Origin of the sequence: Aestuariivirga sp. (assembly GCF_046093005.1) — a bacterium.
GTDB lineage: Bacteria > Pseudomonadota > Alphaproteobacteria > Rhizobiales > Aestuariivirgaceae > Aestuariivirga.
In genome coordinates this window covers 1-52,662 of sequence record NZ_JBJTER010000183.1, presented here as the reverse complement: position 1 = coordinate 52,662, position 52,662 = coordinate 1, and the positions used below count along the sequence as shown (strand labels likewise).

Here is a 52,662-nt window from a genome sequence, read left to right as displayed (position 1 = left end):
GCCAGGACCCGGACCCTGAGATCGAGTGACAGCGCTTTCGACATGACTGCCGGCCTCCAAACCCGGCAGACAGTGTGAATCATTTTCTCGCTGATTTGGGAATCCCAAAAAGATTCATTCAGATAGGGTGCCGCTCTAGCGCTTGCGGCTGGTCTTCCTCGCCGCGGCGGGCTTGCGCGGCCGCGCCACGTCGTTGGCGCCTTCCGGTTCGGGGCCGAAACCATAGCTCATGCGCTTCATCTGGGCGATTACCCGGTCCATCTCCTCATCCGAGAGGATGGGCGGCTTGCCGAGGGTTAGCGCCTGCACATAGAGCCGGGAAATCGTCTCGACCTCGGTCGCCATCCACAGGGCGCTGTCCATGGTCTTGCCGAGCGAAATCTGCCCATGCTGGCCCAGCAGGCAAGCGAGCCGCCCTTCAAGCGCCTCGATCGCCATGTCTGACAGCGCCTGGGTGCCGAAGGTGGCATAGGGCGAGCAGCGGATGGTGGTGCCGCCGGCGATTCCAACCATATAGTGAAATGACGGAATGGTCCTGTGATGGCAGGCCAGCGTCGTCGCATAGACGGAATGGCAGTGCAGTACGACGTCGATGTCAGGGCGGGCTTTCAGGATGTCGCGGTGGAAGCGCCACTCCGAGGAAGGCCTGCGGCCCGCGTAGCTGCCGTCGAAGTCCATCTCGACAATGTCCTCCGGCTTCATGGTGTCATAGGGGAGCGAGGAGGGAGTGATCAGGAAGCCGCTCTTGATGCGCAGGGAGAGGTTTCCGGACGTGCCCTGGTTGATGCCGGAGGCATTCATCTTGCGGCAGGTGGCGATCATCTGGCGGCGTTCGGCGAGATGGCTGGTCTTGGGCATGAGCATGAACCTCGGAGATTGGCCGGAACAACGGGCGCGGCTGGCATAGTCCCGCCAGCCCATAAAGGCAACCTCGCGGCGATCAGGCCCAGCGGAAGACGATGAAAGCCCAGATCAGCGCCAGGATCACCGCCCCCCACAACGGCGTTCCATAGAAGGCAAGCCAGCCGAGGAAGATGAAGGCGCTGCCCAGATGCGTCATGAACAGCCGGTCGCCCCGGGTCGTATCGAGGCGGAAGATGCCGCGGCGCGGTGAGCCGCCTGGCGAGAAATATTCCCACACACCCATGGCCAGGATCGAGCCGAAGACATAGAGGAAGAACGCGATGGTGACGCGGTTCCAGGCCATCCAGCTTCCCAGCGGCTGCTGCCACCATTCGGCCGAGAACATCATCGGGTTTTCCATGGTCCTGCCTTTCTCATACGCGGCCGAGGGCGAAGCCCTTGGCGATATAGTTGCGCACGAAATAGATGACGATGGCGCCGGGAATGAGCGTGAGAACGCCCGCCGCTGCGAGCAGGCCCAGCTCATAGCCCGAGGTGCTGGCGGTTTTCGTCATGGCCGCAACAATGGGCTTGGCGGCGACCGAGGTGAGGTTCTTGGCCAGCAGCATTTCAACCCACGAGAACATGAAACAGAAGAACGCCGCGACACCGATTCCCGCCGAGATGGTGGGCAGGAAGATCTTGATGAAGAAGGACGGGAATGAATAGCCGTCGACATAGGCGGTTTCATCCAGTTCCTTCGGCACACCGGACATGAAGCCCTCGAGAATCCAAACCGCCAGCGGAATGTTGAACAGCGTGTGCGCCAGCGCCACGGCCCAGGGCGTGTCGAACAGGCCAACCGCCGAATAGAGATTGACGAAGGGCAGCACGAACACCGCGGCTGGCGCCATGCGGTTGGACAGCAGCCAGAAGAACAGATGCTTGTCGCCGAGGAAGCGGTAGCGCGAGAAGGCGTAAGCCGCGGGCAGCGCGAACAGGATCGAAATCACCGTGTTGATCACCACATAGGTGATCGAGTTGATATAGGCGTTGTACCAGGACGGATCGGTGAAGATCGTCCGGTAGCTGTCCAGCGTGAAATCGCGCGGGAAGGCGCTGAAGCCGCCCAGGATCTCGTTCGTGGTCTTGAACGACATGTTGAGCAGCCAGTAGATCGGCAGCAGCAGGAACAGGATATAAAGCGCCAGAACGATATAACGCTTGCGCATCACTTGGCCTCCTCGCGCATCATCAGCGTGTAGAACAGCCAGCTCAAGAACAGGATGATCAGGAAGTAGACGATGGAGAAGGCGGCGGCCGGGCCGAGGTCGAAGCCGCCCAGCGCCTTCTGCACGAGGTCGATTGACAGGAACTTCGTCGTGCTGCCTGGGCCGCCGCCGGTGAGCACGATGACTTCCGTGTAGATCATGAAAGAGTCCATAAAGCGCAGCAGGATGGCGATGGTCAGCACATGCTTGAGCTTGGGGAGCTGGATATAGCGGAACACCGCCCATGGCCTGGCGCCGTCGACCTTGGCGGCCTGGTAATAGGCGTCCGGGATCGCCACAAGCCCGGCATAGCAGAGCAGCACGACGAGCGAGGTCCAGTGCCAGACATCCATCAGGATCACCGTGAACCAGGCGGAAATCGGCTGGCGCGTATAGTTGAAGGGAATGCCCAGCGCGTTGATGCCCTTGCCAAGAAGCCCGATGTCCGGGAGCGCCATGATGTTCCACATCGAGCCCACGACGTTCCACGGCACGAGCAGCGGCAGCGCCAGCAGAACCAGGCACACCGACACCCAGGGGCCTTTGCGCGGCATGCACAGCGCAATCGCCAGGCCGAGCGGAATCTGAATGATCAGAACCAGCGCGGTGAAGATGATCTGGCGGCGCAGCGAGGCATGGAAATCCCGGTCATGCAGGAGCTGGTCGAACCACACCGTGCCGGACCAGAAGAACTCGTTGTTGCCGAAGGTTTCCTGCACCGAGTAGTTGACGACCGTCATCAGCGGCACGAGCGCGTTGAACGCCACCATCAGGAACACCGGAAGCACCAGCCACCAGGCGCGGTTGTTCTGGATCTTGGTCATCGGTGCGTTCCCGCCATCCAGCCGTCGACATAGACCTGGGTGTGCGGCGGATCGAAAGCGAGGAACGTCTTGCCCTCCGGCACGCTCTCGCCCTCCTTCAGCAGCAGCTTGATGCTGTGGCCGTGGCTTCTGGTTTCGACAATGCGGTAGCGCCCGGCATCGGAAACGCGCACCACATCGGCGGCGATGCCGTCGGCCGCCACGGACACGAATTCCGGCCGCACGCCGATCTCGGTGCGGCCCTTGGCCGTGGCCTCGCCGGCATTGCCCGTTTCAACCGGCTGGCCGCCGAAGAAGGCCTTGCCGCCGCGCAGTTCGGCAGGCAGCACATTCATGCCGGGCGAGCCGATGAAATGGCCGACGAACGTGTGCTGCGGCTTCTCGAACAGTTCAATCGGCGTTCCCGACTGGACCACTTCGCCGAGGTTCATCACCACCACGCGGTCGGCGAAGGTCAGCGCTTCGGTCTGGTCATGCGTCACATAGATCATGGTGCGCCTGGTCTTGAGGTGCAGCTCCTTGAGCTTCGAGCGCAGCTGCCACTTGAGATGCGGGTCGATGACGGTGAGCGGCTCGTCGAACATGATCACGTTCACGTCGGCGCGCACCAGGCCGCGGCCCAGCGAGATCTTCTGCTTGCCGTCGGCGGTGAGGCCCGAGGCGCGCTTCGACAGCGTCTTGGTGAGCTCCAGCATCTCGGCGATCTCGCCGACGCGGGCCTTGATGTCAGCCTCCGGCACGCCGCGGTTGCGAAGCGGGAAGGCGAGATTGTCGTACACCGTCATGGTGTCGTAGATCACCGGGAACTGGAACACCTGCGCGATGTTGCGCTCCTCCGGCGTCGCGCGCGACACGTCGCGGCCGTTGAAGCTGATGGTGCCCTCGGTGGGCGTCAGCAGGCCGGAGATCAGGTTCAAGAGCGTGGTCTTGCCGCAGCCCGAAGGCCCGAGCAGCGCATAGGCGCCGCCATCCTCCCAGGTGAGCGACAACCGCTTCAGCGCGTAATCCTCCTCGCCTTGCGGATTGGCCATGTAGGAGTGGCGGAGGTTCTCGATGCGGATTTCGGCCATCAGGACACCCGTTCGCCGGACGGCGCGAAGAACAGCGCGCGGTCAATTTCGGCATGGAGTTTCGCCGGCGAGCCCACCTCGAAGGGATGAATGCCATGCGACTGCGACACCCAGGTCGACCCGCCGACATCCAGATGAATGATGCTTTCCGAGCCGGAGAGTTCGGTCACCAGCACGCGGCCATCGACCGCGGCGGCCCGGCCCTCGGCAGGCAGCGGCGTCAGATGATGCGGCCTGAGGCCCAGCGTGTATTTGCCGTCCGGAAGCTTCGCGGCCGCGGCGCCGGCGGGCCAGCTGCTGTTGCCGAAAATCATCAGCCGGTCGCCGCGCTTTTCGACCGGCGCGGTGTTGATCGGCGGATCGGAGAACACCTGCGCGGTGAGCAGGTCCTTGGGCGCGCGGTAGATCGCTGCGGTGGGGCCGAACTGGGTTATGCGGCCCTCATGCAGGGTCGCGGTATTGCCGCCGAACAGCAACGCTTCCGAAGGCTCCGTCGTGGCATAGACCACGATGGCGTTGCGGCCGGCGAACAGCTTCGGCAATTCGTCGCGCAGTTCTTCGCGCAACTTGTAATCGAGATTGGCGAGCGGCTCATCGAGCAGGATCAGGTCGGAATCCTTGACGATGGCGCGGGCAATCGCGGTGCGCTGCTGCTGGCCGCCGGAAAGCTCCGAGGGGCGGCGCTTCAGCATCGGCTTGAGGCGCAGGAGATCGGCGGCCGCCATGACGCGTTTGTCGATTTCGCCCTGGCTCATGCCAGCCACCTTCAGCGGCGAGGCGATGTTGTCGTAGACGCTCCAATTCGGATAATTGATGAACTGCTGGTAGACCATGGATACGTTGCGCTGCTGCACGGCAACGCCGGTCACATCCTTGCCACGAAACCTGATGGCGCCCGATGTCGGCTTCTGGATGCCGGCCATGATCTGCATCAGCGTGGTCTTGCCGGCGAGCGTTGTGCCCAGCAGCACGTTGAACGAGCCCTCGGGCAGCACCAGCGATGTCGGATAGATATGGGTCTCGGCCCCGGCACGCTTGCTGATATCGATCAATTCGAGGGCCATTGCATGCCTTTGCGTCATAAGACGGTTGGAGCGCGGGAATTGCTTCCCGCGCTCCCGATGTCAAGAGAAGTTACTCCTGCCAGCGCTTGACGATTTCCTCGTAAGCGATCGTCTGGCCGGCTTCCTTCTCGTTTTCGAGCTTGGCCTTGGGGCCGTCGGCCTTGCCGAGCCACTCTGACGGATCCTTGGGCTCCGACAGACGCGGGCCGCAGCCGCCATAGGTGTTGTTGGCCTTGTCCGCGGCTTCCATGCGGGCCATCACCTGCTCCATTTCGGCGGCGAGACGGTCCATGGCCTCCTGCGGCGTGAAGGCGCCGGAGTTCACGTCACCGATCTGCTGCCACCAGAGCTGGGCCAGCTTCGGATAGTCAGGCACGTTGATGCCGGTGGGCGACCAGCGGATACGGTCCGGCGAGCGGTAGAACTCGACCAGGCCGCCCAGCTTCGGCGCACGGTCCGTGAAGGACTGGTGGCGCACGGTGCTGTCGCGGATGAAGGTGAGACCGACCTGGCTCTTCTTCACGTCGACCGTCTTGGACACCGCGAACTGCGCATAGAGCCATGCGGCCTTGGCGCGGTCCATCGGGGTCGACCTCAGGATCGTCCACGAACCCACGTCCTGATAGCCGACCTTCTGGCCTTCCTTCCAGTAGGGGCCATGCGGCGAGGGCGCCATCCGCCACAGCGGGTTGCCCTGGTCGTCGACGGTGTTGTTGCCTTCCGACTTCGGCGCCACCATCGAGGCGGTGAAGGCCGTGTACCAGAAGATCTGCTGGGCGACGTTGCCCTGGGCAAGCGCCGGCAGCGACTGGTAGAAGTCGTAGTCGGCCGCACCTGGAGGCGCGTATTTGCGCAGCCACTCGTCCCACTTGGCGATGGCGTAGACCGCCGCCGGGCCGTTGGTTTCGCCGCCGCGGGCCACCGAGGCGCCCGACGGGTTGCAGGAGCCCTTTTCCATGCGGATGCCCCATTCGTCGATGGGGATGCCGTTGGGCTCGCCGACGGTGCCGGCGCCGGCCATCGAGAGCCAGGCGTCGGTCATGCGCCAGCCGAGGTCCGGGGCGCGCTTGCCGTAGTCCATGTGGCCGTAAATGCGCACACCGTCGATTTCCTTCACCTCGTCGGTGAAGAACTGCGCGATGTCCTCATAGGCCGACCAGTTGACCGGCACGCCAAGCTCATAGCCGTACTTGGCCTTGAACTTCTCCTTGAGGTCCGCACGGTCAAACCAGTCCTTGCGGAACCAGTAGAGGTTGGCGAACTGCTGGTCGGGCAGCTGATAGAGCTTGCCATCCGGACCGGTGGTGAACTTCGCGCCGATGAAATCGGCGAGATCGAGGCCAGGATTGGTTACGTCTTTCCAGTCGCCAGCCATCATGTCCGTCAGATTATAGGTCTGCTGCAGACGGGAGTGCGTGCCGATCAGGTCGGAGTCATTGACATAGCCGTCATACAGATTGCGGTTGGTCTGCATCTGCGTCTGCACGGCCTGCACCACTTCGCCCTCGCCGAGGATCTGGTGGTTCACCTTGATGCCGGTGATTTCCTCGAAGGCCTTGGTCAGCACCTTCGATTCGTAGTCATGGGTCGGAATGCCTTCCGAGAGCACGTTGATTTCCATGCCCTTGAACGGCGCTGCCGCCTGAATGAACCACTCCATCTCCTTCAGCTGGTCTTCTTTCGACAGTGTCGACGGCTGAAATTCGGAATCGATCCACTTCTTCGCGGCTTCAACATCCGCGAAAGCCGGATTTGCGACCGCGAGCAGCGCAAAGCCCGCCGCGGAGGCAAGGTATTTCAGTTTCATGTGGGTCCTCCCTAGGGATTGACGCCAGAGTCCTGACGTCTGTTTAAAAATATCATCCGAAACCAAACGAAGGTCAATCGCGAAAATTCCGAAGCTTTTTGCAGTGCAATATTGCAAAATGCGAAAAAAAGGGAATATCATGGAAATATGGGTTCGCCCTACCCGGTCACGGCGGGAGCGCATCCTTCTGGAGTTATCATGCAGGGTATCAGTCCCCGTCAACAGCAAATACTGGCTTTGGCCCGGCAGACCGGCAATGTGACGGTGGATGACCTGGCGTTGCGTTTTGACGTGACTCCGCAGACCATCCGGAAGGATCTGAACGAGCTCTGCGACACGCGGTTGCTGGCCCGCACCGATGGCGGCGCCATGCTGTCCTCCGGCGTCGAGAATTTCGCCTATGAGGCCCGCCGCCACATCGCGGCGGTCGAGAAGGAGGTGATTGCCCGGCGCGCGGCAAGCCTCATTCCCAATAACTGCTCGCTGTTCATGAACATCGGCACCACCACCGAGGAAGTGGCGCGCGCGCTTGTGCATCACGAGGGCTTGCTGGTGATCACCAACAACATCCATGTCGCCGCCATTCTGATGCCGCGGCCGAAGATCGAGGTGATCGTGGCGGGGGGAATGCTGCGCAAGAGCGACGGCGGCATCGTCGGCGAGGCGGCGGTGGACTTCATCAGCCAGTTCAAGGTCGACCACGCGGTGATCGGCGCCTCGGCGATCGACGAGGATGGCGCCATGCTTGACTTCGACTACCGCGAGGTGCGCGCCGCCAAGGCCATCATGCACAATGCCCGCAACGTGATGCTGGTGGCGGACGCCATGAAATTCACCCGCAGCGCGCCGGTGCGGATCGGTCATCTGTCGGATGTCAACGTGTTCGTGACCGACCGCACGCCGCCCGAGCCGGTCGTGGCTTTCTGCAACGACAACGGCGTGAGGCTGGAAATCGCCGAAGCGGCGCCGCAACAACAGCAAACCATGGAAGCCGCCGAATGATGTTCGATCTGTTTGTCATCGGCGGCGGCGTGAATGGCTGCGGCATTGCCCGCGATGCGGCGGGCCGCGGCCTCAGCGTTTGCGTCGCCGAGCAGAACGACCTTGCCTCGGGCACCTCCAGCGCATCGACCAAGCTCATCCACGGGGGCTTGCGCTATCTCGAGCATTATGAGTTCCGGCTGGTGCGCGAGGCGCTGATCGAGCGCGAAGTGCTGCTCAAGGCGGCCCCGCATATCATCTGGCCGCTGCGCTTCGTGCTTCCGCACCACCAGGGCATGCGGCCCTGGCCGCTTCTCAGGCTTGGGCTGTTTCTCTACGATCACCTCGGCGGCCGGGAAATCCTGCCCGGCACGCGCGGCATCAATCTGCGCAACGATCCCACCGGAAAGCCGCTGAAGGACAGCTACACGCGCGGCTTTGAATATTCCGATTGCTGGGTGGAGGATTCGCGCCTCGTGGTGCTCAACGCCCGCGACGCGGCCAGCCGCGGAACGGTGATTCGTACACGGACGAAAGTGCTCTCCGCGCGGCGCGCCGATGGCGTATGGGAACTGACGGTGGCCCGCGAGGGCGGCCAGGAAGAAAAGCTGCGGGCCCGGGCGCTGATCAATTCGGCGGGCCCCTGGGTGAGCCAGGTGCTGGGCGCGGTGGTGGGCCGCAACGACCCCGACAAGATCCGCATGGTGAAGGGCAGCCACCTGGTGGTGAGCAAGCTCTATGACCATGACCGCTGCTATATCTTCCAGAATGCCGACGGGCGCATCTGTTTCGCCATTCCCTATGAATCAGACTACACGCTGATCGGCACCACCGACGAAGACCACAAGGGCGATCCCGGCAAGCCGCATATTTCAGAAGCCGAGACCGATTACCTGTTGGGCGCGGTGAGCGAATATTTCAGGACGCCGGTGACCCGCCAGATGATCCGCTGGGCCTATTCCGGCATCCGGCCGCTCTATGATGACGGCGCGTCCAAGGCGCAGGAAGCGACCCGCGATTACGTGCTGAAGCTCGACCAGACGGACGGCGGCGCGCCGCTGCTCTCGGTGTTCGGCGGCAAGATCACCACCTTCCGCAAGCTCGCCGAGGCGGCGATGGAGAAGATCGCGCCGTTCTTTCCCGGCATGGGCAAGCCGTGGACGCACAGCGCGCCGCTGCCCGGCGGCGATTTCGCCTATGACGAGGTGGACCAGCGGATCGCCGCCTTGTCCCGCCAGTATTCTTTCCTCGGCGGCGCAAACGCCAAGCGCCTGTTCCGCGCCTATGGCACGGGGGCCGCGCGCATGCTGGACGGCGCCCGCCGCGCCGAAGATCTGGGGCGCTCGTTCGGGCCGCTGAGCGAGCGCGAGATCGCCTGGCTGAAGCACCAGGAATGGGCCGAAACCGCCGATGATATTCTGTGGCGGCGCTCGAAGCTGGGGCTGCACATGAGCGAGCAGGAACAGGACGCGCTGCGCGGCTTCATGGCGGACGGCGGCGCTCCGAAGCTGATGCGCGTCGGGAGCTGAACCATGACCGGACTGATCCTCGCCATTGACCAGGGCACCACATCGTCGCGGGCCATCGTGTTCGACGCGAAGCTCAAACCGAGGGGCTCGGGCCAGAAGGAATTCAGGCAATATTACCCAAAATCCGGCTGGGTGGAGCACGACCCGGAGGAAATCTGGCGCAGCGTGCTGGCGGTGAGCAAGGCGGCGCTGAAGAAAGCCAAGGCCAGGCCGCAGGCGGTGAAGGCCATCGGCATCACCAATCAGCGCGAGACGGTGGTGATCTGGAACCGCCGCACCGGCAAGCCCATCCACAAGGCCATCGTCTGGCAGGACCGGCGCACCGCCGGGCTCTGCGAGAAGCTCAAAGCCGAAGGCTATGAGGAGCAATTCACCGCCAGGACCGGCCTGCTGCTCGACCCTTATTTTTCGGGAACCAAGATCCGCTGGCTGCTCGATCATGTGAAGGGCGCGCGCGAGAAGGCGGAAAAGGGCGAGCTCGCCTTCGGCACTATCGACAGTTTCCTGATCTGGCGGCTCACCGGCGGCAAGGTGCACGCGACCGACGCCACCAACGCCTCGCGCACGCTGCTCTACAACATTCATTCCGGCCAGTGGGACGAAGCCCTGCTCCGTATCCTCAACGTGCCAGCGAGCCTGCTCCCCGAGGTGAAAGATTGCGCGGCTGATTTCGGAACCACCGATCCCGCGCTGTTCGGCGCGGCGCTGCCGATCTGCGGCGTTGCCGGAGACCAGCAGGCCGCCACCATCGGCCAGGCCTGTTTTGCGCCTGGCATGATGAAGGCGACCTACGGCACCGGCTGCTTCGCATTGCTCAACACCGGCGAACGGGCGGTGCGCTCCAACAACCGGCTGCTCACCACCGTCGCCTACCAGATCGGCGGCCAGCGCACCTATGCGCTGGAGGGCGCCATCTTCATCGCGGGCGCAGCCGTGCAATGGCTGCGCGACGGGCTGAAACTCGTGCGCACGGCGAGCGAAACCGGCAGGCTGGCGAAAGCGGCTGACCCGCACCAGCATGTGTATCTGGTGCCGGCCTTCGTCGGGCTGGGCGCGCCCTACTGGCGCTCGGACGCGCGCGGGGCGATCTTCGGGCTCACCCGCGGCAGCACGGCGCGCGAACTGGCGCAGGCAGCACTCGAGGCCATCTGCTACCAGACGCGTGACCTGCTGGAAGCCATGCAGAAGGACATGGGCGATACCGGCGCGACGATCCTGCGCGTCGACGGCGGCATGACGGCGTCGGACTGGACCATGCAACGCCTGGCCGACATTCTCGATGCACCCGTTGACCGGCCGCCGATCCTGGAGACGACGGCGCTGGGGGCCGCCTATCTCGCGGGCTTCAAGGCCGGTTTGTTGCCGGAACCCGCCAGCTTCGCAAAGCGCTGGAAGCGCCAGACCCGCTTCATGCCGAAAATGAAGGCCGCTGAGCGGGAGGCCAAATACAAGGGCTGGAGCGAGGCGGTGCGCCGCCTGCTGAGCTGAGTTTCAGCCCGCCTTCAGCACCGAGCGCGCGATGATCCGGAAGAACAGCGGATAGGGCAAGGCGCGCAGGGTCTTGAGGATGGCAACGAAGCGCCGCGGGTAAGCGATCTCGAAACGGCCTGATGCAAGTCCGTCGATGCTGCGCCGCGCCGCCTCGTCCGCCTTCATCAGGAAAGGCATCTCAAAATCATTCTGCGCGGTGAGCGGGGTTTCGACAAAGCCGGGGTTGATGACGCTCACCCGGACGCCCTTGAGCTTTATCTCGGGGTACAGGCACTCGCCGAGATTGATCAGCGCCGCCTTGGTCGGCCCATAGGCCGCCGCCTTGGGAAGCCCGACATAGCCCGCCACCGAGGCGATCCAGGAGAGATGGCCCTGGCCGCGGGCCATCATGCGCGGCGCCAGCGCGGCGATGCAGTTCACCACGCCCATGTAGTTGGTGTCCATCATGCGGGAGAACTGGCCGGGATCGAGCCGGTCGATGGCGACCGGCGTATAGGTGCCGGCCCCCAGCACGGCGAGATCGATGGGCCCCAGTTGCGCCTCGATCTTGTCAACCGCCGCCTGGCAGGCCGATGCATCGGTCACATCCAGCGGCACGGCCATCAGCCCCGGCCCCAGCGCCGCCAGTTTTTCAGCGGAGCGCGCGGAGACCGCAACCTTCACGCCGCGGGCCGCCAGTTGAAGAGCGATTTCCCGTCCGATGCCGGTGGACGCGCCGGTGATCCACGCCGTCTTCCAGACGATGGGGTCAGCCACCGATCAGATGCCGACGAACGGCTGCATCAGCCGGGCGGCCAGCGTCTTGAAGCGGGTCGGGCGCTCGGTGGCGACGAGGCAGATGCAATCCTGATCGCCTTCCACCACCGGCTTGTGCTCGATCTCCTCGTCGAGGTCGGCGACATCGCCCGCCGCGAAGCGGCCGATGTGATCGCGGTAGGCGCCTTTCAGCACCAGCGTGATCTCCTCGCCGCCATGGCCGTGTTCCGGCATGGCGCGGCCCGCGCCGATGCGCAGCAGCTTGAGCTGGCCCTTGGCGCCGGCGGGGAGTTTGATGTCGAACATGGCCACACCCGGCGCCCTGGTCTTCCACGCGATATCGTTGAAATCCGACGCGCCGATCAACTGGGCGAGCGGCTTCGGGATCGCCGAACGCCGTGGCGCGGCGCGGCGCGCGGGAGCGGCCGGCGCTGCTTCGAGCGCCGCCAGGGTGCGTGACCGGCAGTCACCGGACACCTGGTCTTCCGGCATTTGTTCAAGCAAGGCCCCGCCAACGGCCTCAGCCTCAAGCAGGGCCTCCCGGCAGACGGGGCAGGCGGAAATATGCGATGCGGCCACCACCGCGAAGGCCTCGTCCAGCGTTCCGGCCGCGTAAGCCATGAGCGTGCTGTAATCGAGATGATGGGTCGGTTTCACAGTCCAGTCTCCAATATGCGGCGCAAGTGCCCGTAAGCCAGGCGCATGCGGGATTTAACGGTTCCGAGCGGGATCGACAGCTTGCTGGCGATCTCGCTCTGCGGCATGTCCTCCACGAAGGACAGTATCAGTATCTGGCGCTGCTCCTCGGGGATTGACTGCAGCGCCCTGGCCACCAGCCCATCCTCCTGCTTGCGGCCCAGCAGTTCCTCGCCCTCCGGCGCCTCCGAGGGCTCGTCGTAATCCCCGAGCTCGGTCGTCGGCATGTGCACATCGCGCCGGATACGGTCGATCCGCAGGTTGCGGGCGATGGTGAAGACCCAGGTGGTGACCGAACCCTTGGAGGGTTCGTACAAGGCGGCCTTGGTCCACACCGCGATCATCGCTTCCTGCACAAGGTCCTCGGCCAGTTCGGACGAGGCATTCTTGCGCATCATAAAGCTCTTGAGCCGCGGCGCGAAATGGTCGAAAAGCTGGCCGAAAGCCAGTCTGTCCCGCTGCTGCGCGACCCGCGCAATCAGTTGCCGGAACAGGGCCTCGGCCCGCTGTTTATCGTCGTCCTGTTGCCTGCCTGCCGGTTCCATGACGGCATACATAGCATGTTTCCTCTGTTCGGAAGGGTTTACGCCCCGACCTGTCAGGCGGATCACCTGATCCGCATACGTCCGGGGATCGTTAACAAAGACAACCGAGAGGAAAAACCTTGAAACCCCGTCACATCGCCGTCGTCGGCTCTGGAATTGCCGGCCTCTCCGCTGCCTGGCTGCTGTCCAGGGCGCATCGCGTCACGCTGATCGAGGCCGATTCGCGGCCGGGCGGGCATTCCAACACGGTCGATTGCGAAATCGACGGCCGGGAGATTTCGGTCGACACCGGCTTCATCGTCTATAATCCGCCGGCCTACCCCAATCTCACCAAGCTTTTCGAGCACCTCGACGTGCCGACCGCACCCTCGAACATGAGCTTTTCAGTGTCGATGGGCGGCGGCGCCTATGAATATGCCGGGTCGTCGATCGCCCAACTCATCGGCCAGCCAGGCAATCTCGTCAACTGGGGCCACTTGCGGATGATCCGCGATATCCCGCGGTTTTTCAAAACCACCCTGGCCAAGCTGCCGGGCCTTCCCGAAGACGTAACCATCGCCCAATTTCTGGAGGCCGAGGGCTATTCGTCCTATTTCATGGACCGCCATCTGTTGCCGATGGCCGGCGCCATCTGGTCGGCGGCGCCCGGTGATATGCGCGACTATCCCGCCAGGGCCTTTCTCAAGTTTTTCGACAATCATGGCCTGCTGAAGGTTACCAACCGCCCGCTGTGGCGCACCGTCAGGGGCGGCTCGCGCGAATATGTGTCGCGGTTGATCCGCGATGGCCTGTTCGAGACCAGGCTCAGGACTCCTGTCACCTCGATCCGCCGCACGCCCGCCGGCGTCACGCTGCACGCCCGCGATGGCGGCGAGCAGAGCTTCGACGACGTGGTGCTTGCCACCCATGCCGACCAGTCGCTGGCCATGCTGGCCGATGCCACGCCGGAAGAGCGCCGCCTGCTCTCCTGCTTCCGTTACTCGCGCAACCGCGCCATACTCCACCGTGACCAGCGCCTGATGCCGAAACGCCGGCGCCTGTGGTCGAGCTGGAATTACATGTCCGAAATGCCACCGCATAACGCCGCCACCAGCGCCGTCACCTATTGGATGAACAAGCTGCAGCCGCTGCCGGTCGAAGCCCCCGTATTGGTGAGCCTCAACCCGCTGCGCGAGCCTGATCTTGACCGCGTGCTGGCCGAATTCGACTATACCCACCCGATTTTCGACCCCGCCGCCATGAAGGCGCAGAAGGATTTGTGGAAGATCCAGGGTTCGCAGCGGGTCTGGTTCTGCGGCGCCTATTGCGGGTCTGGTTTCCATGAGGACGGAATCCAGTCCGGCCTCGCGGTGGCGGAGCAGCTGGGCGGCGTCCGGCGGCCATGGACGGTGGCCAATGAATCGGGCCGCATCCATCTGTCGCCACGCAATCCGGAGACGCCGCAGTTCCAGGAAGCCGCCGAGTAGCATGCCGGAAACCTGCCTCTATCACGGCGAGGTGGTGCACCGCAGGCTCAATCCGGTGCGGCATGAACTCCGGTACAAGGTTTTCAATATCTTCGCCGATGTCGACCGGCTCGCCGAAACGGCTGGCCGGCTGCGGCTGTTCAGCTACAACCGGCTCAACCTGTTCTCGATCATGGACCGCAACCACGGGCCGGGCGATGGCACGCCGGTGAACGCGCATGCCTGGAAGCTGATGCGCGCGGCTGCCGGCGGCCAGTCGGTCAAGCGTATCTTTATGTTCTGCTACCCGAGCGTACTGGGCTATGTGTTCAACCCGCTCACCGTCTATTATGGCTTCGACGCCGATGAGCGGCCGCGGCTGATGATCTATGAGGTGAACAACACCTTCGGCGGCCGCCACTCCTATGTCATTCCGGTGGGCGAAGAGTTCGCCCAGTCCGCGCCGAAGCATTTCTTTGTGTCGCCGTTCAATGCGGTGGAGGGCCGTTACACCTTCCATTTCACCGCGCCGGAAGAGAAGATGGCGCTCGGCATCGGCCTCAGCGCCGGCGGAAAGCCGGTGCTCAAGGCTTATGTCAGCGGCACCCGCCAGCCGCTCGACGACCGGAACCTGCTTCGCTCCTTCCTCGGCATCCCGTTCCTGACCCTCAAGGTGATCGGCGCCATTCACTTGCAAGCCGTGCGGCTTTTGTGGAAAGGTTTACGGCTCAAACCACGTCCCAAGCTGCCGAACCATACCATCGATATTCTGCCTGAGGTCAGATCCGAGCCATGACATCCGAAACACTGCCCGCGCGTGATGGGCTTCTGGGGCAGATCATCGCCGCCGCCGGCCGCCGCCTCATGCCGCGTGAGGTCGCGGGCGGAATCACCCTCACCTTGCCGTCCGGCCGCCAGCACCGGATCGGCTATGCCAAGCCCGGCGCCACCTGCGACTTGCAGTTGCGCAACTACCGCCCGGTGTGGGCTGCCATGCGGCGCGGCGCCATCGGTTTTGCCGAGAGCTTCATGGCGGGCGATCTCGATAGCAGCAACGTCACGGATGTGCTGCGCTTCTACCTGCAAAACCGCACTGAACTGAACGAAGCGGCGCGGCCAGTCTTCTACAAGAGCGCCGCCGACCGGCTGTTCCACATGATGCGGCGTAACACCAAGTCCGGGGCGCGCCGCAATATCAGCGCCCATTATGATCTCGGGAACGACTTCTATTCGCAGTGGCTCGACCCGACCATGAGCTATTCCTCGGCTTTTTTCGGAACCGGTGCCCAGACCCTCGAAGCGGCCCAGATTGCCAAATATGACCTGGTTCTCGATGCCCTGACGCTGAAACAGCCCTCATCAATCCTCGAGATCGGTTGCGGCTGGGGCGGCTTCGCCGAGGTTGCCGCAAGCCGCGGTCACCGGGTCACCGGCCTCACCATCTCCCAGGAGCAGCTCGACTATGCCCGCGCCCGGCTGGGAGACCAGGCCGAAATCCGCTTCCAGGACTACCGCGATACCCCCGGACAATATGACGCCATCGCCTCGATCGAGATGATCGAGGCGGTGGGGGAAGCCAATTGGCCGGCATATTTCCGGGTTCTGCACGACAGGCTGAGGCCCGGCGGGGCGGCCGCCGTGCAGGGCATCACCATCCATGAGCGGCTCTATGATGGCTATCGCCGCAAGGCCGATTTCATCCAGCGCTACATCTTCCCGGGTGGCATGCTGCCGACCAAGCAGATTCTGGCCCGGCAGGCCGCCGAGGCCGGCCTGAGCTTCGAAACCGTCAGGACCTTCGGGCAGGACTACGCCCGCACCCTGGCCATGTGGCGCGAGCGGTTCGAAGCCGCCTGGGCCTCGATATCCGTTCTTGGTTTCGACGAACGCTTCCGCCGCCGCTGGCGCTACTACCTGTGCTATTGCGAGGCCGGCTTTGCCGAGAACTCGATCGACGTGGGCGTTTACCGCTTCCGCAGGGCGAAGTGATCGGCTGAGGCGCTGCCCCCGTAGAGAGGGCATGTTACAGCGCAATGAACAAACAAATTTCGACCTCCTGGCCTATTTCGAGGGCCGGACAACCGCCGATGGCGTGTTTGAGGATCGCAAGGGCCGCATCCGCCGCCGCTTTACCGTTGAGATGATGGGGCGGTTCGAGGGCAACAGCCTGATCCTTGACGAGCATTTTGTGTTTGACGATGGCGAACGCCAGCAGCGCACGTGGACGCTGGCGCGGCGCTCCGCCGACAGCTTCACCGGCACCTGCCCGGATTCGGTGTCCGAGGCGCGCGGGCGGCTTGCCGATGGCGCGGCCTATCTTGATTCGGAACTGCGGCTCAAGGTCGGCAAGCGCCAGATCGCGATGCGCTTCGACGACGCCTTCTATGAGGCCGGAGCTGGCTTGGTGCTCAACCGCTCCACAGTCAGCAAATGGGGCATAAGGGTCGGCCAGGTGCTGATCGTGTTCCGCAAGTCCTGATCACCAGCGATCAGCCAGCGTTGCCGAAACGATCGGCCGTAACGTCATCATCAGGCTGTCGGCCATCACCGCATGGCCCTCCGCGGTCGGGTGCATGGCGCCCGTTGTTTCTGAAAAAACCGCTGCAGACGCGGCTTCATCAATCCGTCCTGACCTGTCCTTCACTTTCTGGTTCACCACCATATAGGCATCGTTGAAGGTTCTCACCCAGCGCTGGCGGAGCGCATAGGGGTAGTGTTCGGTGGCCGGATTATAGGGCCGCCAGCGGCCCTCTTCGCCGGAAAAACTGCTCTGGCAGGTCTGTGTGTCGCGCGAAGCCGTGCCGAAACATGGAATCATCAGCTGCTCCGCCGGATCGGCGATGCGGCGCAGGTTCTGCGCGCAGAAGCCATGGCCGTCGAACATCCGGTCCGCATAGACGTTTCCCGCGAAGGTCCAGCCGTGATCTCCAGCCAGATCGCGCATGCGGCGGTGCAGCTGCCCGAACTGCTCCCGCACCGCGGCGAGACGTTCGGGCCGCGCGGTGAGCCAGGCTGAGAACACATCGAGCGACTGGTTGGCGGCATAGCGGTCCTCGTCCTCGCCATCGTCAGGCGCGGCCTCGCAGATCTCGCCGTTTTGGCTGTTGACGAGGTCGGGATAGGCGGTGATCACCACCCGCGACGGATCGAAGACGCCATCACTGGCGGAGGCCAGCGGCAGGGACGCCTGCAACGCCGCGGCAAGCCGGGCGTAGGCCGCCGGTAAATCATCGCGCATACGGCTCGCAAATTGCTCAGCGCTCACCGTGGCGCCGAAGAAGGCGGCGATATTGGCCGACGCGCCATCGCGCAGCGAGGCCCAGGCCACGATGTTGGAAAAGCCGAGGTCATTGCCGCCGACGGTCAGCAACACCAGGTCGAGATTGCGCCGGAAAGCCTTGCCGGGGCAGCGGGGAATGCCGCGCTTGATCTCAGCAGGTTCGCGGCAAAGCTCGCTGACCAGGCGGTAGAGCTGGGAATCGGTTTCGCCGCCCGCGATGAGCGGCGGCGCCGCCTGGCTGTTCCGCGTATTGCTCGGCAGGCGCTCGACATAGGTCTGCGGGCCCAGAATGCCGGCCTCGATGCCGGCCCCGGAACAGGAGTAATCAAGGAAAGTCACCGCGATCTGCGGGTTTTCGACGGCGATCTGAAGGGCTGCCCGCAACTGCTGGCCGTAGAGAGACCGGTGGCACAGCCCGTCCGTCCACACGGCATCGCCGCCGGCATCGTTGCGATCGCGTTCGGGATAAAAGTTCCGCGTACGCCGGGTTTCGCTGAAGGCTACCGGAATGTTGGGGTTTCCCTCACCCGAGGCAAAGCTGTCGCCAAGCCCGGCGATCAGCAGGTCCTTGACCCGCGCTTCGGCGATCAGCGGCGTTTCGCCGATTACATTGACCGAGATTTCGCCGCCATCTGGAAAGGGCAGGGCAATTGTCGGGCCGCTCACCCGTTCGCCGCAGCCGGCCTCGGCGACCAGCAAGCCATCGATCCGCCATTCGCAGCGCGCCCCGGCTGGCAGCGCCGCGCCGTCGCCGGTGAGCCACATTTCGATTTCATGGGCCGGTGGATTGACATAGGCGCCGATGCCGCCACACGCCGAATGCGCGCGCTCTTGCGGATCATAGCACAGCGCTTCCTGTTCCCGCGCCGCCCAGCCGCGCCAATCGAAGTTCTGGCGCAGGATGCCGCTGAACGCGATATAGCGGTCATTGAGCACATGCTCCGAGCCCAGCACCGCGGTTCTGGCGAGATAGGCCTCGCGCTCGGCGGCCGCCATGTTCTGCTGGTCGAGATAGAGCTGGTACTGCCGCCAGGCGCTGACATGGCGCGCAAATGATTGCGGCTCGCGGAACAGCCGGAACCGGTTGACGACCTGCCAGTCGATCCTGAACTGGATGGCGTTCAGGGTCTGGGCTTCGGCCGGCGGCGGCGCCCAGGCGAGGAGGATGGCAAGACCAAAGAGAAAAGCGCGCATGAGGCGCGTCTAAACGCTCAATGCGGGCTAAGTTTGGGCAAGGCGCGGGCGATCTCCGGCGCGGCCCGGCAGCCGCCCGAGTTGCAGCATATGAAACACGGCAAGCGATTGTGCATCGCAACAATGGCGCAACAGCCGCACCCAACTCACTTGACGCTCTTTGCTCATAATCGTTTAGTGTCGGACACCGAGCAATCGAAGTGAACGGCTTAACAAGACCTGCGGAGAGACCCTACCGCTGGCGTCGGCAAGGTGGATGGGAACAGGCGAGGTCAATCCGGCGAACATGACTGACGCAGCGGCAGGCGATGCCATGCTGCCAGTCGCTTTGCGCGCCATTTCCAAATCCTTCGCCGGCATCAAGGTGGTGAACGATGTCAGTTTCGACATCCGCCCTGGCGAGGTGCATGCCCTGATGGGCGAGAATGGCGCCGGAAAATCCACGCTGATCAAGATCATGGCGGGCCTTTACCAGCCCGATGAAGGGCAGGTGCTGGTCAATGGCCGGGCGGTGAAACTGGCCACGCCGAAGGAGGCCCATGCCGCCGGCATCGCCACCGTGCACCAGGAACTGCTGCTGTTTCCAGAACTGACCGTGGCCGAGAACATCTTTCTGGGGCAGACGCCGAAGACCAGCCTCGGCACCATCGACTGGCAGGCCATGCGGCGGCGGGCGCGCGCGCTGCTCGAATCCCTCGACAGCGGCGATCTCGACATTGACCAGAAGGTTGCCTCGCTGTCGGTCGGCAACCGGCAGAGGATCGAGATTGCCCGGGCGCTCGCCCAGGACGCCCGGGTGCTGATCATGGATGAGCCGACCGCAGCGCTCGCCGAGCATGACGTGCAGCGGCTGATGAGCATCGTGCGCAATCTTCGTCAGCGCGGGGTGGCCATCGTCTATGTCAGCCACCGCATGCCCGAAATCTTCGCTCTTGCCGACCGCGTCACCGTGCTGCGCGATGGCCATCACGTGGCGACGCGCCCGGTCTGTGACGTCGATGAAGCAGCGCTCGTTTCCATGATGGTCGGCCGCCCCATTGACCGGCTCTACCCGGCCAAGCAGGGCCAGGATGGCGACACCATTCTCGAACTCAGGAATGTTTCCCACCGCAATGTGGTGCGCGGCATCTCGCTGAAGCTCAAACGCGGCGAGATCCTGGGGCTCGCCGGGCTCGTCGGCTCGGGCCGCACCGAGACGGCGCTCACCATCTTCGGGATCACGCCCGCCACCGCGGGAGAAATCCTCATCGACAGCAAGCCGGTGAGCATCTCTTCGCCGGAAGCGGCGCGCGACTTAGGGATCGCCTATGTGCCGGAAGACCGCGGCCACCAGGGCCTGATCCGCATGCAGTCGATCGAGGACAACATCGCGCTGGCCAATCTGAAACGGCTGACGCGCGGCCTGTTCATGGATATGGCGCGGATCACCGCCGAGGCCCGGCAGGCCATCAGCCGCTTCGGCATCAGGGCGCGCGGGCCCGATCAGCTGGTGCGCCAGCTTTCCGGCGGCAACCAGCAGAAGGTGGTGCTGGGCAAGTGGCTCGCCACCAATCCACGCATTCTCATCATGGATGAGCCGACGCGCGGCATCGACGTTGGCGCCAAGGCGGAAATCCACCTTCTGATGCGCAAGCTGGCGGGCGAGGGCATGGCGATCCTGATGATCTCCAGCGAACTTCCCGAGGTTCTGGGCATGAGTGACCGGGTGCTGGTGATGAACAGCGGCCGCATCGTCGGCGAATTCGACAAGGCGCACGCCTCGGCCGAGGCGGTGGGCACCGCGATGACCCGCAGCTACAGCAAGGATCAGGCGGCATGACCGCGCTTGCCGCATCGCCCGGCCGGTCCGGCCTGCAGCGCTTCATCAGTGGCTACGGCCAGGAGATCGTGGTGCTCCTGTCGATCGCCGCGCTGTTCGTGGTGGTGGGATCGGTCAATCCTCGTTTCCTCTCCGACACCAACATCAATTCGATCTTTGCCGGCAACGCCTATATCGCCATCGCCGCCATCGGCATGTCGATGGTGATCATCTCCGGCCACATCGACGTGTCGGTGGGCGCCCTGATCGGGGTGATCGCCACCATTGCGGGAACACTCGCGGTGAACGGCTACCCGGTCTGGGTGGCCTGGGGCGTGCCGATCCTGTTCTCGATCGCCGTCAATGCCGGGGTTGGCGCCCTGGTGGCCTATACGCGCATTCCCTCGATCGTGGTGACGCTCGGCATGCTTTCGATCCTCAAGGGCGGGCTCATCAGCATTACCGCCGGCGAATGGATTTCCGATCTGCCACCGGAATTCATGCTCTCGCAGATGCGGCCGTTCGGCATTCCCTCGGCGGTCTATTTCATGGTGGCGCTGACCATCCTGGCGGCGCTGTTCATGCGCTATACGGATTTCGGCCGCTCGATCTATGCGGTGGGCGGCAACATGGAAGCCGCCCGCGCCGCTGGCATCAACCCGGAGCGCACCGTGGTCGGGGTGTTCGCGCTGCACGGCCTGTTCTCCGGCATCGCCGGGATCCTGTTCGCGACCCAGCTGCAGGTGATCCAGTCGACCGTGCCTCCCAATCTGGAACTGACGGTGATCACCGCCTCCGTGATCGGCGGCGTCTCGATCCTCGGCGGCACCGGAACGGTGATCGGATCGACGCTGGCCGCCATTCTCTTCGCCTGCATCGGCTCGGCGCTGATCTTCCTCAATGTCTCGGCCTATTGGCTGCGCGCCGTGCTGGGGCTGTTGATCCTGGCGACCGTGCTTGCCGACATGGCGCGGCGGCGGAGGGCCACATGACGGCCGCGAGACTCCTGCGCCATGAGACCATTCTCGCGGTCCTGACAGTGATCGCGCTGATCGTGCTCGCCTCGCTTTCGGATAAGTTCTTCACCGCCGAAAACCTGCTCAATCAGGGCCGTCTGATGGCCGAGGTCGGGCTTGTTGCGCTGGCCATGACCTTTGTCATCGTCACCGGCGGCATCGATCTGTCAGTGGGCTCGATCCTCGGGCTGACGGCGATCCTGCTGGGCGTGTTCTGGAAGAACGTCGGGCTGCCGCTTCCCGCCGCCATCGTGCTGGCCCTGGCGTGTGGAACCTTCGCCGGCTGGGTCAATGGCTGGATCATCACCCGGTTTGGCGTGCCACCGCTGATCGCCACCTTGGCCACGCTCGCCCTCTACCGTGGCCTTGCGGAAGGAATCAGCGAAGCCCGCTCGGTGCGTGGCTATCCGGAATGGTTCTTCTTCTTCGGCCAGGGCGAGATCCTCGGCGTGCCCTTCCAGTTATGGGTGCTGGGCATCGCCACCGTAATCGCGGCGGTGATCCTCGGCCTCACGCCCTTCGGCCGCGCCACCTATGCGATCGGCGCCAATGAGACGGCGGCGCGGTTTTCCGGCATCCGTGTGGATGCGGTGAAGCTGTGGATCTACACCGCGGCCGGCTTCTGCTCGGCGCTGGCGGCGGTGATCTTCGTATCGCGCGTGACGACGACGCGCTCCGACATGGGAACCGGCCTGGAGCTGGATGTGATCACCGGGGTGGTGCTCGGCGGCACCTCGATCTTTGGCGGGCGCGGCACCATCATCGGCACGGTGCTGGGGCTAATCCTGATCCAGGCGCTGAAGAACGGCCTGGCGCTGTCCGGCGTCAAGGGCGACGGCACCATCGTGGTCATTGGACTGGTATTGATCGGCGCCATCCTCGCGGGGGCGCTGTTCGACAGAAACAGAGGCGGCTGAGCAAGGGAGGCTGCTTCCGGCTCACCCGCCTGTGAGCAGGAAGACCAACACGGGAGACAAGGACATGAAGAAACTTACGCTTGCGGCAATGGTCAGCCTCGGCCTGATGGCCGGCTCCGCGCTTGCCGCTTCGGCCTGGACCGGCGGCGATGATCTGCCGACCAATCCGCTGGCCTGCGATGGCACGCCATCGGCGGCTGCCGCCAAGCCTTATGACGGCGGTTCGCCCACCAACCCGCCCGACCGCAAGGGCAAGAAGATCACGGTGGTGGACGTTCCGAAGCTGATCGGCATCGGCTATTTCAACGCCACATCGAAAGGCATTCAGGACGCCGCCGCTGAACTCGGCAATGTCGACGCCAAGACCGACGGCCCGACCGAAGCCAACATCGACGAGCAGATTACCTTCCTCGACAACTACATCACCAGCGGCGTCGATGGCATCCTGTTCGCCGCCAACGACCCGGTGGCGATTGCGCCGGTGCTGAAGAAGGCGCTGGAGAAGGGCATCAATGTGGTGGGCTATGACGCCAACTCGGTTCCTGAGGCGCGGCAGTGGTTCGTGAACCAGGCCGAGTTCAACGGCATCGCCAAGGCGCTCGTCGATAACATGGCCGCCGAGATCGGCGGCGAAGGCGGCGTTGCCATCGTGACCTCGACCTTCACCACGCCGAACCAGGCGCGCTGGATCGCCGAAATGGCCGCCTATGCCGAGAAGTGCCATCCCAAGCTGAAGTGGCTGGAGACGGTGGAGGCCCAGGAAGACAACAACCTGTCCTTCAACCAGGCGACCACCCTCATCAACAAATATGGCGATGACCTCAAGGGCATCTTCGGCATGACCTCGGTGGCCACGCCCGCCTCGGCGGAAGCGGTGACCCAGGCCAACAAGTGCGGCTCGATCGCCGTCGTCGGCCTCGCCACGCCGAACGCCATGAAGCCCTATGTCGAAAAGGGCTGCGTGAAGTCGGTGGTGCTGTGGAACCCGGTCGACCTCGGCTATGCGGCAATGATGGTGCTGCGGGCCGTGGCTGACGGCACGCTGCAGCCGGGCGCGACCTCGGTGAAGGCCGGCAAGCTTGGCGATCTCCAGGTCATCAACGGCTCGGAGATCCTGCTCGGTTCGCCCTTCGTCTTCACCAAGGACAATGTCGGCCAGTTCGATTTCTAAGCCATCGTTCCGGGGGCGCGCCGGTTCAAGCCGGTGCGCCTCATTTTACCGTTTACCGAAAGCGAGACTGACATGAGCAACTCCGCCACCGTTCCGTCCCTGTGGGATGATGCCAGGGCCGCCGGGCTGGATGAGCCTGGCCTGCTGCTATACCGTTCCAACCTTCTCGGCGCGGACTTGCGCATCACCAATTTCGGCGGTGGCAACACCTCCGCCAAGGTCGAGGCAAGGGACCCGCTGACCGGCGATAAGGTGACGGTGCTGTGGGTCAAGGGCTCGGGCGGCGACATCGGCTCGATGAAGCTCGACGGTTTCGCCACGCTCTATCTCGACAAGCTCGAATCCCTGAAAGGGCTCTACCGGAGCCTCGACCAGGAAGACGCGATGGTGCATGCGCTCAACCACTGCACCTTCAACCTCAATCCGCGCGCGCCGTCGATCGACACCTGCCTGCACGGCTATGTTCCCTACGCGCATGTCGACCACGTTCATTCCGATGCGGTGATCGCGATCGCCGCCTCCAGCGATGCCGAGCGGCTGACCAGGGAAGTATTCGGCGGCGAGATCGGGTTTCTGCCCTGGCAGCGCCCCGGCATCGACCTTGGAATCAAGCTCGGCGAACTGGCAAAGAAGAATCCGCAGTTTGTCGGCGTGGTGCTGGGCAGCCACGGGCTGTTCACCTGGGGAAAGACCGCCAAGGAAAGCTACGAGACCACGCTCAGGATCATCAACAAGGCGGCGGTCTGGCTGGAACGCAATGGCGAAAAGCCGGCTTTTAAGGGTCCCAAGGTCGAATCGCTCTCCGATGCGGCGCGGCGCGAAGCGGCGCTGCGGCTGATGCCGGAAATCCGTGGCCGTATCTCCATGCATGAACGCAAGGTCGGCCATTTCGTCGATTCGCCGGAGGTTCTGGAGTTCGTGAACTCCAATATGCTGGAGACATTGGCGCCGCTCGGCACCTCCTGTCCGGATCACTTCCTGCGCACCAAGATCAGGCCGCTCATCGTGCCGCATGATGCCGATGGCGCCGATCTCGACAGGCTGATCGATGGCTATCGCGACGGCTATAAGGCCTATTACGAGCGCTGCAAGCACCCGGATTCGCCCGCCATGCGCGATCCCAACGCCGTCATCTATCTGGTGCCGCGGGTTGGCATGCTGTCTTTCGCCAAGGACAAGGGCACGGCCCGCGTTGCGGCGGAGTTCTATGTGAACGCCATCAATGTGATGCGCGGGGCATCGGGTGTTTCAGCCTATCAGGGGCTGGACGAACAGGAAGCCTTCAACATCGAATACTGGCTGCTCGAGGAGGCCAAGCTGGCCCGCCTGCCCAAGCCGAAGAGCCTCGCGGGCCGCATCGCCTTCATCACCGGCGGGGCGGGCGGCATCGGCTCGGCCATCGCCTCCAAGCTGCTCTCGGAAGGCGCCTGCGTGGTGCTGGCTGATATCGACGAGGCAGCACTGACGGAGGTCACCGCGGGGTTCGGCAACACCTTCGGCAGGGACAATGTGCGCGGCGTCAAGATGGATGTGACCTCGGAAGCCGCCGTCATCGCCGCCATGAACCAGGCGGCGCTGGACTATGGCGGCGTCGACATCGTGGTTAACAATGCCGGCATCACCATTTCTGCCATGGTCGAGGACACCACCCTCGAACTCTGGAACAAGAACCAGTCGGTGATGGGGGCGGGCTATTTCCTGGTCGGCCGCGAAGGCTACCGGCTGCTGAAGCGGCAGGGCCTCGGCGGTTCCATGGTGTTCATCTGCTCGAAGAATGCCGTGGCGGCCTCGCCCGGCGCCTCCGCCTATTGCGCGGTGAAGGCGGGCGAGCTGCATCTCGCCCGCTGCATGGCGCTCGAAGGGGCGCCGCTCGGCATTCGTGTCAATGTCGTCAATCCCGATGCGGTCCTGCGCGGGTCCAAGATCTGGCAGGGGCCGTGGCGGCAGCAGCGCGCCGCTTCGCTCAAGATCACCGAGGATGAGCTTGAGGAGCATTACCGCAAGCGCTCGCTCCTGCAGCGCTCGGTCTACCCCGAGGACATCGCGGAAGGCGTCTATTTCTTCGCCTCCGATCTTTCCAGCAAGTCGACCGGGAACTTCCTCAACATCGATGCCGGCAACGCCGCATCCTTCACGAGGTGATTCGATGAGCTTCGCGATATCGGCGGAATTCATTGCCGCGGAGAACCGGAAGCAGGAAGCCGCCCTGGCCGAGGACTATGCGGCACTTGCCCGCCAGCTCGAGCGCCGGGGCATTTCCGCCGAGGCAATGACCGCGCGCGCCATGAGCTTCGCGGTCGCTGTTCCCACCTGGGGGGTGGGCACCGGCGGCACCCGGTTCGCGCGGTTTCCGGGCCCGGGCGAGCCCCGCAACATCCACGACAAGCTGGAGGATTGCGGGGTCATCAACCAGCTGACGCGGGCCACGCCCAATGTCTCGCCGCATTTTCCATGGGACAAGGTAAGCGATTACAATGCCTTGCGCCAGGAGGCGGCGTCCCACGCGCTGGGTTTCGACGCGGTGAATTCCAACAGTTTTCAGGACCAGAAGGGCCAGCGGCTGTCCTACAAGTTCGGTTCGCTCGCCCATGCGGACAGGGCGATTCGCGAGCAGGCTGTGGAGCACAATCTCGAATGCATCGCGATCGGGCGGCAGCTCGGCTCTGCGGCCCTGACGGTGTGGATCGCCGATGGCGCGAATTTCGCCGGCCAGTCGAACCTCAATGCCGCCTTTGACCGCTACATCGAATCACTGAAACTGATCTACGAGGCCCTGCCGCGGGACTGGATGGTGTTCCTCGAGCACAAGCTCTATGAGCCGGCTTTCTATTCCACGGTGATCAGCGACTGGGGATCGAGCCTGATGGCGGCGCTGGAGCTCGGCCCCAAAGCCCGCTGCCTCGTCGATCTCGGGCATCATGCGCCCAACACCAATATCGAGCAGATCGTGGCGCGCCTGATTCGCGCCCGGAAACTGGCCGGGTTTCATTTCAATGATTCGAAATATGGCGATGACGACCTTGATTCGGGCTCGGTTGACCCGTTCCGGCTGTTTCTCGTGTTCAACGAGCTGGTGGATGCCGAATTGCGCAAGGCCGAGGGTTTCGCGCCGGCCTACATGATCGACCAGTCGCACAACGTGACGGACCCGATCGAGAGCCTGATGGCATCGGCGATGGAGATCCAGCGAGCGTTCATTCAGGCTTCGCTGATTGACCGCGAATCACTCACCGCGGCGCAGGACGCAAGCGATGCCATGCTTGGGCATCGCCTGGTGAAGCAGGCCTTCATCACCGATGTTTCACCGATTCTTGCCGAATCACGCCGCCGCAAGGGCGGCGCCATCGATCCGATCGGGCTTTACCGGGCAAGCGGCTATCGGGCGCGCAAGACGGCTGAACGCCCGCCGGTGGAAGGAACGGCCGCCGGCATCGTGTAGGACGCGGCACGGCGGCGCTGGCGTTTGCCGTCAAGCCACCAGGCTGTGAAGGGCCGAGCTGGTCTTTTCGATCTGCTGGGTGATTTCGCTGTGCCGGTTCTTCAGCAGATCGAGATGCTGACGCAGCAGGTTGATCGCCTTCTCGCTGGCCAGCACATCTTCATCCGGGCCCAAAACCTCAAGAATGTCTCTGATTTGAGCAATCGGCACGCCGAGGCGGCGGAGGGTGAGAACGTTCTTGAGACGCCGGACATCGCTCGCGAGATAGGTGCGGAAGCGGCCATGGCGCGGCGGCGAAATCAGTTCGGCGCGCTCATAGAATCTAATCGTTTTCGGATCGGTGCCGGTAAGCTTCGCCAATTCGCCGATGAAAAGGAATCCATCCTGAGGCGAGATAGTGGCTTCAGACTGAGTCGTCGCAGTGTTCTCAAGCTGTGTGTCCATGATCAAACATTCCATGAGGGTTGCAATTTCTTCCTGATTTGGCCGTTTAACATCTTTTAATTGATCGCGTCAAGGGTGTATAATTGAGGAAAATACACCATAAGGCTGTATGACCAAGACCAGCATTAAGGTCTACTTTCTTAGCTCGCACGATCTATACCAAGTATAATATAAATTTTTTCGCATACTTTAAATGTTAAGGAAACAACTCAACAAGCAATTCACAATTATACCAAATGTAAATCATTGAAATTTAATGGCTTTTAAGAAGTTCTTAATGATTCTTTCTTCAACTAGGGGGCGTTAACACATGAATTCCCGCTTGCCGGGTCCTCAAACATGGAAAGAAGACTGCCATCATGATTATTCTCATCGACAATCGTATGGATGTGACCGACGCGTATCGAGCGAGTTTCGGCCGTGAGGGCGTCTCGGCGGCAACCTTCACGCCGGCCGACTTTGACAATTGGTTCCACTCCACCAGCGGTCCGGACCTTGCCGCTGTCGAAGCCTTCATTCTGGGCGACTTCGACCACCGCGAAACCATCACCCGTGCCATCAAGACCAAGACCGAGGCCCCGGCCATTGCCCTTAACGATTCGACGGGCCTCGAATCGACCCTCAAGCTGTTTGCCGCCGGCGCCGACGATGTGATTCGCAAACCCGTTCATGCCCGTGAAATCATTGCCCGGATTGGCGCCATCCGCCGCCGTGCAGCGCCCGTCAGCAAGGGAACCGACCTGGGCGATCTCCGGGTGTTCAACGATGGCCGCGACCCGGAGGTGGGCGGCATCACCCTGGCGCTTCCCCGCCGCGAACGCCGGATTCTCGAGTATCTCGTCGCCAACCGGAACCGCCGTGTCAGCCGTGACCAGATTTTCAATGCTGTCTATGGGTTGTTTGATGAGGAAGTCGAAGAGAGCGTGGTCGAAAGCCATATCAGCAAGCTTCGCAAGAAACTCCGTAACGTTCTCGGTTACGATCCCATCGATACCAAGCGCTATCTTGGCTATCAGATCATTTCGCGCGCGATCACCTCACAGGCCGCCTGACAAGGCGGCTGCAATATCCCGGAACGGATCCGCCGCTGGCGGGTCCGCCGCCTGCTGGCCCAGAATTCGATAGAGCTTCGGCACCAGGTCCACCGCCCGGTCAAGTTCAGGGTCAGCGCCCGGCACATAGCCGCCTAACGCCCGCAAGTCCCGTGTATCCTCGAAGCGCGCCACGAGCCGCTTCAACTCCCGCACCGCCTTGGCCTGATCGGCGGTCCAAACCCGCGGCGCCAGGCGCGACAGCGACGCCAGAACATTGACGGCCGGATAGCGGCCCTGTTCGGCAATGGAGCGGTCCAGCACAATATGCCCGTCAATGGTGCCGCGCACTGTATCCGCGACCGGATCGTTATGGTCGTCGCCGTCCACCAGCACCGTATAGATCCCGGTTATGGAGCCCTGATTCGCGGCGCCGGGGCCAGCGCGCTCAAGCAGCTGCGGAAGATCGGTGAACACCGAAGGCGGATAGCCGCGAGCCACCGGCGGCTCGCCCGCCGAAAGCGCAACTTCGCGGCAGGCATGCGCATAACGCGTCACGGAATCCATCACCAGCAGCACATTCTGGCCGAGATCGCGGAAATATTCCGCCAGCGATGTCGCCAGCTGCGGCGCCAGGCGGCGCATCATGGCGCTCTCGTCGCCGGTTGCCAGAATGGTGATCGCATTGTGCGCCGCCGAGCCCAGCGTGTGCTCGACGAACTCCCGCACTTCGCGTCCCCGTTCGCCGACCAGCGAAACAATCAGGCAGTCGAAAGATGCGGAATGAGCGATCATCGACAGAAGTGTTGACTTTCCGACGCCAGAGCCCGCGAAAATGCCGATTCTCTGACCAAGGCAAATCGGCGTAAACGTATCGATGACACGGACGCCAGTCGCCACGCCCCTGGAAACAATCTGCCGCGCCATGGCGGGCGGCGGCGTGGCTGCCAGGCCCGCTGGGCGCTCGCCATGGCGGAGCGTTCCGCCGCCATCCACGGGCCTTGCCAGCGCATCGATAATTCGGCCGCGCCAGCTCTCATGAGGATAGAAGGCCAGCTCGCCGCGCGGATAGACGTTGTCCGTCAACGAGATGCTGGCCCGCGCATCATAAGGCCTGCACAAGGCGTAATCCCGATCGAGCCGGATGACCTCGGCCAGTTCGGGGCCGCGCTTGGTGGCGATCTCCACCCGCGAGCCCAGGTGAAGCCAGCGTGAAAGGCCGCCAATCTCCACCGCCGATTGACCGATGGCGCGGATTTCGCCCACCGGGCGCGCAAAGGGCAGGTTCTGCGCTGTTTCGCGTATGCAGCGTGCCAGCGCCTGCAACGGGAAGCGCTCTGTCTGGGGGATGGCGTGCATTACGAGCCGCGCGGGCCGAGGGCCTGGATGGTCTCGCGAATCGCCTGATCGCGCTGTTCGAGGCTGCTGCTCATGGCCTCAAAGGCCCGTTGCACAGAAATGAGCCTGGTGATTTCCGTCACTGGATTTACGTTCGATTGCTCGGTGAATCCCTGGACAATGGCGTTGGCTGTGAAGTCCTCCACCGGCGCTGGCGCAGCCACCGGCAGGAAAGACGCGTTTTCAAAACGATTGTAGCCTTTGCTGAAATCCAGCTCGAACAGCCCGATTGCGCCGACGTTGCGGCCATCCTGGCTGATGGCGCCATTGCTGCCGATCTCCGGCGGTCCGCCGCGTGGATCGAGTGTCAGCGGCGATCCGCTTGGATCGAGGATCGGGTGGCCGGCAAGCGACACCAGCTCTCCGGTCGGCAGCAGCTGCATACGGCCGTCACGGGTATAGGCGGCGCCCTGCGGCGTGGATATCGCCAGATAGGCGTTTCCCTTCACCGCGACGTCGAGCGGGTTGCCGGTTCTTGCAAAACCGCCACTCGCCGAATTCACATGGGGGCCGCCGCCAAACGCAAAGCTGGTGCGAAAGGGTTTGGTATCGGAAACAATGGTGGAAAACGTCACCGCCTCACCGCGGTAACCGACCGTCCCCGCGTTGGCGACGTTGTTGGCGATGGTCTCCAGCCGCCGGATCAGCGCGATCTGGCCGGACACTCCTACCGGCGATGTCGTATCCATCAGCGCCCCGGGCCTCTCAGCAGCTGCATGCTGAGCAGCAGCGAGTTATCGAATGTGGTGAGCAGCGACTGGCTCAACCCCACCTGCGGCACGTTGGCCGTGGCGGTTCCATTTGCCGCCTGCCACTTCGCGGTGAAACGGGTGATAAAGTTGTCGAGCTTCACGGGATCCTTGAAATCCTCCACATTTATTTTGGCCCGCAGAAAAGCGGCTTGGGTATCGACATCGGCGTTGGAATAGGCGGCTGGAAGCCCAAGCGCCGTCTGCACCACCTTGTAGAGCGCGGCATCCGCCATCAGGCCATAAGTGCTCGCCACCGATGAAGCCTTGCGCTGAAAGTAGAGCGCCAGCCGCAAGCCCTCGTCGGCCTTGCCGGCGTCGGCCTCCAGCTGGACGCGCATGTAGCGGTCAACGGTTCCCTTCTGCGTCCGCTCAAAAGCCGTTGCGGTTCCGCCGTAGCGGGCGAAGTTAAAATTTTCGGCGAATTCGCGGAATCGTGGATCGGCAAGCTGGAGTGCAAAGCTCTTGTTGCCGTCAACGCCCTCCATCAGCACCTTTCTCATGAAGGCCTTGCCATAGATCATGTCCTTCAGGCCAAAAGCCGTCATGGCAAAGTTGAACAGCCTGTCGTTCTTCATGAAATCGTCAACCGACTTCACGTTGCGGATGTTAGCCATATAATAGTCGGCTTCGCGCTTGATTTCGGGACGCTGTGAGATCGTCCCGATACTCCTGTCGATGTTCCTGACGATCTGCTGATATTTGGCGACTGTGCCGAGCATTTCTTGGCTCCTTGCGCATGCTACTCTGCGGCCTCTCCCTTGCCCGGGCCTGAATCCCCCGCGACAGGCCCGCGCAAGCCGTTCTCTCTATCAGCTTTTCAGAATTACCGCCGGGGAGCGTTTCAAAATGACCTTTGTTATCGGCATGGTCATCGTGTTCGGCAGCCTGTTAGGCGGCTTCGCGGCGATGGGCGGCCATATCGGCGTTCTTTGGCAGCCCTTCGAATATGTGATCATCCTCGGTTCGGCGATCGGAACGTTCTTCGTCGCCAATCCCATGAAGGTGGTGAAGGATACCTTCAAGGGGATCATGGAAGCTATCAAGGAAGCCGCGCCGAAACCCCGCGACTATCTCGACACGCTGGCGATCCTCTACGCGCTGATGCGCGAATTGCGCACCAAGACCCGAACTGAAATGGAAGTGCATGTCGACAACCCCGCGGAGTCGGAAATCTTCAAGGCCTTTCCGAAAATCCTCGGCGATAAGGACCTGACCAACTTCATCTGTGATTTCTGCCGGCTGATCATCATTGGCAACGCCCGCACCCACGAGATCGAAGCGCTGATGGATGAAGAGATCCAGACGATCCAGCGCGACAAGCTCAAGGTCTATCTGGCGCTCTCGGCCGTCGCCGACGCCCTGCCGGCGCTTGGCATCGTGGCGGCCGTGCTGGGCGTGATCAAGGCGATGGGGTCGCTCAACGAGCCGCCGGAAGTTCTGGGGCACCTGATCGGAGCAGCGCTGGTCGGCACCTTTGCCGGAATTCTGTTTTCATACGGCGTGTTTGGACCCCTGGCCACCAAGGTGAAAACGGTCCGTGAGAAGAAGGTCCGGCTCTATGTCATCATCAAGCAGACCCTGCTCGCCTTCATGAATGGCGCCATGCCGCAAGTGGCGCTCGAACATGGCCGCAAGACTATCTCCGCCTATGAGCGGCCCAGCATCTCCGAGGTCGAACAGGAGACCATGAACAGCGGCGGCGAATCCAAGGCCGCCTGACATGTCTAAACCCCTTGAAGCTTCACATTTCAAGACACGTGAACGGACGGCGCTTTCGAATTCCTCCGGCGCCGCAAAGCTCGCGAAACTGCTTGATGCTTCCTGCCGCAAAGCGCTTGAAAAGTTCCGCAATGTGCCATGGCAGAGCTCGCTCGAGGCCATCGACGGCGGCGCCCAGCTTCCGGCTGAGGGCGGGGGCAAGCATGTGCGGCTCGAATCCGAATTCGGGTCCCTTACCCTCAATCTGTTTCTTGACCGGGCGGCGGTTTCGGCGGTCATTGAGGCGGCCATGGGCGGCACCGGGGCCGAACCCGCGTTCAACATGAATGACCGGCCGCTGTCAAAGATCGAGAAGGGGCTGATCGCGCATCTCGAAACCACTCTCGCCAAGGAAATCGCCGCCGCCGTTTCCTCCCATCTCTGCATGGATGTCGGCCTCTTTGACGCGGAGGAGCAGCCTGGGATCACCGCCGCATCAGGCGAGCTGATTCAATTCCGCTACCTGATCAATATCTTCGGCTACAGCGGTGAAATCAGGCTGACATTTCCAGCAAGCGAGTTGGAAAAGCAGTTGAAGTCCGCTGAGGCGCGGCTTTCCGAAGAGATCGATGCCGTTCAGCAGCAACAGCTCCAGACAGAGGTCAACAAATCCGATATCGGGCTCACCGTGACGTTGGGAACCGAAATCCTTTCGCTTGAAGATATCTCCGGCCTCAGGCCCGGGCGGCTCATCGAACTCTCGTCAACTGTTTCCGCCTCCGTCACTGTGTGGAGCGGCGGGGTGGCGGCCTTTCAGGGACGGCTGGCCCGCAACGGCGACCGTCTGGCCGTGGCGATTTCGACAGTCATGTCATGACAACCTTCCGGCAAGCTGCGACTGCCTAAATGAGTGAGGCAAGTGTGGGCCAAGATGATATCATGACTGCGCAATTCGGCGATCAACTGCCCGACGTCTCTCCCGATGGCGGGGCCTCTGAGAATGAAGCGAGAGGCACGGCCGGGCTGCCCAGCGCCTTGCTCCGAATTCCTGTCTCCGTGCAGGTGGTGATCGGCACGGCGCGCCTGCCATTGTCCCAGGTCACACAGCTGGCGCCAGGGGCGACGCTCACCCTTGACGAAAAACTCGGTGCGCCGGCGCGTATGCTGGTCAATGGAAGGGAAGTGGCGCGCGGAGAGCTCTTCGTCCTTGAAGGCCCCGAAGGACGCCTTGGCCTGACGATCAAGGAAGTCGCCAGAACCGATTCGGACAACTGAGTATCTGGCGTGGAGTTGCCGCCGTTGCAGGTTCCCTTTCCAGCACCCGCGCGACGAGGGCAGGAGAAGGTCGCGATTCTGCTTCTCGCCTTGGGCGAGCGCCTCGGCACGCAGCTCCTGCAGAAATTCGATGCCTCTGAGGTAAAGGCAATCATGAACTCGGCCGCCTCCATCGGCCGTGTTGATAAGCAGGACCTCGATGTCATCGTCGACGATTTTGCGGCGCACTTTGCGCGGGCCCTGGGCATCGGCACCGACTTCGATGACGTAAAAAACCTCGTCGAACGGGCGTTTTCCGCGAATGAACTTTCGAAAATGTTCGGCTCACAGATCATGCATACGGGTGAGCCGGCGTGGAGAAAATTCGAGAATGGCATGGAGAACTCTCTCGTGCCTTATCTCCTGGACGAGCACCCCCAGACCATCGCCTTCATCCTCTCGAAGCTAGATTCGGAATTCGCGGCGCGTTGCCTGTCCATGCTTCCAGGCGATTTCCGCATCACTGTGGCGAAGCGGCTGCTAAAGGTGCAGCCCGTCGAAAAAGTGGTTGAAACGCTCGTTGAGGCGGTCATCGAACAAGACCTCCTCGCCAAATCTGACATTGGGCTCGAAAACGAGAGCCGCAGCCGGCTGGCGGCGATGCTCAACAAGATCGACCGCGAGAAATCCGGCGAGATCATCGCCGGCGTCGCCGCCTGGAAGCCGGATGAGGCAGCGAAGCTGAAACGCCTCATCTTCTCCTTTGAGGATATCGGAAAGCTTTCGCAGGAGGCGCGGCTGGCGGTATTCGACAAACTCCAGACCGATCAGGTCGTTGTGGCGCTCCGCGGCATGGATGGCGCTATCAAGGAGGTGGCGCTCTCCTCGCTCGGCGCGCGGGCGCGCCGTATGGTGGAAGCGGAACTGGCCAACGACAAAGGCATCAAAACCAAGGAAGGCGACGCGGCCCGCGCCGCCATCGTTGCGCAAATCCTCGCCATGGCGCAGCGCGGCGACATTGAATTGCCGTCCGACGATTCGGCGGCGCTCTGAGAACGGTCTAGCGGCGCATGGCCGAGGATCAGGATAAAGAAAGCAAAACCGAAGAGCCTACAGAAAAGCGCATTGCCGACGCCATCGGGACGTTGCCCTTTTCGATGGCGCGCGATGTCACGCTCTTCGGCTCCCTGATAGGCCTGCTGGGCACAATGCTCCTGCTCGCCAGCTGGTCGTCGGCTCAGCTGATGAGCAGCCTCAAGACCGCGCTCGGCGCGGCTGGCGCAATGCGCATTGAAGATCGCGAGGCGGCAGCGTCTTTCTTGACGGCATTGCTCGCCGAAATCGCCATTCCGCTCCTGCCCGTTCTGGCGCTTCTGGCAGCCGCGTCTCTGATTGCATCCATCGCGCAGCACTCTCCATCCATGGCGGGTGACAGGATCGAGCCCAAGCTGTCGCGGGTTTCGTTGCTTTCGGGCTGGAGCCGCCTGTTCGGGAAGGCCGGGCTGGTGGAATTCGCGAAATCCACCATCAAGATCCTGGGTGTGACAGTCATTCTCTGGTATCTCTTCAAGCGGGATATGCCGCAATTCGTGTCGGCGCTGGCAGCGGAGCCCGGCGCCTTGCCGCAAAAATTGCTGGACATGGCCTCCAGCGTCATCATGCCGCTGTTGGGATTCGCCCTGTTACTGGCCCTGATCGATCTGGTCTGGTCGCGGTTCCGCTGGCGGCGCGACCTGCGGATGACCCATCATGAGATCAAGGAAGAGATGAAGGAGGCGGAAGGCGATCCTTACATCAAGGCCAGGATCCGGAGCATTGGCCGCCAGCGGGCGTCCCGGCGCATGCTTGAAAAGCTGCCGACCGCCAGCATGGTCATCACCAATCCCACTCACTACGCCGTGGCGCTGCATTACTCCCGCGAGGATGGCGGCGCTCCCATGGTGGTGGCCAAGGGTGTCGATCACCTGGCAATGAAGATTCGCGAGATTGCCACCCAGCATCGGGTTCCCCTTGTCGAAAACAAGCCGCTGGCGCGGGGGCTTTACGAACAAGTCGAAGTCGATGCCCAGATTCCCCCTGAGTTCTACCGGGCGGTGGCGGAGATCATTCACTACCTCAACAAGACCGGGCGGCTTCCGGAACACGCCCGCCTGAACTGAGGCCTGCAAGGCCGGAGCAAGCTTGGATTTCTATTGATTAGCGATCCATTTACGGAGCCAGAGCGGTGTATCTCTTTGAGCTTGCATCACGCCACATGACGTGGCTCGCCGAACGCCAGGCGGTGACTGCGTCGAACATCGCCAATGCCGACACGCCCGGTTACCGCGCCAGGAGCGTTCAGTCTTTCTCGTCTTATCTCGAAGGACCGGTTCTGCAGCTCGCAGCGACGGCGCCAGGCCACATGAGCCTTCCGCCGGGCGAAGCACGTCCCGTCGAGATTACGTCCGGCGCCAGCTGGGCCTCTTCTCACTCTGGCAACAATGTCTCGATCGAAAGCGAGCTGATGACCGCGAGCTCGAGCAGCCGGATGATGAACATGGATTCAGCGGCGGTGAAGTCCTTTCACCGGATGCTCATGTCGAGCGTGAAGGTCTAGGATGAACGATCCCCTTCTCTCGATCATGCGGACTGCATCTTCCGGGCTGCAAAGCCAGTCGATGCGGCTGAAAATCGTCTCCGAGAATCTGGCCAATATGGATTCGACGGGATTGACGCCCGGCGCGGCCCCCTACCAACGGAAAATGGTCACCTTCGCGCAGTCGCTCGACGAGGTGACGGGCGCGGGAACCGTGACCGTGGACAAGATCATCCGGGATCAGGCGCCGTTCAAGAAGGAATATGCACCTAATCATCCCGCCGCCGACGCCCAGGGCTACGTCAAGCGGCCGAATGTGGAGATGATGATCGAAATGGCCGATATGCGCGAGGCGTCCCGGTCATATGAGGCGAATCTGCAGATGGTCCGGCAGGCCCGCGAGATGACCTCGATGATGGTCGATCTGCTGAAAGGCTCCTGAAAAACATGATCACGTTCCCCGGCATATCAAGCCTGCCGGAACTGACGATGCGGACGTCCCAGACGTTCGCCGCGCAGTCCCCGGAATCGCAGCCAGGCGGCCCCAGCTTTCTCGATACCTTGGGCCGCCTGGCCTCAGAAACCGCAACCGCCGTGCGCGAGGGCGAGGCCGCGACAGCTGCCGGCATGCAGGGCGCGCTGCCGCTGCAGAGCGTCGTCGAAAAAGTCATGGCCGCCGAACGCACCCTCCAGGCGGCCCTTGCCGTCCGCGATAAGGCCGTGAGTTCTTATCTCGAAATCAGCCGGATGCAGATCTAGGAGTATACCATGCGCGCTCTTTCCATCGCCGCGACTGGCATGTCGGCTCAGCAGCTTAACGTTGAGGTGATCGCCAACAACATCGCGAACATCAACACAACTGGCTACAAGCGCTCGCGCGCGGAGTTCACCGATCTGCTTTACCAGGTGGAGCGCATGCAGGGCATTCCCGCCCAGTCGCCCGATGACATCGTGCCGGAAGGCGCTCAACTCGGTCTCGGAACAAGGCTGTCGGCCATACGGCTTATCAACGTGCAGGGGCCGCTGGCCGAAACCGGCAATCAGCTCGACCTTGCGATCAACGGCCCCGGATGGTTTCAGGTCTTAGGACCTGAAGGCGAGATCCTGTACACGAGATCCGGCGCGTTTAACACCGATGCGGCAGGCCAGATCGTCACCAGCGACGGCTATCCAGTCGAACCGGCGCTGACCGTGCCCGCGGGCACGACCGGCATCGAGATCACGGAGACCGGCGAGGTCTTTGCGAAGCTCGAGGGCCAGGCAGACCTCGTGGCCGTTGGCCAGATAACCCTGTCATCCTTCACCAATTCGGCCGGCCTCAATGCGCTGGGAGGAAACCTCTTTCAGGCCACCGAGGCCTCTGGGCCCGCTGTCAATGGCGTTCCCGGAACCATATCCTTCGGCAACATCCGGCAAGGCTATCTTGAGAACTCCAATGTCGATCCGATCCGGGACATCACCGAGTTGATATCAGCTCAGCGGGCATATGAGATGAACTCCAAGGTGATCCAGGCAGCCGACGACATGGCCGGCGTGGTCAGCAAGGGCATCCGTTAAGCCATGAGCCGGATCTGGATGGCCATCTTCCTTGCCTGCGTCCCGGCCTGTCTCGCCGGGCCAAGCGACGCCCTGGCCGAAACGGGCTCAATCCGCAGCCTGCCTGTTCCAACGGTGACAATCTATCCGGGCCAGGTCATTGAAGCGGACCATCTTACCTCGCGCAGATTTCAGACGACGCCGCAGTCGCTGAGTGGCATTGCCGTGGATGGCGAGCAGATATTGGGAAAAGAAACGAGACGGCGGCTGATTGCCGGCCGCCCGATTTCCCTGGCGGCGCTGACCAAGCCAGCCGCGATCAAACGCGGCGAGTCCGGCGTCGCCTTCTACCGCGAGGACGGCTTCTCCATTTCGACGCCGGTCATCGCGCTCGAAGACGGCGCGTCCGGCGATGTTATTGATGTCAGGGCTACCGCCAATGGTTCGGTCATACAGGTTGAAGTAAAATCCAACGGCGAGTTGGCGGTCCTCGCGGAATGACCCGGCTTTTGCTGTTTGCCGTTGCGTTGTGTTGCCTGTGCCAGACGGCATATGCGTCTTCGCGTATCAAGGATATCAGCGACGTCAACGGAATCCGTGAGAACCAGCTCGTCGGATACGGCCTCGTCATCGGGCTCGCGGGCACCGGCGATACCATGCGGAATTCGCCGTTCACGGAACAGTCCACGCGGTCGATGCTGCTGCGCTTTGGCGTGGCCGTGCCGCAGAACGCGGTGCGCGCCCGAAACATCGCCGCCGTCGTAGTGACCGCCAAGCTGCCGCCATTTGTCTCCGCCGGCGAGCGGATTGACGTCAGCGTTTCGTCGCTGGGAGACGCCACTTCCCTGCGCGGCGGCACGCTGGTCATGACGCCGCTTTCTGCCGCTGACGGAAACGCCTATGCAGTCGCCCAAGGCGCCATCTCGGTTTCCGGCCTTGCCGCGCAGGGAGCGGCAGAACAACTGACCGAGGGCGTGCCGACCGGCGGGCGGATTCCCGGCGGCGCGCTCATCGAACGCGAACTGGCCGCTGATTTCAACCAGGTAGCGGAGCTTTCGCTTAAAATCCGCAACCCCGATTTTTCGACCGCCGCGAAAATCGCCGATGTCATTAACAGATACTCAGCCAAGGCTTTTGGCGCACCGATCGCCCAGGCGGAGGATTTCAGAACCGTATCCGTCAAGCGGCCGAAGAAGATTTCCGCCTCGCGGCTCATGGCGGCGGTCGGAAACCTGAATGTCGAACCGGATTCGCCCGCCCGCGTCGTGATCGACGAAAAAACCGGTACGATCGTGATCGGCGCAAAAGTCCGAGTCTCTCCTGTTGCCATCGCGCATGGCAACATCACGATCAGGGTGACCGAGACGCCGGAAGTGATCCAGCCTTTGCCGTTTTCCGATGGCGAGACGGCCGTGCAGCCTTCGACTGAAATTGCCATCGAGCAGGCTGGCGATAAGGTTGCGAAACTGGAAGGGCCGAGCCTCGAACGCCTTGTCCATGGCCTCAACCGCATTGGATTGAAGCCGAGCGGCATCATCGCGATCTTGCAGGCGATCAAGACCGCCGGCGCGCTTCAGGCCGATCTGGTGATCCAATGACCGCCTGCCGCAACGCAATCTCAGCTCCTGCTGCCTTGGCGCTGCTGCTGTGCGCGGCGCAAGGCGTTGGCGCGCGCGACGATGCAGCCGCTTCCGAAGACAAATCTATGGAAGCGATCATAGAAGAATACTGCACCGCGGTGTCCGATCTCGCGGGAGAACAGCGCATCGCCAGGCAGATGCAAGCGCTCAGCGAGCTTCAGACTAATGTCGAGAAGCGGCTTGAGGATCTCGAGAATGCGAAGGCCGAGCTTCAGGCGCAGATCGACCGGCGCGAAGCACTCCGCAACCTCGCCAGAGCGGAGTTGGTGGAGATCTACGCGGGCATGGACCCCGCCGCCGCCGCGGCCCAAATGGACAAGGTCGACCCGCGGCTGGCGTCGTCAGTCCTAAGGCAGCTGAAGCCGAGGCAGGCCAGCGCCATACTAGACGAAATGCGGCCGGAACTGGCTGCGCGCCTCGTGCGCGAGATCGCCGCTGCCGCACCCGCCGGAGAGACCGCGAATTGAGCGACAGCATCAGGGCTATCTTTGTTCTCGCGAGCGCGGCTCTGCTTTCGGCATGCGCCGCTGATATCGAGGATTTCAATGTTGCGCCAAAGCTCTCGCCAGTTGGCAAGAATATCGGCGCGACCGCGGATCAGCCGGCCATTGCGGAAGTCGAAGCGCTGGCCGAGCCGCCAAGAAGCTGGATTGGCGGAAACGCCGACTTCTTCCGGGATGCCCGCGCCAGCCAGCGGGGCGACCTGCTGACCATCAGAATCGCCGTTGATGACCAGGCCACGCTCAACAGCACGTCAAACCGGAGTCGCAAGTCGTCTGCCGACGGAAAAGTCGAATTCGGATACGACATTTTTGGAGTTGCCGAAGCGGACTTCAATGGACGTGCCAAAGGCAACTCGAATACCAGCAGCGCGGGGCAGGGCACCACGGCCCGCTCCGAGCAGATCGAACTTTCTGTGGCCGCAATGGTCACGCGCGTGATGCCGAACGGCTATCTTCTTATTGAAGGGAGTCAGGAGATCGAGGTCAATTTTGAACAGCGGGTCTTGCATGTCTCCGGTCTTGTGAGGCCCGTTGACATCTCGCCGGACAACTCAATTTCCTATGAGCGCATCGCCGAGGCCAGGATCTCTTATGGTGGCAAGGGCCGCATAAGCGAGGTGCAGCAGCCTGGCTGGGGCCAACAGCTCTGGGACCGGGTCTCTCCTTTCTAGCGCGGAGTTTTCGCAGTGGCGGATGACGCCTCAGGGAAGAACAAAACACTTCTGACGACACTCGTCGTCATCCTTCTCCTGACCTTAATGGGAGCGGGCGTTGGCTTCGCCGTGGGCGTGCTGTTGAAGCCGCCGGCGAACAGCGGCCAGGCCATGGCGCCCTCCGACTCCACGCCGGCGCAGGAGGCGGCAAGCGGCAAGCAGTCAGACACCGCCACCGAAACAGCGGCGGCGGACGCGCATGGGTCTGGCGCCACTCACGAAACCAAGGCGGAAGGCGACGGAGAACCGCCTGAAGATGAAGACCAGCCGGCGCCAAAGGACGTCACCGTGGTGCCCTTTTCGCCTGTTCTTACAACCCTCGGCAGCCCGAGGGAAAAATGGATCCGTTTGGAGGGCGCGATTCTCGTTAAGGCCGAATCGCAGGTTCCCGTGGAGCAGCTTGCGGAGCGCGCCGGCGAACAGATCCTCGCCTATCTGAGAACCGTCAATCTCGCCCACATCGAAGGCCCATCCGGGTTTCTCTCCCTGCGGCATGACCTGAACGAAACCTTGAAAGCCCTGTCCAGCGGCGAGGTGCAGGGCGTTCTCATTCATGGACTTGTGGTCGAATGAAGCTTCTCGCGCTCTTTCTGTTCTTGCTGTTAATCTCAACCGGCCAAGCTGGAGCGCAGCAGGTGGACCTAAGCACATTGCTGCCGCAGGGCGATCCCACGGTGGCGGGCCGCATCATTCAGTACGTGGCCCTGATTACCGTGCTGTCCATCGCGCCGGGTCTGCTCATCATGGTGACGAGCTTCACCCGAATCGTCATTGCCTTTTCATTCCTGCGGTCCGGACTGGGGCTTCAGAGCACACCCGCAAATCTTGTTATGGTTTCCTTAGCCCTGTTTTTGACCTTTTTTATCATGGCGCCTGTCTTTCAAAAGGCAAAGACCGAAGGCCTTGACCCCTACATGGCTTCCCAAATCAGCGAGAAGGAAGCTTACGGCCGCATCACGGCTCCATTCCGCGCCTTCATGCTCAAGAATGTCCGCGAGAAGGACCTTGCGATGTTTGAGCAGCTGGCCAAGGACCGGAACATCGCCGTGCAAGACGAAGGAGAAGTCGATCTTCGCATCCTGGTTCCAGCCTTTATGATCTCGGAGCTTAGGAGAGGCTTTGAGATTGGCTTTCTTATTGCGCTTCCATTCCTTGTGATCGATCTCATCGTGGCGATGTTAACCATGTCCATGGGCATGATGATGCTTCCGCCAACGGTAATATCACTGCCCTTCAAAGTGCTCTTTTTCGTCCTCATCGATGGTTGGAGTCTTCTCGCCGGAAGCCTGGTTGCTTCCTTCATCGTCCCTTAACCCCTTCCCTTAGGCGCATAGTAGCAGAATCGCCGCTAGTCTTGGCGTCGACGAGGAGGAGTGTTCCTTTCGCATGAGGCAGTCTCGTCCCGCCGGTCACAGACCGGAATTGCAAGAAGTTTGTCGCGTAAGGGTAAGGGGACTATTGGCTTATGACCAGCATTATCACCAACCAGTCTGCAATGACGGCATTGCAGAGCCTGACGACCACCAACCGGAACCTCAGTCAAACGCAGTCCCGGATTTCCACCGGCTACCGGGTCGGGAGCGCGGAAGACAACGCTGCATATTGGTCGATAGCGACAACTATGCGGTCGGACCGCGGCGCACTTTCGACTATCAAGGACGCTCTCGGGCTGGGTTCGGCGACGATTGACGTGGCCTACACCGGCATGAACAGCGCCATAGACGTGACCAAGGAAATCAAGAACAAGCTGGTGGCTGCGCGGCAGCCTGGCATTGACCGTGAAAAGGTACAGGCCGAGATTGCCGAGCTTCAGAACCAGCTCCAGAGTATCGCAGAGTCCTCCGTCTTCTCGGGTGAGAACTGGCTGTCAGTGGATTCGAGCGCCACGGGCTTCAACGCGACAAAGACCATGATTGCGTCCTTCTCCCGCAGTGGTGGCGAAGTATCAATCGGCACGATTTCGATCGATATCGGCGCGGTAAAGCTTTTCGATGCGAATGATCAGTCCGGGCTTTTGGATGCTGAAGACACGACTGCCAATGGCAGTCTCGAATACTCTGTGTCCAATCTTGATATCTCCTCCTTCACCGACACTGACGATGATCTCGAAGACCTGGAGCAGATGATCGCCTACGTTGACGAAACAATCGGCGGGATGACGACGGCTGCAAGCAATCTTGGCGCCATCAAGCAGCGAACGAAGCTCCAGGGAGAGTTCGTTTCGGCGCTCATGACGGCCATTGACAAGGGCGTCGGAGCTCTGGTCGACGCCGATATGAACGAAGAGTCCACCAAGCTTCAGGCGCTCCAAGTTCAGCAGCAGCTTGGCATCCAGGCGCTGAGCATCGCCAATCAGAACAGCCAGATGGTCTTGTCGCTGTTCCGCTGACACCCGTTTCCATTGTTTTCTCCGGCGGCCCTTTCCTGGGCCGCCGTCTTTTTTGATTAATCGATTGGCAAGGTTATCGCTTTACCTTACCGGTTTGAGGCGGAAGCGGAAAGACTCCGCTCAGGCATGATGCCGCCACCGCCTCGCCGGACGCGTATCCCGGATGTCCCCGTCAGTATCGTGTTCCAAGGGACAACAGCCTCATGGCTAGTATCATGACAAACACCTCTGCAATGACGGCATTGCAGAGTCTCAACCAGACGAACAAGCAGCTGTCCATCACCCAGGCCCGCATCTCGACGGGCTACCGTGTGGCGGAAGCGGAGAACAACGCCGCGTACTGGTCGATCGCAACGACCATGCGTTCTGATAATGGCGCCTTATCGACCGTAAAGGATGCTCTTGGCCTTGGTGGCGCGATGCTGGATGTTGCCTATACCGGTATGAACAAGGCCATCGAGGTCACCAAGGAGATCAAGAACAAGCTGGTAGCCGCCCGCCAGCCGGGCATCGACCGGGAAAAGGTTCAAGCGGAAATCGACGAGCTGCAGAATCAGCTGCTCAGCATCGCCGAAACATCCGTCTTTTCTGGTGAAAACTGGCTTTCCGTCGACTCGTCGGCAACCGGGTACAATTCGTCAAAATCGATCGTCGCGTCGTTTTCAAGAAGTGGCGGCGAGGTCTCCATCGGCACCATTTCCATTGATCTTACGACGAGTGAACTGATCGATACGGCGGACAAGTCTGGTATCCTTGATAAGGAAGACACAACGGCTAATGGCGGCGTCACATACTCAGTTCTGACACTCGATATCTCCAGCGTGATGGATACCGACGAAGACCTCGAAGACCTTGAGCAAATGATCGCATGGGTTGACGATGGGCTTCTGGACATGACGACTGCGGCCAGTAATCTTGGCGCGGTGAAGCAGCGGACAAACATGCAAAAAGAGTTTATCGTCGCGTTGATGGATGTGATCTCCCGGGGCGTCGGCACGCTCGTGGATGCCGACATGAACGATGAGTCTACCCGTCTCCAGGCGCTGCAGGTTCAGCAGCAGCTGGGCGTGCAGGCGCTGAGCATCGCGAATCAGAATACCCAGCAGATCCTCTCGCTCTTCCGCGGCTAAGGCCTGCGAACAAGCGTCCCTCCCTGACCGGGATGGACGCTATTTTTTTGCCGATTTTTCTGATGTTTGGAATTTTAACCAATCGCTAACCATAACCGTATTAACAAATCCGTGGCGGTGCCGCTTCAGGAGCGCGCCTTGGCATGATGCCAATACCGCCGGCCGGCCTTGATCCGGGATGTGTTTCCCAACCGAATATCCTCAGGGGCATCCGAAATGGCCAGTTTATTGACCAACGGGTCTGCAATGACCGCGTTACAGAACCTCACGGCTACGATTCGAAAGCTGGATGAAACCCAGACCCGGATTTCTTCTGGCCTTCGTGTTGGAAAAGCCGAGGATAACGCCGCCTATTGGTCAATCGCCACCACGATGCGCTCGGATACCGGCGCGCTGTCAACCGTAAAGGACGCCCTTGGACTGGGCTCCGCGACAATTGATGTCGCCTATACCGGTATGAACAGCGCTATCGAGGCCGTCAAGGAAATCAAGAACAAGCTTGTCGCGGCCCGGCAACCTGGCGTTGATCGCGACAAGATCCAGTCTGAAATCACCGAGCTGCAGCGTCAGCTGGTCAGTATCGGCAGCACGTCGGTATTCAGCGGTGAGAACTGGATCTCCGTTGATTCGTCCCAGGCCGGCTACAGCGATACAAAGACAATCGTGGCGTCCTTTTCCCGCTCGAATGGCGAAATCGCGATCGGCACCATCACAGTAAGCATCCAGACCATGAAGCTCTACGACGCCGCAGATCAGTCTGGAATTCTCGATCTTAAGGATACGGCCACGAATGGCGGCGTCGAATACTCAGTTGCAACCCTCAATATAGCGGCGCTGACAAACTCCCAAGCTGATATCGAGGATCTTGAGCAGATGATTGCATGGGTTGATGGGGCAGTCTCGAAGATGACAGATTCTGCCGCCAGCCTTGGCGCCGTCAAGCAGCGTGTAACCCTCCAGCAGGACTTCGTCTCGTCCTTGATGGATGCGATTACCCGCGGCGTGGGCACTCTTGTGGATGCAGACATGAACGAAGAATCCACCAGGCTTCAGGCGTTGCAGGTGCAGCAGCAGCTCGGCATCCAGTCACTCAGCATCGCAAACCAGAACAGCCAGAATATTCTCGCGCTCTTCAAGGGTTAACCAAAAGCCCCGGGTGAAACAGCCACGCCATCGGTTTGATGGCAGGATTGATCTGTATGTTCGGCGGCGGCAGAGGTAGGCTTGAAGAACGTTCTTGAGACGTTGAAGAGGCTCTTGGAAGGTCTTCGCGCGCTTGGCGGAAAGCGGCTGATCGCTCTTGGCCTCACCGGTTTGACAGTGTTCATTCTGGTTGGAGTTAGCGGCTACTATCTGAGCCGCCCGCAGCAAGAGGTTCTCTATTCGGGTCTCGAAAGCCAAGATATCACGCGAATTGGCGCCGCGCTCGATGATGCGGGTATTCCGTTCGATGTCAGCGCCGCTGGAGACGCTGTTCTCGTCGAGTTCGGGCAAGCCGCGAAAGCCCGGATGCTGCTTGCTCAGAAAGGTCTGCCGAAGAGCGACAGCGCCGGTTATGAGCTGTTCGATAAGCTGGGCTCCCTTGGCCTGACAACGTTCATGCAGCAAGTCACCAAGGTGAGAGCGCTCGAAGGCGAGCTTGCGAGGACGATCAGACTGATTGACGGCGTGAAAGCCGCGCGCGTTCATCTTGCATTGCGCAGCGAGGGCAGTTTCCGGGGCGGAAACGACCAGGCCTCCGCATCCGTAATCATCCGCGCCGATGGCGACATGGGCGCGCAGGCGGCTTCTGCAATCCGCCACCTCGTGGCTGCCGCAATTCCAGGCTTGGCGCCCAATCTGGTAACTGTAATGAGCGCCGATGGAACGCTGCTGCTATCGACTGATGATCCGGCGTCAGCCGCGCCCGAAAAACAAATCGGACTGGAGCGCTCAATTTCCGCTGATCTAGAATCAAGAATTGGCCGCACCCTGTTGCCTTACGTTGGATTGGGCAATTTGCGCGTAAGCGTTAGCGCCAAGTTGAACACCGACCGGCGGCAGATCAACGAAACGACATTCGATCCAAATTCCCGGGTTGAGCGGTCGATGCGGACGATCAAGGAGAGCGGCGAGGCGCAGAATGCGGCAAACGCCGAAGGAGTTACCGTAGAACAGAACATTCCGGTCGAGCAGGCCGCGAATCCGGCCGGAGACACGTCAAGCGAACGCAAGGACCGCAAGGAAGAACTCACGAACTATGAGATTAACTCGCGGTCGACCTCAACGACATCGGACGGCTACTCTATCGAACGGCTGTCCGTGGCGGTCGTCGTCAATAGGTCGGTTCTGACGCGCGGCTTGGGCGACAGCCCTGATGAGGCGGCGGTCTCCGCCAAGATCGATGAGATTAGGGGGCTGGCGACATCGGCGGCGGGTTTCGTCGAAAGCCGTGGCGATACGATCACCGTCACGACAGTGGATTTCCTCGACGACCTGGGCGGCGGGCTGCCGGAAGACAGCGAGGGGTTGGTAGCTTGGCTGGGAAGCCACTTGCCGCTGCTGATCAATACGGGAGTCTTGCTGCTGATCACGGTGCTGGTCCTTCTGCTCGGGCTTCGCCCGGCGCTCAAGATGATCATGAACGATCAGCCGCAGGGCGGGCTGCAGCTGGCTTCTCCTCCCGGACTCCCGGGCGATTCGGCCGGCATGCCTATAGCCGACATGTCGCTGTCCACCTCGGCCCTTGACAACTTTGCCATGCCCCAGCTTCAGGGTGCGGAAGCCGATCCCGTGCTGGACAGTCTCGCGCGAGAGGTATCAAACAGTCCCAAGGACCGTCTCGCGAAGATCGTGGAACTCGATCCTGACCGGGCCGTGGAAGTTCTGAAGCAGTGGCTCGATGAGCCGGCCGGGCGCGCCGCATGATTCCGCTCGCCCGTTGGCTTGAGGGCGGCGCTGAGGCGCCACCCGCCCCTGCGTTTGCGTTAATGAGCGGCGATGACGCGCTTGACTGCGCGCCCGCGGAGCCAGAGCCGGCGGCGCCCGCCGCGACGGACGCAAGCGGCGCTACCGCACAGCAACTGGCGGAACTTGAGGATGCTCTCCGGCACGCCAGGGAACAAGCGGAGCGGGAACGGAACGAATTCCGGGAAAGGGAGCGCGAGCTGATCGAATGCGCCGCAGCCGCTGCCGTCCAGGCGCTGGCTGAGGGCCTGGCGCGCATGACCTCGGAGATCAAGTCCGATGTTGAATGCGCGTTGATGGATGCGCTGGCGCCGTTCATCAGCGCGGAGATAAGGCGGTCGGCGATTGATGAGCTCGTTAAGCTTATTGAAACAGCGGCGTCCAACCCGGGCGATCTGGGGCTTGTCATCCACGCTCCCGGGGAGCTCCATGGCCCTCTTGCCGAGGGTCTCGCCGCGCGCGGAATCCCCGCGGAACTCCGGGATTCTGCCGAGATAGCGCTTGTTTGCGGCCCGCTGCGCTCCCGCTTTGAGGAGCTGTCGGCGACGTGGCTGGCCTCAGTCATGGACTGCGGCCGATGAGCGAAACCGCGGGCGGCAACCCGCCGGAAATTGTGATTGTGAGACGCAAGCCGCCGGATGACGGCGCTGGCGGCAAGGGCGGCAGCTGGAAGATCGCCTATGCTGATTTCGTCACGGCCATGATGGCTTTCTTCCTCGTCATGTGGTTGATTAACGCCTCAAACGAGGAGGTAAAGACCCAGGTTGCCAACTACTTCAATCCTATCAAGCTGACGGATTCGACGACGGGCGCCCGCAGCGTTATCGACACCGCCGATGTCGAAGACTCCAAGAAGAAAACTGACAGAAGAAACGGCCAGCCGCCAGGAGTGGCCACGGATGTTGCGGAAGACGCCGCTCTTCTGTCCAATCCGCCCGTCGCGCTGGATGCCATAGAACGTAAGAGCGCTGGCGGCAGGGACGTTGGCTCCCGGGCGGGCGATGTCGAGGACCCTGCGCCGGCGGCAGTCACCGACAAGTCGAACCCTGGTATCGGCGACCCCTTTGATCCAAAGAGCTGGCAGAAGGAAGCGGTTCCCGTTGCCCCCGCCGTCGAGGATAGCGCTATAAAGCGTCAGCAGAATGAGCAGGCAGCAAGTTCGGGCAAGTTGAGCGCCTCAGAGTCTGTTGAGGCGTCGTCCAGCCCGGCGGAAAAACCGGCAGAGCCGCAGGTGGACGCCAGGGATGCCGCGGGGCTTGACCAGGCCCAGAAGCTGCTTGCCGACATTGCCGCGGCGCTTGGCCGGCCAGAGAAAGAACTCGGCGGCTCTGTTGACGTCAAGACAACCGGTGACGGGCTGGTGATAAGTCTGACAGAAAGCGAAAAGTTCGAAATGTTCAAGGCTGGCTCCGCTGAGCCCGAGCCTGAGACGTTAAGGCTTGTTGCCGCAATTGCGAAGGCCATCCAGACCGTCCCTGGCGGAATTTTTGTGCGCGGACACACCGATGCGCGACCTTTTCGAAACAGGTACTATGATAACTGGCAGCTCTCGGCGGCCCGGGCGCAGGTTGCCCGCTACATGTTGCTGCGCGGCGGCCTTGAAGATGGCCGTATTCTTCGTGTTGAAGGTGTCGCAGACAGGGAGCCTTTGAACGCCGGCAATCCGCTGGCGGCGGAGAACCGGCGCATTCAGTTCTTCATTCAGATGCCGAAGCCATGAGGATTGTGTTTCGCGTAATGGCGCTTGCCTTTCTGCCGCTGTTGTGCGGGCCAACGCAGGCCGAGGAGCCCGAAAACTCTCCTGCGATGCCGCTCCCCGAGACGGTATCTTCTGCACCTCCGCGGAGCGAGGCGGTGCTCGCTTCGCAGCTGCTCATCGAAACTCTATTCCGCCTTCAGGACGAGAGCGCGATGGGCGTGGCGCAATCCCTGCCCAGGCAAAAGGACCTCCTTACAGAAATTGGCAAGCAGCTCCTTGAAGCCGAAGTCGAAGATGCTGACGATCTTGCATTTCACATCGCCGGCTATGCGCTGAGCGGCGGGAACCCGGAGGTGGTTGACCGGTTCTTGGCCTCGGCGGCTCTCACCGGCGGCAAGAGGAGATTGCTCGAAGCCTGTGCGGCCTACATGCGTGGCGACAGAGACGCGGCTCTGAGCATCTTTTCGGCCGTGGCTATCAGTTCGTTACCTGCGTTCTTGTCTGGCCGGATTGCCCTCGCGCGCGCCGTAACCCTGGCGGACGACCAATCGCTTCAGCAGCGGGACCTTCAATACGCAATCGCTGCAATGCCTGGCACGCTTGTCGAGGAGTCCGCCTTGCGCCGGTCTGCACTCGGCTTCGCTCAGGCGAGGAAGGAAGAGCCTTTCTTCACGCGGCTTGACCGCTATTGCCGCAGATTTCCGAACTCACTTTACGGCGAGCCGTTCTGGGAAGACATTACCGGCGCCTTCGCCGCCTGGGAGTTCAAGGATCCTTTGCCGCGGCTGGAGCGATTGAAATCCTGCGTGCGCAAGCTCCCGGAGGACAGGCGCAGCGCCGTCTATCTTGGTTTGGCACGGAAAGCTGCCTTGGCGGGGCAACAACAGCTGACGCAGGCAGCGGCGGGAGAATTGCGGATCTTGGCGGATCCGGGCAGCTCCGAATATCAAACGGCGCAGCTCTACGCGAACCTCTATGCCGTCGCAACCGCTGATGACGGGCGCAGGCTGGAGGCGCTCAGTCAGATCGTCCAGGACAAACTTGATCCTGTCGAGAAATCCCTGCTGATGGCAGCCACGACGATCGGTCGCAGTCTGAACGCGCCGCTGTCGAAAGCGAACGGTGGCAACAGTGAGCAACAGGAACCGGTGCCGCTGCTCGAGAGGGGCGATGCTCTTCTGAGAGAGGCAAGCGGCTTGCTGGATCAGGCGCGGTCATGAACATTGGAGTAGTGCAGCCGGCCGATGCTGGTGGCTCGGAAAGAATGCCTAAGCCAGCCTCGCCCCGGGCCCAAACCGGGAATGCGGCTGGATTTGACGCAGTGCTGGCGTCCGGCGAAGAGACAACGGCCTCAGCCGGGCCGGAGCCAGATGAATCCGGCAGGGCGGATCAGCTCCCCACGCCCTTGAATGGCGTTGGATATCTTGTGGAGAGGCAATTACTCCCCGATGCCGCCACGGCGTCTCCGGCAAACGAGGCCGCTGGCGGGACGGGGCCGCTGGAGATTCCGGCGGACGGAGCCGGCGATGATGTTGAGGCAGCTTCAGCAGCCCCGCCGCCGCCGGTTGCGATAGCGCGCCCTGAAGGGTGCTGGATAGCTGAGATGCTGGTAGGCGACAATTTTGGGCGGGAGCAAGCGTCGGCCGGAGCCGGGAGCTTGCAGGTCTTCAAACACCCTGCCGCCCAGGATGCCGGAGTGACCAGGGCCGGAAACAGCGAGCTTCCGGCGTCGGCCCCTAAGGTAATGGCCCCTATCCCGGCAGTGACGGGCGAAGTTATCCTGCCACCCGCGCCACAGCCGCTGGCGCTGAGCGCGGCAATGCCGGCCGCTGTGGACTCTCCTCTGGGCCGCGACCGGCAAGTCCAGGTTCCTTCGCCTACCGAGATCCTGCAACCTTTGTCCAGTTCTGAGCCTCTCGTCTTGTTGACTGACAAACCCATAACCCTCGGGCGGGAGACCGGCGACGGCCGTTATGGGGTCCCTCCTGCCAACGCTGAGGTGAAGGCAGATCGCTTCATTGAACTGAAACCGCTGCAACCGGCGTTACCGGCGAAGGAGAGCGTGGTTGTTGGAGACAGGCTCAGCCTGATCCATCGCGCTATGCCTGCACCCGTAGTCTCTGACGCCAGAGCCCTTGGCAGAGCGCAAGATGCCAGCACCACCAGCACCAAGGCCGCGGTCAGCAAGCCAGGCGGTGAGGCCGGTAAGCTCATTGAAGTACCTGGAAATCCTCCCCTATTGGGGCCTGCTGGCGCGGCTGATGCCGCCCGGCCCGCCGCCAAGCTCCTGGCACAGGTTGCGGCGCTTGACGCTCAGGACCGCCGGCCGGCCGCGGATCCGGCGTCGCCGCCGCAACGGTTTCCATTCACTGTGCAGGACCGGGGTGGAGATGCAGGCAAGCAGTCTGGCCGCCTGACCACGCCGAGGCAGGCGGCGAGAACAGCGGAGAAGGCCAGCGAACTCGGCGTCCAGCCCGCCGCGGTTCCGGCGTCGGTCACCGGCGGCGGAAAAGTCTCCACGCCGTCCAAGCTTGAGGATGTGCTCTTGGCCCGCGCTGAGACGCGGCCGGGGGCCGCGAATGCCGCTCCTTCCCCGGCGGTTTTGCTGGCGCCAGCGGAGCAAATCCTATCGCATGTGTCCGGTGAGGCTCCAGGATTGACGGGGAAGACGCACCACAGCGGCGCCGGGTTTCTGGCGGACGCGGGTCCTGGCGGTAGAACCGGTATGACGGTTCTCAGGCTTCGTCTTCAGCCGGAAACTCTCGGGGATGTTGAAGTCACATTGAGGCGGCGGTCCACTGACGTTGTTGTTCATATCTCCGTCAATTCGGAGGAGACAGCCAGGACGCTGCAACAGGATGTCGCTCTCTTGCAAGACCGGCTTGGTCTGGCTCTCTCCGGAGAGGCTGTCGCCGCGGTTCAGATTTCGGTGCGCGATCAACCTGCGCAGACGCCAAATCAGCCGATGGCGGGTTCCGGGCAGAGCAGCGGTTTTGCCGCACCAAGCGGCGGCGAACCTGGCTCGGACCGCAGGCCGCCGCCGGGAACGAACGAGCATCTTTTTGCTCCGGAAAAGAGCGATGATGATAAAGAAGCTGGCCGCACTGGCAATCGTGATACCGGCCTCGTGGTTTAGTTACGCGGCTTGCGCCGGAGAGTCGGCGGCGAATGTCTGCGAGCGGGAGATGGCGTCGGCCGCCAATTCCGAAAACGTACCGCTGGGTGTTCTGTATGCGGTCGGACTCACTGAAACAGGCCGCAACGGCGCCTTAAGTCCATATGCCCTGAATATCGAGGGGCGGCCGGTCTTCGCGTCATCGCGGCGGCAGGCGGTCGCTGAATTCATCAAAGCGAGAGCGTCTGGGAAAAAACTGATTGATCTTGGCTGTATGCAGATCAATCATTTTTATCATGGCGGAGAGTTCGAATCGGTTTCCGCGATGCTCGATCCTCAGGCCAATGTCCGCTATGCGGCGCGTTTCTTGAAGCAGTTGAAAGCGCGGGAAGGAAGCTGGACGATGGCGGTTGCGCGCTATCATGCGGGTCCCGACAACGATCCGGCGCAGAAACGTTATATTTGCGCCGTTATCCGAAACCTTGTCGTCACAGGATTTGGAAACTGGACGCAAGAGTCCCGTGCATTCTGCAAATAGAGGTGTTGGCGCTGTTCTTAAATGGCTGTGACCAGCCCTGCATCAATTGACGGAAATGGCTAGAGCATTTTTCTATAAGACGTCAACATATCCTGCGTCTCTGAAGTAGTTTGAGCAATATTGTCGTTGGAACAACTCTAGTATGATCCCGATTCTTTGTAAGG

General features: G+C 62.0%; 54 protein-coding genes. 39 read left to right on the top strand and 15 right to left on the bottom strand.

Translation table 11 applies throughout. The annotated features are described in order from the left end of the window. Window positions 1-135: 135 nt before the first annotated feature. The 7 genes from ACKOED_RS15675 to ACKOED_RS15645 all read right to left on the bottom strand — a co-directional run bounded on the left by ACKOED_RS15675 (window position 136) and on the right by ACKOED_RS15645 (window position 6,879). Window positions 136-858, bottom strand: coding sequence for a class II aldolase/adducin family protein (locus ACKOED_RS15675; RefSeq protein ID WP_408917562.1), 723 nt, complete (start codon window positions 856-858; stop codon window positions 136-138). 82 nt (window positions 859-940) lie between these two features. Continuing rightward, window positions 941-1,252, bottom strand: coding sequence for a DUF2160 domain-containing protein (locus ACKOED_RS15670; RefSeq protein WP_408917561.1), 312 nt, complete (start codon window positions 1,250-1,252; stop codon window positions 941-943). Window positions 1,253-1,277: 25 nt separating this feature from the next. Beyond that, a complete protein-coding gene (locus ACKOED_RS15665; protein ID WP_408917560.1) occupies window positions 1,278-2,075 on the bottom strand; it encodes a carbohydrate ABC transporter permease in 798 nt (265 codons plus the stop codon). Continuing rightward, window positions 2,075-2,938, bottom strand: coding sequence for a carbohydrate ABC transporter permease (locus tag ACKOED_RS15660; RefSeq protein ID WP_408917559.1), 864 nt, complete (start codon window positions 2,936-2,938; stop codon window positions 2,075-2,077). Before ACKOED_RS15660 ends, ACKOED_RS15665 begins: the two co-directional genes overlap by 1 nt. Further along, window positions 2,935-4,008: an ABC transporter ATP-binding protein gene (locus ACKOED_RS15655; RefSeq protein WP_408917558.1), complete on the bottom strand. Its 1,074-nt coding sequence runs from the start codon at window positions 4,006-4,008 to the stop codon at window positions 2,935-2,937. Before ACKOED_RS15655 ends, ACKOED_RS15660 begins: the two co-directional genes overlap by 4 nt. Then, a complete protein-coding gene (locus tag ACKOED_RS15650) occupies window positions 4,008-5,072 on the bottom strand; it encodes an ABC transporter ATP-binding protein (RefSeq protein ID WP_408917557.1) in 1,065 nt (354 codons plus the stop codon). Before ACKOED_RS15650 ends, ACKOED_RS15655 begins: the two co-directional genes overlap by 1 nt. A 70-nt stretch (window positions 5,073-5,142) precedes the next feature. Then, window positions 5,143-6,879, bottom strand: a complete 1,737-nt coding sequence (locus ACKOED_RS15645) for an ABC transporter substrate-binding protein (RefSeq protein WP_408917556.1) — start codon at window positions 6,877-6,879, stop codon at window positions 5,143-5,145. 198 nt (window positions 6,880-7,077) lie between these two features. On the opposite strand from ACKOED_RS15645, the gene ACKOED_RS15640 reads away from it, so the two are divergent. The 3 genes from ACKOED_RS15640 to glpK are packed head-to-tail and all read left to right on the top strand — an operon-like array spanning window position 7,078 to window position 10,877. Continuing rightward, a complete protein-coding gene (locus tag ACKOED_RS15640; protein WP_408917555.1) occupies window positions 7,078-7,881 on the top strand; it encodes a DeoR/GlpR family DNA-binding transcription regulator in 804 nt (267 codons plus the stop codon). Further along, window positions 7,878-9,389 carry a glycerol-3-phosphate dehydrogenase gene (gene glpD, locus ACKOED_RS15635; protein ID WP_408917554.1) on the top strand — a complete coding sequence of 504 codons (1,512 nt, stop codon included), beginning with the start codon at window positions 7,878-7,880 and terminating at the stop codon, window positions 9,387-9,389. The genes ACKOED_RS15640 and glpD overlap by 4 nt, the downstream gene beginning before the upstream one ends. Before the next feature lie 3 nt (window positions 9,390-9,392). Continuing rightward, window positions 9,393-10,877 (top strand): glycerol kinase GlpK, encoded by a 1,485-nt coding sequence (gene glpK, locus ACKOED_RS15630; RefSeq protein ID WP_408917553.1) that lies wholly within the window; start codon window positions 9,393-9,395, stop codon window positions 10,875-10,877. Window positions 10,878-10,880: 3 nt separating this feature from the next. Here glpK and ACKOED_RS15625 read toward each other — a convergent pair whose 3' ends face one another. The 3 genes from ACKOED_RS15625 to ACKOED_RS15615 are packed head-to-tail and all read right to left on the bottom strand — an operon-like array spanning window position 10,881 to window position 12,730. Continuing rightward, entirely contained in the window at window positions 10,881-11,636 is a 756-nt protein-coding gene (locus ACKOED_RS15625; protein WP_408917552.1) for an SDR family NAD(P)-dependent oxidoreductase, read from the bottom strand. A gap of 3 nt (window positions 11,637-11,639) precedes the next feature. Further along, window positions 11,640-12,293, bottom strand: a complete 654-nt coding sequence (locus ACKOED_RS15620; RefSeq protein WP_408917551.1) for a ChrR family anti-sigma-E factor — start codon at window positions 12,291-12,293, stop codon at window positions 11,640-11,642. Continuing rightward, a complete protein-coding gene (locus tag ACKOED_RS15615; protein ID WP_408917550.1) occupies window positions 12,290-12,730 on the bottom strand; it encodes a sigma-70 family RNA polymerase sigma factor in 441 nt (146 codons plus the stop codon). Before ACKOED_RS15615 ends, ACKOED_RS15620 begins: the two co-directional genes overlap by 4 nt. A gap of 24 nt (window positions 12,731-12,754) precedes the next feature. Between ACKOED_RS15615 and ACKOED_RS15610 the strand changes: the two genes are divergently transcribed. The 5 genes from ACKOED_RS15610 to ACKOED_RS15590 are packed head-to-tail and all read left to right on the top strand — an operon-like array spanning window position 12,755 to window position 16,801. Further along, the gene (locus ACKOED_RS15610) at window positions 12,755-13,000 is read left to right on the top strand and encodes a hypothetical protein (protein ID WP_408917549.1); all 246 of its coding nucleotides are present in this window, start codon (window positions 12,755-12,757) and stop codon (window positions 12,998-13,000) included. Beyond that, window positions 12,997-14,343 (top strand): NAD(P)/FAD-dependent oxidoreductase, encoded by a 1,347-nt coding sequence (locus tag ACKOED_RS15605; protein WP_408917548.1) that lies wholly within the window; start codon window positions 12,997-12,999, stop codon window positions 14,341-14,343. Before ACKOED_RS15610 ends, ACKOED_RS15605 begins: the two co-directional genes overlap by 4 nt. Before the next feature lies 1 nt (window position 14,344). Further along, on the top strand, window positions 14,345-15,118 hold the full coding sequence (locus ACKOED_RS15600; protein WP_408917547.1) for a DUF1365 domain-containing protein: 774 nt from the start codon (window positions 14,345-14,347) through the stop codon (window positions 15,116-15,118). Then, window positions 15,115-16,311, top strand: coding sequence for a class I SAM-dependent methyltransferase (locus ACKOED_RS15595; protein ID WP_408917546.1), 1,197 nt, complete (start codon window positions 15,115-15,117; stop codon window positions 16,309-16,311). The genes ACKOED_RS15600 and ACKOED_RS15595 overlap by 4 nt, the downstream gene beginning before the upstream one ends. 31 nt (window positions 16,312-16,342) lie before the next feature. Then, a complete protein-coding gene (locus ACKOED_RS15590) occupies window positions 16,343-16,801 on the top strand; it encodes a DUF3833 family protein (protein WP_408917545.1) in 459 nt (152 codons plus the stop codon). Here the strand turns inward: ACKOED_RS15590 and ACKOED_RS15585 are convergent, their stop codons facing one another. Continuing rightward, window positions 16,802-18,796, bottom strand: coding sequence for a hypothetical protein (locus ACKOED_RS15585; RefSeq protein ID WP_408917544.1), 1,995 nt, complete (start codon window positions 18,794-18,796; stop codon window positions 16,802-16,804). 286 nt (window positions 18,797-19,082) lie between these two features. Between ACKOED_RS15585 and ACKOED_RS15580 the strand changes: the two genes are divergently transcribed. From ACKOED_RS15580 to rhaI, 6 genes are all read left to right on the top strand, one after another. Continuing rightward, window positions 19,083-20,615: a sugar ABC transporter ATP-binding protein gene (locus tag ACKOED_RS15580; protein WP_408917543.1), complete on the top strand. Its 1,533-nt coding sequence runs from the start codon at window positions 19,083-19,085 to the stop codon at window positions 20,613-20,615. Next, a complete protein-coding gene (locus tag ACKOED_RS15575) occupies window positions 20,612-21,586 on the top strand; it encodes an ABC transporter permease (RefSeq protein ID WP_408917542.1) in 975 nt (324 codons plus the stop codon). Before ACKOED_RS15580 ends, ACKOED_RS15575 begins: the two co-directional genes overlap by 4 nt. Beyond that, window positions 21,583-22,527: an ABC transporter permease gene (locus ACKOED_RS15570; RefSeq protein WP_408917541.1), complete on the top strand. Its 945-nt coding sequence runs from the start codon at window positions 21,583-21,585 to the stop codon at window positions 22,525-22,527. The genes ACKOED_RS15575 and ACKOED_RS15570 overlap by 4 nt, the downstream gene beginning before the upstream one ends. A gap of 64 nt (window positions 22,528-22,591) precedes the next feature. Beyond that, a complete protein-coding gene (locus ACKOED_RS15565) occupies window positions 22,592-23,698 on the top strand; it encodes a substrate-binding domain-containing protein (RefSeq protein ID WP_408917540.1) in 1,107 nt (368 codons plus the stop codon). Between the two features lie 72 nt (window positions 23,699-23,770). After that, the gene (locus tag ACKOED_RS15560; protein WP_408917538.1) at window positions 23,771-25,840 is read left to right on the top strand and encodes a bifunctional rhamnulose-1-phosphate aldolase/short-chain dehydrogenase; all 2,070 of its coding nucleotides are present in this window, start codon (window positions 23,771-23,773) and stop codon (window positions 25,838-25,840) included. A 4-nt stretch (window positions 25,841-25,844) separates the two neighbouring features. Continuing rightward, the gene (gene rhaI / locus ACKOED_RS15555) at window positions 25,845-27,137 is read left to right on the top strand and encodes an L-rhamnose catabolism isomerase (RefSeq protein WP_408917537.1); all 1,293 of its coding nucleotides are present in this window, start codon (window positions 25,845-25,847) and stop codon (window positions 27,135-27,137) included. Between the two features lie 30 nt (window positions 27,138-27,167). Here the strand turns inward: rhaI and ACKOED_RS15550 are convergent, their stop codons facing one another. After that, window positions 27,168-27,581 carry a MerR family transcriptional regulator gene (locus ACKOED_RS15550; RefSeq protein WP_408917536.1) on the bottom strand — a complete coding sequence of 138 codons (414 nt, stop codon included), beginning with the start codon at window positions 27,579-27,581 and terminating at the stop codon, window positions 27,168-27,170. A 359-nt stretch (window positions 27,582-27,940) separates the two neighbouring features. Here ACKOED_RS15550 and ACKOED_RS15545 point away from each other — a divergent pair, with 359 nt between their 5' ends. Next, window positions 27,941-28,633 (top strand): response regulator transcription factor, encoded by a 693-nt coding sequence (locus ACKOED_RS15545; protein WP_408917535.1) that lies wholly within the window; start codon window positions 27,941-27,943, stop codon window positions 28,631-28,633. Here ACKOED_RS15545 and fliI read toward each other — a convergent pair. From fliI to ACKOED_RS15530, 3 genes are read right to left on the bottom strand one after another with little or no spacing between them, the layout of a single operon-like run. Further along, entirely contained in the window at window positions 28,619-29,971 is a 1,353-nt protein-coding gene (gene fliI / locus ACKOED_RS15540; RefSeq protein WP_408917534.1) for a flagellar protein export ATPase FliI, read from the bottom strand. The two genes, ACKOED_RS15545 and fliI, sit on opposite strands and share 15 nt — an antisense overlap. Further along, complete coding sequence (flgF, locus tag ACKOED_RS15535) at window positions 29,971-30,699, bottom strand: flagellar basal-body rod protein FlgF (RefSeq protein ID WP_408917533.1); 729 nt, start codon at window positions 30,697-30,699, stop codon at window positions 29,971-29,973. Before flgF ends, fliI begins: the two co-directional genes overlap by 1 nt. Next, window positions 30,699-31,481: a DUF1217 domain-containing protein gene (locus ACKOED_RS15530; RefSeq protein ID WP_408917532.1), complete on the bottom strand. Its 783-nt coding sequence runs from the start codon at window positions 31,479-31,481 to the stop codon at window positions 30,699-30,701. The genes flgF and ACKOED_RS15530 overlap by 1 nt, the downstream gene beginning before the upstream one ends. Before the next feature lie 127 nt (window positions 31,482-31,608). Between ACKOED_RS15530 and motA the strand changes: the two genes are divergently transcribed. The 24 genes from motA to ACKOED_RS15410 all read left to right on the top strand — a co-directional run bounded on the left by motA (window position 31,609) and on the right by ACKOED_RS15410 (window position 52,498). Next, window positions 31,609-32,481 carry a flagellar motor stator protein MotA gene (motA, locus tag ACKOED_RS15525; RefSeq protein WP_408917531.1) on the top strand — a complete coding sequence of 291 codons (873 nt, stop codon included), beginning with the start codon at window positions 31,609-31,611 and terminating at the stop codon, window positions 32,479-32,481. Between the two features lies 1 nt (window position 32,482). Next, entirely contained in the window at window positions 32,483-33,337 is an 855-nt protein-coding gene (locus tag ACKOED_RS15520; RefSeq protein ID WP_408917530.1) for a FliM/FliN family flagellar motor switch protein, read from the top strand. Window positions 33,338-33,399: 62 nt separating this feature from the next. Continuing rightward, a complete protein-coding gene (locus ACKOED_RS15515; RefSeq protein WP_408917529.1) occupies window positions 33,400-33,735 on the top strand; it encodes a FliM/FliN family flagellar motor switch protein in 336 nt (111 codons plus the stop codon). 9 nt (window positions 33,736-33,744) lie between these two features. Beyond that, window positions 33,745-34,767, top strand: a complete 1,023-nt coding sequence (locus ACKOED_RS15510; RefSeq protein ID WP_408917528.1) for a FliG C-terminal domain-containing protein — start codon at window positions 33,745-33,747, stop codon at window positions 34,765-34,767. Between the two features lie 17 nt (window positions 34,768-34,784). Next, a complete protein-coding gene (gene flhB / locus ACKOED_RS15505) occupies window positions 34,785-35,873 on the top strand; it encodes a flagellar type III secretion system protein FlhB (protein ID WP_408917527.1) in 1,089 nt (362 codons plus the stop codon). Window positions 35,874-35,968: 95 nt separating this feature from the next. Next, a complete protein-coding gene (locus tag ACKOED_RS15500) occupies window positions 35,969-36,310 on the top strand; it encodes a flagellar basal body protein (protein WP_408917526.1) in 342 nt (113 codons plus the stop codon). A 1-nt stretch (window position 36,311) separates the two neighbouring features. Next, the gene (gene flgC, locus ACKOED_RS15495; RefSeq protein WP_408917525.1) at window positions 36,312-36,731 is read left to right on the top strand and encodes a flagellar basal body rod protein FlgC; all 420 of its coding nucleotides are present in this window, start codon (window positions 36,312-36,314) and stop codon (window positions 36,729-36,731) included. A gap of 5 nt (window positions 36,732-36,736) precedes the next feature. Beyond that, on the top strand, window positions 36,737-37,048 hold the full coding sequence (locus ACKOED_RS15490) for a flagellar hook-basal body complex protein FliE (protein ID WP_408917524.1): 312 nt from the start codon (window positions 36,737-36,739) through the stop codon (window positions 37,046-37,048). A 9-nt stretch (window positions 37,049-37,057) separates the two neighbouring features. Then, on the top strand, window positions 37,058-37,846 hold the full coding sequence (gene flgG / locus ACKOED_RS15485; protein WP_408917523.1) for a flagellar basal-body rod protein FlgG: 789 nt from the start codon (window positions 37,058-37,060) through the stop codon (window positions 37,844-37,846). A gap of 18 nt (window positions 37,847-37,864) precedes the next feature. Beyond that, the gene (gene flgA, locus ACKOED_RS15480) at window positions 37,865-38,326 is read left to right on the top strand and encodes a flagellar basal body P-ring formation chaperone FlgA (protein ID WP_408917522.1); all 462 of its coding nucleotides are present in this window, start codon (window positions 37,865-37,867) and stop codon (window positions 38,324-38,326) included. Next, on the top strand, window positions 38,323-39,423 hold the full coding sequence (locus ACKOED_RS15475; RefSeq protein WP_408917520.1) for a flagellar basal body P-ring protein FlgI: 1,101 nt from the start codon (window positions 38,323-38,325) through the stop codon (window positions 39,421-39,423). Before flgA ends, ACKOED_RS15475 begins: the two co-directional genes overlap by 4 nt. A gap of 107 nt (window positions 39,424-39,530) precedes the next feature. Beyond that, entirely contained in the window at window positions 39,531-39,932 is a 402-nt protein-coding gene (locus ACKOED_RS15470) for a MotE family protein (RefSeq protein WP_408917519.1), read from the top strand. Beyond that, on the top strand, window positions 39,929-40,639 hold the full coding sequence (locus ACKOED_RS15465) for a flagellar basal body L-ring protein FlgH (protein ID WP_408917518.1): 711 nt from the start codon (window positions 39,929-39,931) through the stop codon (window positions 40,637-40,639). The genes ACKOED_RS15470 and ACKOED_RS15465 overlap by 4 nt, the downstream gene beginning before the upstream one ends. A 15-nt stretch (window positions 40,640-40,654) precedes the next feature. Then, the gene (locus tag ACKOED_RS15460) at window positions 40,655-41,254 is read left to right on the top strand and encodes a flagellar basal body-associated FliL family protein (protein WP_408917517.1); all 600 of its coding nucleotides are present in this window, start codon (window positions 40,655-40,657) and stop codon (window positions 41,252-41,254) included. After that, entirely contained in the window at window positions 41,251-41,994 is a 744-nt protein-coding gene (gene fliP, locus ACKOED_RS15455) for a flagellar type III secretion system pore protein FliP (RefSeq protein WP_408917516.1), read from the top strand. The genes ACKOED_RS15460 and fliP overlap by 4 nt, the downstream gene beginning before the upstream one ends. 152 nt (window positions 41,995-42,146) lie before the next feature. After that, complete coding sequence (locus tag ACKOED_RS15450; protein ID WP_408917515.1) at window positions 42,147-43,070, top strand: flagellin; 924 nt, start codon at window positions 42,147-42,149, stop codon at window positions 43,068-43,070. 203 nt (window positions 43,071-43,273) lie between these two features. After that, window positions 43,274-44,200 carry a flagellin gene (locus ACKOED_RS15445; protein WP_408917514.1) on the top strand — a complete coding sequence of 309 codons (927 nt, stop codon included), beginning with the start codon at window positions 43,274-43,276 and terminating at the stop codon, window positions 44,198-44,200. Window positions 44,201-44,416: 216 nt separating this feature from the next. Beyond that, a complete protein-coding gene (locus ACKOED_RS15440; RefSeq protein ID WP_408917513.1) occupies window positions 44,417-45,343 on the top strand; it encodes a flagellin in 927 nt (308 codons plus the stop codon). Between the two features lie 81 nt (window positions 45,344-45,424). Beyond that, window positions 45,425-47,107, top strand: a complete 1,683-nt coding sequence (fliF, locus tag ACKOED_RS15435) for a flagellar basal-body MS-ring/collar protein FliF (protein ID WP_408917512.1) — start codon at window positions 45,425-45,427, stop codon at window positions 47,105-47,107. Then, the gene (locus tag ACKOED_RS15430; protein WP_408917511.1) at window positions 47,104-47,727 is read left to right on the top strand and encodes a hypothetical protein; all 624 of its coding nucleotides are present in this window, start codon (window positions 47,104-47,106) and stop codon (window positions 47,725-47,727) included. Before fliF ends, ACKOED_RS15430 begins: the two co-directional genes overlap by 4 nt. Further along, entirely contained in the window at window positions 47,724-48,866 is a 1,143-nt protein-coding gene (locus ACKOED_RS15425; RefSeq protein WP_408917510.1) for a flagellar motor protein MotB, read from the top strand. Before ACKOED_RS15430 ends, ACKOED_RS15425 begins: the two co-directional genes overlap by 4 nt. A gap of 17 nt (window positions 48,867-48,883) precedes the next feature. Beyond that, on the top strand, window positions 48,884-50,065 hold the full coding sequence (locus tag ACKOED_RS15420) for a hypothetical protein (protein ID WP_408917509.1): 1,182 nt from the start codon (window positions 48,884-48,886) through the stop codon (window positions 50,063-50,065). A 701-nt stretch (window positions 50,066-50,766) separates the two neighbouring features. Then, the gene (locus ACKOED_RS15415; protein ID WP_408917508.1) at window positions 50,767-51,981 is read left to right on the top strand and encodes a flagellar hook-length control protein FliK; all 1,215 of its coding nucleotides are present in this window, start codon (window positions 50,767-50,769) and stop codon (window positions 51,979-51,981) included. Then, window positions 51,929-52,498 (top strand): transglycosylase SLT domain-containing protein, encoded by a 570-nt coding sequence (locus ACKOED_RS15410; RefSeq protein WP_408917563.1) that lies wholly within the window; start codon window positions 51,929-51,931, stop codon window positions 52,496-52,498. Before ACKOED_RS15415 ends, ACKOED_RS15410 begins: the two co-directional genes overlap by 53 nt. The last annotated feature ends 164 nt before the right edge of the window (window positions 52,499-52,662 follow it).

Coding starts and splice junctions, on each gene's coding strand:
- ACKOED_RS15675 (WP_408917562.1), bottom strand. CDS start 858: ATGCCCAAGACCAGCCATCTCGCCGAACGCCGCCAGATGATCGCCACC.
- ACKOED_RS15670 (WP_408917561.1), bottom strand. CDS start 1,252: ATGATGTTCTCGGCCGAATGGTGGCAGCAGCCGCTGGGAAGCTGGATG.
- ACKOED_RS15665 (WP_408917560.1), bottom strand. CDS start 2,075: ATGCGCAAGCGTTATATCGTTCTGGCGCTTTATATCCTGTTCCTGCTG.
- ACKOED_RS15660 (WP_408917559.1), bottom strand. CDS start 2,938: ATGACCAAGATCCAGAACAACCGCGCCTGGTGGCTGGTGCTTCCGGTG.
- ACKOED_RS15655 (WP_408917558.1), bottom strand. CDS start 4,008: ATGGCCGAAATCCGCATCGAGAACCTCCGCCACTCCTACATGGCCAAT.
- ACKOED_RS15650 (WP_408917557.1), bottom strand. CDS start 5,072: ATGGCCCTCGAATTGATCGATATCAGCAAGCGTGCCGGGGCCGAGACC.
- ACKOED_RS15645 (WP_408917556.1), bottom strand. CDS start 6,879: ATGAAACTGAAATACCTTGCCTCCGCGGCGGGCTTTGCGCTGCTCGCG.
- ACKOED_RS15640 (WP_408917555.1), top strand. CDS start 7,078: ATGCAGGGTATCAGTCCCCGTCAACAGCAAATACTGGCTTTGGCCCGG.
- glpD (WP_408917554.1), top strand. CDS start 7,878: ATGATGTTCGATCTGTTTGTCATCGGCGGCGGCGTGAATGGCTGCGGC.
- glpK (WP_408917553.1), top strand. CDS start 9,393: ATGACCGGACTGATCCTCGCCATTGACCAGGGCACCACATCGTCGCGG.
- ACKOED_RS15615 (WP_408917550.1), bottom strand. CDS start 12,730: ATGATGCGCAAGAATGCCTCGTCCGAACTGGCCGAGGACCTTGTGCAG.
- ACKOED_RS15610 (WP_408917549.1), top strand. CDS start 12,755: ATGGTCGAAAAGCTGGCCGAAAGCCAGTCTGTCCCGCTGCTGCGCGAC.
- ACKOED_RS15600 (WP_408917547.1), top strand. CDS start 14,345: ATGCCGGAAACCTGCCTCTATCACGGCGAGGTGGTGCACCGCAGGCTC.
- ACKOED_RS15595 (WP_408917546.1), top strand. CDS start 15,115: ATGACATCCGAAACACTGCCCGCGCGTGATGGGCTTCTGGGGCAGATC.
- ACKOED_RS15590 (WP_408917545.1), top strand. CDS start 16,343: ATGTTACAGCGCAATGAACAAACAAATTTCGACCTCCTGGCCTATTTC.
- ACKOED_RS15585 (WP_408917544.1), bottom strand. CDS start 18,796: ATGCGCGCTTTTCTCTTTGGTCTTGCCATCCTCCTCGCCTGGGCGCCG.
- ACKOED_RS15580 (WP_408917543.1), top strand. CDS start 19,083: ATGACTGACGCAGCGGCAGGCGATGCCATGCTGCCAGTCGCTTTGCGC.
- ACKOED_RS15575 (WP_408917542.1), top strand. CDS start 20,612: ATGACCGCGCTTGCCGCATCGCCCGGCCGGTCCGGCCTGCAGCGCTTC.
- ACKOED_RS15570 (WP_408917541.1), top strand. CDS start 21,583: ATGACGGCCGCGAGACTCCTGCGCCATGAGACCATTCTCGCGGTCCTG.
- ACKOED_RS15565 (WP_408917540.1), top strand. CDS start 22,592: ATGAAGAAACTTACGCTTGCGGCAATGGTCAGCCTCGGCCTGATGGCC.
- ACKOED_RS15560 (WP_408917538.1), top strand. CDS start 23,771: ATGAGCAACTCCGCCACCGTTCCGTCCCTGTGGGATGATGCCAGGGCC.
- rhaI (WP_408917537.1), top strand. CDS start 25,845: ATGAGCTTCGCGATATCGGCGGAATTCATTGCCGCGGAGAACCGGAAG.
- ACKOED_RS15550 (WP_408917536.1), bottom strand. CDS start 27,581: ATGGACACACAGCTTGAGAACACTGCGACGACTCAGTCTGAAGCCACT.
- ACKOED_RS15545 (WP_408917535.1), top strand. CDS start 27,941: ATGATTATTCTCATCGACAATCGTATGGATGTGACCGACGCGTATCGA.
- fliI (WP_408917534.1), bottom strand. CDS start 29,971: ATGCACGCCATCCCCCAGACAGAGCGCTTCCCGTTGCAGGCGCTGGCA.
- flgF (WP_408917533.1), bottom strand. CDS start 30,699: ATGGATACGACATCGCCGGTAGGAGTGTCCGGCCAGATCGCGCTGATC.
- ACKOED_RS15530 (WP_408917532.1), bottom strand. CDS start 31,481: ATGCTCGGCACAGTCGCCAAATATCAGCAGATCGTCAGGAACATCGAC.
- motA (WP_408917531.1), top strand. CDS start 31,609: ATGACCTTTGTTATCGGCATGGTCATCGTGTTCGGCAGCCTGTTAGGC.
- ACKOED_RS15520 (WP_408917530.1), top strand. CDS start 32,483: ATGTCTAAACCCCTTGAAGCTTCACATTTCAAGACACGTGAACGGACG.
- ACKOED_RS15515 (WP_408917529.1), top strand. CDS start 33,400: ATGACTGCGCAATTCGGCGATCAACTGCCCGACGTCTCTCCCGATGGC.
- flhB (WP_408917527.1), top strand. CDS start 34,785: ATGGCCGAGGATCAGGATAAAGAAAGCAAAACCGAAGAGCCTACAGAA.
- ACKOED_RS15500 (WP_408917526.1), top strand. CDS start 35,969: ATGACGTGGCTCGCCGAACGCCAGGCGGTGACTGCGTCGAACATCGCC.
- flgC (WP_408917525.1), top strand. CDS start 36,312: ATGAACGATCCCCTTCTCTCGATCATGCGGACTGCATCTTCCGGGCTG.
- ACKOED_RS15490 (WP_408917524.1), top strand. CDS start 36,737: ATGATCACGTTCCCCGGCATATCAAGCCTGCCGGAACTGACGATGCGG.
- flgG (WP_408917523.1), top strand. CDS start 37,058: ATGCGCGCTCTTTCCATCGCCGCGACTGGCATGTCGGCTCAGCAGCTT.
- flgA (WP_408917522.1), top strand. CDS start 37,865: ATGGCCATCTTCCTTGCCTGCGTCCCGGCCTGTCTCGCCGGGCCAAGC.
- ACKOED_RS15475 (WP_408917520.1), top strand. CDS start 38,323: ATGACCCGGCTTTTGCTGTTTGCCGTTGCGTTGTGTTGCCTGTGCCAG.
- ACKOED_RS15470 (WP_408917519.1), top strand. CDS start 39,531: ATGGAAGCGATCATAGAAGAATACTGCACCGCGGTGTCCGATCTCGCG.
- fliP (WP_408917516.1), top strand. CDS start 41,251: ATGAAGCTTCTCGCGCTCTTTCTGTTCTTGCTGTTAATCTCAACCGGC.
- ACKOED_RS15450 (WP_408917515.1), top strand. CDS start 42,147: ATGACCAGCATTATCACCAACCAGTCTGCAATGACGGCATTGCAGAGC.
- ACKOED_RS15445 (WP_408917514.1), top strand. CDS start 43,274: ATGGCTAGTATCATGACAAACACCTCTGCAATGACGGCATTGCAGAGT.
- ACKOED_RS15440 (WP_408917513.1), top strand. CDS start 44,417: ATGGCCAGTTTATTGACCAACGGGTCTGCAATGACCGCGTTACAGAAC.
- ACKOED_RS15430 (WP_408917511.1), top strand. CDS start 47,104: ATGATTCCGCTCGCCCGTTGGCTTGAGGGCGGCGCTGAGGCGCCACCC.
- ACKOED_RS15425 (WP_408917510.1), top strand. CDS start 47,724: ATGAGCGAAACCGCGGGCGGCAACCCGCCGGAAATTGTGATTGTGAGA.
- ACKOED_RS15420 (WP_408917509.1), top strand. CDS start 48,884: ATGGCGCTTGCCTTTCTGCCGCTGTTGTGCGGGCCAACGCAGGCCGAG.
- ACKOED_RS15410 (WP_408917563.1), top strand. CDS start 51,929: ATGATAAAGAAGCTGGCCGCACTGGCAATCGTGATACCGGCCTCGTGG.